Annotated in this window: 58 protein-coding genes and 1 pseudogene (1 of these 59 running past the window's edge); 42 read left to right on the top strand and 17 right to left on the bottom strand. The window is 66.7% G+C overall.

Annotated features, from left to right (window positions below):
• From QB898_RS05925 to QB898_RS05845, 17 genes are all read left to right on the top strand, one after another.
• A protein-coding gene (locus QB898_RS05925; protein WP_279524201.1) for an integrase crosses the window boundary here: on the top strand, positions 1–909 show its final stretch. It extends 1,017 nt beyond the left edge of the window; the window shows 909 of its 1,926 coding nt (coding positions 1,018–1,926); its start codon lies beyond the left edge, outside the window; the stop codon is at positions 907–909.
• 32 nt (positions 910–941) lie between these two features.
• Complete coding sequence (locus QB898_RS05920) at positions 942–2,150, top strand: ExeA family protein (protein WP_279524200.1); 1,209 nt, start codon at positions 942–944, stop codon at positions 2,148–2,150.
• 3 nt (positions 2,151–2,153) lie between these two features.
• Positions 2,154–2,300: a hypothetical protein gene (locus QB898_RS05915; protein ID WP_279524199.1), complete on the top strand. Its 147-nt coding sequence runs from the start codon at positions 2,154–2,156 to the stop codon at positions 2,298–2,300.
• Positions 2,297–2,491 (top strand): hypothetical protein, encoded by a 195-nt coding sequence (locus QB898_RS05910; protein ID WP_279524198.1) that lies wholly within the window; start codon positions 2,297–2,299, stop codon positions 2,489–2,491. Before QB898_RS05915 ends, QB898_RS05910 begins: the two co-directional genes overlap by 4 nt.
• The gene (locus QB898_RS05905) at positions 2,488–3,123 is read left to right on the top strand and encodes a hypothetical protein (RefSeq protein WP_279524196.1); all 636 of its coding nucleotides are present in this window, start codon (positions 2,488–2,490) and stop codon (positions 3,121–3,123) included. The genes QB898_RS05910 and QB898_RS05905 overlap by 4 nt, the downstream gene beginning before the upstream one ends.
• A gap of 2 nt (positions 3,124–3,125) precedes the next feature.
• Positions 3,126–3,710 carry a hypothetical protein gene (locus QB898_RS05900; RefSeq protein WP_279524195.1) on the top strand — a complete coding sequence of 195 codons (585 nt, stop codon included), beginning with the start codon at positions 3,126–3,128 and terminating at the stop codon, positions 3,708–3,710.
• Positions 3,707–3,937, top strand: a complete 231-nt coding sequence (locus tag QB898_RS05895) for a hypothetical protein (RefSeq protein WP_279524194.1) — start codon at positions 3,707–3,709, stop codon at positions 3,935–3,937. The genes QB898_RS05900 and QB898_RS05895 overlap by 4 nt, the downstream gene beginning before the upstream one ends.
• Positions 3,934–4,656: a DUF7168 domain-containing protein gene (locus tag QB898_RS05890; RefSeq protein ID WP_279524193.1), complete on the top strand. Its 723-nt coding sequence runs from the start codon at positions 3,934–3,936 to the stop codon at positions 4,654–4,656. The genes QB898_RS05895 and QB898_RS05890 overlap by 4 nt, the downstream gene beginning before the upstream one ends.
• Positions 4,657–4,803: 147 nt before the next feature.
• Entirely contained in the window at positions 4,804–5,172 is a 369-nt protein-coding gene (locus QB898_RS05885) for a regulatory protein GemA (RefSeq protein ID WP_279524192.1), read from the top strand.
• 37 nt (positions 5,173–5,209) lie between these two features.
• Positions 5,210–5,656 carry a Mor transcription activator family protein gene (locus QB898_RS05880; protein WP_279524191.1) on the top strand — a complete coding sequence of 149 codons (447 nt, stop codon included), beginning with the start codon at positions 5,210–5,212 and terminating at the stop codon, positions 5,654–5,656.
• A gap of 88 nt (positions 5,657–5,744) precedes the next feature.
• On the top strand, positions 5,745–6,842 hold the full coding sequence (locus QB898_RS05875; protein WP_279524190.1) for a hypothetical protein: 1,098 nt from the start codon (positions 5,745–5,747) through the stop codon (positions 6,840–6,842).
• A 21-nt stretch (positions 6,843–6,863) separates the two neighbouring features.
• On the top strand, positions 6,864–7,823 hold the full coding sequence (locus tag QB898_RS05870) for a hypothetical protein (RefSeq protein ID WP_279524189.1): 960 nt from the start codon (positions 6,864–6,866) through the stop codon (positions 7,821–7,823).
• Between the two features lie 15 nt (positions 7,824–7,838).
• Positions 7,839–8,201, top strand: a complete 363-nt coding sequence (locus tag QB898_RS05865) for a hypothetical protein (protein ID WP_279524188.1) — start codon at positions 7,839–7,841, stop codon at positions 8,199–8,201.
• A complete protein-coding gene (locus QB898_RS05860) occupies positions 8,198–8,578 on the top strand; it encodes a capsid cement protein (protein WP_279524187.1) in 381 nt (126 codons plus the stop codon). The genes QB898_RS05865 and QB898_RS05860 overlap by 4 nt, the downstream gene beginning before the upstream one ends.
• A gap of 10 nt (positions 8,579–8,588) precedes the next feature.
• Positions 8,589–9,092: a gp436 family protein gene (locus QB898_RS05855; RefSeq protein ID WP_279524186.1), complete on the top strand. Its 504-nt coding sequence runs from the start codon at positions 8,589–8,591 to the stop codon at positions 9,090–9,092.
• Positions 9,089–9,556 carry a phage tail terminator protein gene (locus tag QB898_RS05850; protein WP_279524185.1) on the top strand — a complete coding sequence of 156 codons (468 nt, stop codon included), beginning with the start codon at positions 9,089–9,091 and terminating at the stop codon, positions 9,554–9,556. Before QB898_RS05855 ends, QB898_RS05850 begins: the two co-directional genes overlap by 4 nt.
• Before the next feature lie 15 nt (positions 9,557–9,571).
• Positions 9,572–10,339 carry a phage tail tube protein gene (locus QB898_RS05845; RefSeq protein ID WP_279524184.1) on the top strand — a complete coding sequence of 256 codons (768 nt, stop codon included), beginning with the start codon at positions 9,572–9,574 and terminating at the stop codon, positions 10,337–10,339.
• A gap of 43 nt (positions 10,340–10,382) precedes the next feature.
• Here the strand turns inward: QB898_RS05845 and QB898_RS05840 are convergent, their stop codons facing one another.
• Positions 10,383–10,544: a hypothetical protein gene (locus QB898_RS05840; protein ID WP_279524182.1), complete on the bottom strand. Its 162-nt coding sequence runs from the start codon at positions 10,542–10,544 to the stop codon at positions 10,383–10,385.
• Entirely contained in the window at positions 10,541–10,783 is a 243-nt protein-coding gene (locus tag QB898_RS05835) for a hypothetical protein (protein ID WP_279524181.1), read from the bottom strand. The genes QB898_RS05840 and QB898_RS05835 overlap by 4 nt, the downstream gene beginning before the upstream one ends.
• A gap of 33 nt (positions 10,784–10,816) precedes the next feature.
• On the opposite strand from QB898_RS05835, the gene QB898_RS05830 reads away from it, so the two are divergent.
• From QB898_RS05830 to QB898_RS05775, 12 genes are all read left to right on the top strand, one after another.
• Positions 10,817–13,867, top strand: coding sequence for a tape measure protein (locus QB898_RS05830; RefSeq protein WP_279524180.1), 3,051 nt, complete (start codon positions 10,817–10,819; stop codon positions 13,865–13,867).
• 61 nt (positions 13,868–13,928) lie between these two features.
• Positions 13,929–14,339 carry a hypothetical protein gene (locus QB898_RS05825; RefSeq protein WP_279524179.1) on the top strand — a complete coding sequence of 137 codons (411 nt, stop codon included), beginning with the start codon at positions 13,929–13,931 and terminating at the stop codon, positions 14,337–14,339.
• Positions 14,340–17,840, top strand: coding sequence for a hypothetical protein (locus tag QB898_RS05820; protein ID WP_279524178.1), 3,501 nt, complete (start codon positions 14,340–14,342; stop codon positions 17,838–17,840).
• Positions 17,841–17,879: 39 nt separating this feature from the next.
• Positions 17,880–19,061 (top strand): hypothetical protein, encoded by a 1,182-nt coding sequence (locus QB898_RS05815; RefSeq protein WP_279524177.1) that lies wholly within the window; start codon positions 17,880–17,882, stop codon positions 19,059–19,061.
• An 18-nt stretch (positions 19,062–19,079) separates the two neighbouring features.
• Positions 19,080–19,499 (top strand): hypothetical protein, encoded by a 420-nt coding sequence (locus tag QB898_RS05810; protein ID WP_279524176.1) that lies wholly within the window; start codon positions 19,080–19,082, stop codon positions 19,497–19,499.
• Positions 19,496–19,882 carry a hypothetical protein gene (locus QB898_RS05805; RefSeq protein WP_279524175.1) on the top strand — a complete coding sequence of 129 codons (387 nt, stop codon included), beginning with the start codon at positions 19,496–19,498 and terminating at the stop codon, positions 19,880–19,882. The genes QB898_RS05810 and QB898_RS05805 overlap by 4 nt, the downstream gene beginning before the upstream one ends.
• Before the next feature lie 12 nt (positions 19,883–19,894).
• Entirely contained in the window at positions 19,895–21,802 is a 1,908-nt protein-coding gene (locus tag QB898_RS05800; protein ID WP_279524174.1) for a hypothetical protein, read from the top strand.
• Positions 21,795–22,034 (top strand): hypothetical protein, encoded by a 240-nt coding sequence (locus QB898_RS05795; RefSeq protein WP_279524173.1) that lies wholly within the window; start codon positions 21,795–21,797, stop codon positions 22,032–22,034. Before QB898_RS05800 ends, QB898_RS05795 begins: the two co-directional genes overlap by 8 nt.
• Before the next feature lie 153 nt (positions 22,035–22,187).
• Positions 22,188–22,412 carry a Com family DNA-binding transcriptional regulator gene (locus tag QB898_RS05790; RefSeq protein ID WP_279524172.1) on the top strand — a complete coding sequence of 75 codons (225 nt, stop codon included), beginning with the start codon at positions 22,188–22,190 and terminating at the stop codon, positions 22,410–22,412.
• The gene (locus tag QB898_RS05785) at positions 22,366–22,566 is read left to right on the top strand and encodes a hypothetical protein (protein WP_279524171.1); all 201 of its coding nucleotides are present in this window, start codon (positions 22,366–22,368) and stop codon (positions 22,564–22,566) included. Before QB898_RS05790 ends, QB898_RS05785 begins: the two co-directional genes overlap by 47 nt.
• The gene (locus QB898_RS05780) at positions 22,563–23,684 is read left to right on the top strand and encodes a GNAT family N-acetyltransferase (protein ID WP_279524170.1); all 1,122 of its coding nucleotides are present in this window, start codon (positions 22,563–22,565) and stop codon (positions 23,682–23,684) included. The genes QB898_RS05785 and QB898_RS05780 overlap by 4 nt, the downstream gene beginning before the upstream one ends.
• The gene (locus QB898_RS05775; protein ID WP_279524169.1) at positions 23,675–24,274 is read left to right on the top strand and encodes a formyltransferase family protein; all 600 of its coding nucleotides are present in this window, start codon (positions 23,675–23,677) and stop codon (positions 24,272–24,274) included. Before QB898_RS05780 ends, QB898_RS05775 begins: the two co-directional genes overlap by 10 nt.
• Positions 24,275–24,401: 127 nt before the next feature.
• Here QB898_RS05775 and QB898_RS05770 read toward each other — a convergent pair.
• A pseudogene (locus QB898_RS05770) lies at positions 24,402–24,755 on the bottom strand (helix-turn-helix domain-containing protein); the annotation flags it as partial.
• 139 nt (positions 24,756–24,894) lie between these two features.
• On the opposite strand from QB898_RS05770, the gene QB898_RS05765 reads away from it, so the two are divergent.
• The 4 genes from QB898_RS05765 to QB898_RS05750 all read left to right on the top strand — a co-directional run bounded on the left by QB898_RS05765 (position 24,895) and on the right by QB898_RS05750 (position 29,115).
• Positions 24,895–25,695 (top strand): hypothetical protein, encoded by an 801-nt coding sequence (locus QB898_RS05765; RefSeq protein ID WP_279524168.1) that lies wholly within the window; start codon positions 24,895–24,897, stop codon positions 25,693–25,695.
• A gap of 154 nt (positions 25,696–25,849) precedes the next feature.
• Complete coding sequence (locus tag QB898_RS05760; protein ID WP_279524167.1) at positions 25,850–27,754, top strand: MFS transporter; 1,905 nt, start codon at positions 25,850–25,852, stop codon at positions 27,752–27,754.
• Between the two features lie 141 nt (positions 27,755–27,895).
• Positions 27,896–28,327, top strand: a complete 432-nt coding sequence (locus tag QB898_RS05755) for a hypothetical protein (RefSeq protein WP_050715626.1) — start codon at positions 27,896–27,898, stop codon at positions 28,325–28,327.
• Between the two features lie 8 nt (positions 28,328–28,335).
• Positions 28,336–29,115, top strand: a complete 780-nt coding sequence (locus tag QB898_RS05750) for a nucleotidyltransferase family protein (protein ID WP_279524166.1) — start codon at positions 28,336–28,338, stop codon at positions 29,113–29,115.
• A gap of 184 nt (positions 29,116–29,299) precedes the next feature.
• Here QB898_RS05750 and QB898_RS05745 read toward each other — a convergent pair whose 3' ends face one another.
• On the bottom strand, positions 29,300–29,929 hold the full coding sequence (locus tag QB898_RS05745) for a Crp/Fnr family transcriptional regulator (protein ID WP_279524165.1): 630 nt from the start codon (positions 29,927–29,929) through the stop codon (positions 29,300–29,302).
• Here QB898_RS05745 and QB898_RS05740 point away from each other — a divergent pair.
• Positions 29,928–30,077: a hypothetical protein gene (locus QB898_RS05740; protein ID WP_156304107.1), complete on the top strand. Its 150-nt coding sequence runs from the start codon at positions 29,928–29,930 to the stop codon at positions 30,075–30,077. The genes QB898_RS05745 and QB898_RS05740 overlap by 2 nt on opposite strands.
• 177 nt (positions 30,078–30,254) lie before the next feature.
• Here QB898_RS05740 and QB898_RS05735 read toward each other — a convergent pair whose 3' ends face one another.
• Positions 30,255–30,908, bottom strand: coding sequence for a glutathione S-transferase family protein (locus QB898_RS05735; protein ID WP_279524164.1), 654 nt, complete (start codon positions 30,906–30,908; stop codon positions 30,255–30,257).
• 410 nt (positions 30,909–31,318) lie between these two features.
• On the opposite strand from QB898_RS05735, the gene QB898_RS05730 reads away from it, so the two are divergent.
• The gene (locus QB898_RS05730; RefSeq protein ID WP_279524163.1) at positions 31,319–32,029 is read left to right on the top strand and encodes a DsbC family protein; all 711 of its coding nucleotides are present in this window, start codon (positions 31,319–31,321) and stop codon (positions 32,027–32,029) included.
• 178 nt (positions 32,030–32,207) lie between these two features.
• On the top strand, positions 32,208–34,010 hold the full coding sequence (locus QB898_RS05725; protein ID WP_279524162.1) for a M61 family metallopeptidase: 1,803 nt from the start codon (positions 32,208–32,210) through the stop codon (positions 34,008–34,010).
• Positions 34,011–34,296: 286 nt separating this feature from the next.
• On the opposite strand, the gene QB898_RS05720 is transcribed toward QB898_RS05725, so the two are convergent.
• From QB898_RS05720 to QB898_RS05710, 3 genes are all read right to left on the bottom strand, one after another.
• Entirely contained in the window at positions 34,297–36,105 is a 1,809-nt protein-coding gene (locus tag QB898_RS05720) for a glutamine--tRNA ligase/YqeY domain fusion protein (protein ID WP_279524161.1), read from the bottom strand.
• A 245-nt stretch (positions 36,106–36,350) separates the two neighbouring features.
• Positions 36,351–37,007 (bottom strand): DUF937 domain-containing protein, encoded by a 657-nt coding sequence (locus QB898_RS05715; RefSeq protein ID WP_279524160.1) that lies wholly within the window; start codon positions 37,005–37,007, stop codon positions 36,351–36,353.
• A 72-nt stretch (positions 37,008–37,079) separates the two neighbouring features.
• Positions 37,080–37,421, bottom strand: coding sequence for a hypothetical protein (locus tag QB898_RS05710; RefSeq protein WP_279524159.1), 342 nt, complete (start codon positions 37,419–37,421; stop codon positions 37,080–37,082).
• Positions 37,422–37,574: 153 nt separating this feature from the next.
• Here QB898_RS05710 and QB898_RS05705 point away from each other — a divergent pair, with 153 nt between their 5' ends.
• Positions 37,575–38,534: an L-lactate dehydrogenase gene (locus QB898_RS05705; protein ID WP_279524158.1), complete on the top strand. Its 960-nt coding sequence runs from the start codon at positions 37,575–37,577 to the stop codon at positions 38,532–38,534.
• A 55-nt stretch (positions 38,535–38,589) separates the two neighbouring features.
• Here the strand turns inward: QB898_RS05705 and QB898_RS05700 are convergent, their stop codons facing one another.
• From QB898_RS05700 to QB898_RS05675, 6 genes are all read right to left on the bottom strand, one after another.
• Positions 38,590–39,411 (bottom strand): undecaprenyl-diphosphate phosphatase, encoded by an 822-nt coding sequence (locus tag QB898_RS05700; protein WP_279524236.1) that lies wholly within the window; start codon positions 39,409–39,411, stop codon positions 38,590–38,592.
• Between the two features lie 99 nt (positions 39,412–39,510).
• Positions 39,511–40,167 (bottom strand): trimeric intracellular cation channel family protein, encoded by a 657-nt coding sequence (locus tag QB898_RS05695; protein ID WP_279524157.1) that lies wholly within the window; start codon positions 40,165–40,167, stop codon positions 39,511–39,513.
• A gap of 146 nt (positions 40,168–40,313) precedes the next feature.
• Positions 40,314–40,682 (bottom strand): hypothetical protein, encoded by a 369-nt coding sequence (locus tag QB898_RS05690; protein ID WP_050715635.1) that lies wholly within the window; start codon positions 40,680–40,682, stop codon positions 40,314–40,316.
• Between the two features lie 193 nt (positions 40,683–40,875).
• The gene (gene putP, locus QB898_RS05685; RefSeq protein ID WP_279524156.1) at positions 40,876–42,375 is read right to left on the bottom strand and encodes a sodium/proline symporter PutP; all 1,500 of its coding nucleotides are present in this window, start codon (positions 42,373–42,375) and stop codon (positions 40,876–40,878) included.
• Positions 42,376–42,671: 296 nt separating this feature from the next.
• On the bottom strand, positions 42,672–44,465 hold the full coding sequence (locus tag QB898_RS05680; protein ID WP_279524155.1) for a hypothetical protein: 1,794 nt from the start codon (positions 44,463–44,465) through the stop codon (positions 42,672–42,674).
• 134 nt (positions 44,466–44,599) lie between these two features.
• A complete protein-coding gene (locus QB898_RS05675) occupies positions 44,600–44,935 on the bottom strand; it encodes a DUF4156 domain-containing protein (protein WP_279524154.1) in 336 nt (111 codons plus the stop codon).
• Between the two features lie 132 nt (positions 44,936–45,067).
• On the opposite strand from QB898_RS05675, the gene QB898_RS05670 reads away from it, so the two are divergent.
• The 4 genes from QB898_RS05670 (at position 45,068) to dusA (ending at position 49,086) form a co-directional block, all read left to right on the top strand.
• Complete coding sequence (locus QB898_RS05670; protein WP_279524153.1) at positions 45,068–45,865, top strand: RNA methyltransferase; 798 nt, start codon at positions 45,068–45,070, stop codon at positions 45,863–45,865.
• Between the two features lie 225 nt (positions 45,866–46,090).
• Positions 46,091–46,861: a serine O-acetyltransferase gene (gene cysE, locus QB898_RS05665; RefSeq protein ID WP_279524152.1), complete on the top strand. Its 771-nt coding sequence runs from the start codon at positions 46,091–46,093 to the stop codon at positions 46,859–46,861.
• 119 nt (positions 46,862–46,980) lie between these two features.
• Positions 46,981–47,988 carry an SLAC1 family transporter gene (locus tag QB898_RS05660; RefSeq protein WP_279524151.1) on the top strand — a complete coding sequence of 336 codons (1,008 nt, stop codon included), beginning with the start codon at positions 46,981–46,983 and terminating at the stop codon, positions 47,986–47,988.
• A 15-nt stretch (positions 47,989–48,003) separates the two neighbouring features.
• Entirely contained in the window at positions 48,004–49,086 is a 1,083-nt protein-coding gene (dusA, locus tag QB898_RS05655) for a tRNA dihydrouridine(20/20a) synthase DusA (RefSeq protein ID WP_279524150.1), read from the top strand.
• Between the two features lie 295 nt (positions 49,087–49,381).
• Here the strand turns inward: dusA and ilvA are convergent, their stop codons facing one another.
• Entirely contained in the window at positions 49,382–51,010 is a 1,629-nt protein-coding gene (gene ilvA / locus QB898_RS05650; protein WP_279524149.1) for a threonine ammonia-lyase, biosynthetic, read from the bottom strand.
• Between the two features lie 79 nt (positions 51,011–51,089).
• Between ilvA and QB898_RS05645 the strand changes: the two genes are divergently transcribed.
• Positions 51,090–52,256, top strand: a complete 1,167-nt coding sequence (locus QB898_RS05645) for a BMP family ABC transporter substrate-binding protein (RefSeq protein WP_279524148.1) — start codon at positions 51,090–51,092, stop codon at positions 52,254–52,256.
• 292 nt (positions 52,257–52,548) lie between these two features.
• Here the strand turns inward: QB898_RS05645 and QB898_RS05640 are convergent, their stop codons facing one another.
• On the bottom strand, positions 52,549–53,184 hold the full coding sequence (locus QB898_RS05640) for an exosortase H-associated membrane protein (protein WP_050715645.1): 636 nt from the start codon (positions 53,182–53,184) through the stop codon (positions 52,549–52,551).
• Between the two features lie 32 nt (positions 53,185–53,216).
• Positions 53,217–53,741, bottom strand: coding sequence for an exosortase H (gene xrtH / locus QB898_RS05635; RefSeq protein WP_279524147.1), 525 nt, complete (start codon positions 53,739–53,741; stop codon positions 53,217–53,219).
• Between the last annotated feature and the right edge of the window lie 417 nt (positions 53,742–54,158).

The raw sequence follows: 54,158 nt of genomic DNA, 5'->3' as shown, positions 1-54,158 counted from the left end.
CAGGCGCTCAACCTGAGCGCCTACTGCTGGGCGCGCAGCTTCAACGCCACTGCCCGCCACAGCCGCCACGGCCACACGCGATTGCACCAGTGGCTGGGCATCACGCCCGAGCAGTTGCGCATCGCCCCCGGCGTGCAAATGTGCCGCGAGCTGCTCACCCACGAGCCTGAGCTGCGCAAAGTCAGCCCGCGCCTGACCGTGGAATTCAAGGGGCTTGAGTATGACGTGCGCGACGTGCCCGCCGTCTCGGTGGGCGAAAAACTGCGCGTCACCTACAACCCCTACGTGCAAGAGGCCGCCTGCATCGTCTACACCGACGCCGATGGCCGCGAGGCGCTGCATACCGTGCCCCTGGTGCAGCGCGACGAAGCGGGTTTTCGCGTGGATGCGCCCGTCATCGGCCAGCAATGGGCCAGCGCGCGCACCACCCCCTTGCAGGCCAACCGCCAGCAGGTGGAGCAACTGGGGCAACTGCCCGCACGGCCGCCTGCCGGCGCCAGCGCCGAAACCGGCCGGGCAGACCCGGCAGGCGGCTCCGCCGCGCCCGCCGCCCGGCCACAGCCCATGCAATTGCCCTCTGAGCTGCCGCACTCTGAGCCGCTCTTTGGCCGCCGCCTGGCCCCCCTGCGCCAGGTACGCGAAGCCAAGCTGCCCATCCCCCTGCCCAAAAAAGGCCAGCCGCTGCCGCTGGCGGCCAAGGTTGTGGCGCCCACCCGTGCCGAGCGCACCCTCACCTTGTTTGAAGCCAGCCGCGAACTGGCCGAGCACCTGGGCGCGCCGCTGGAGCCGGCCCGCCTGGCCCTGCTGCGCCAGCTGTGCCCGCAGGGCCTACCTGAAAGCGAGCTGCCCGCCATGGCCGAGCGCCTCGCGGCACGGCCTGCCCTGCGCGTCATTGCCAGCGCGCGCTGAAGTACAGAAAAAAAGCCACAGGAGCCGCCGCCATGCCCTTGCACACCGCCCTGCACCGCACCCTGCAAGCCCACGGCCTGAGCCAGCGCCAGCTGGCGCGCCAAACGGGCCTGAGCCTGACCGCCGTCAACGCCATCGTCACACGCGGCCACTGGCCCCAGCGCGGCCAGGCCGCCGCCCGCGCAGCCTTCATCCAGGCGCTGCGCCAGGCAGGCGCCACCACCGCCGAGCTGCGCGCCCTGGCGCTGCCGCCCGCCCCATCAACCCAAAAGGCTGCGGGCGCGCCAACGCCCGCAGCCGCGCCCTCCCCAACCTCAGACATCTCAACCGGAAAGGACTACGCCATGTTATTGGAAAACACCCCCCTCACCCGCGCCGCGCTCAAGCACTTTGGCCTGCCGCGCAGCCCCTTTGTGGACGACATCCAGACCCGCGCCGACGTCTTCCAGAGCGCCGCCACCCGCTACGCCCGCGCCGCTTTGCTCGACAGCGCCGCCCATCACGGCTTCATGGCCCTGGTGGGCGAAAGCGGCGCGGGCAAAACCACGCTGGTGCTTGAGCTGCAAGAGCGCATCCGCGAAGAGCAAAAAGACATCCTCGTCATCAAGCCCTACACCCTGGGCATGGAAGCGAGCGACACCAAGGGCAAGACACTGAAAACGGCCCAGATTGCCGAGGCCGTCATTTACGCGCTCGATCCGCAGGCGCGGCTCAAAAATACCCCCCAGGCACGCTTTCGGCAAATGCACGAGTTGTTGCGCGCCAGCCGCCGCGCAGGCCGCCGCCACCTGCTCGTCATTGACGAAGCGCACTGCCTGCCCGTGGCCACGCTCAAACATCTGAAGCGCTTCCTGGACGAACTCAAGGACGGCCTGCAGCGCCTCATCGGCATTGCCCTCATTGCCCAGCCCGAGCTGCGCCAGCTGCTGCACAGCCAGAACCCCGAGGTGCGCGAAGTCATGCAGCGCTGCGAAATCGTCGAGCTGGAGCCGCTGGACGCCGACTTGCGGGCCTATCTGGACCACAAGTTCGCTCGCTTTGACTTAAAGAGCGAACAGGTCTTCGAGCCAGACGCTTTCGACGCCCTGCGCGCGCGCCTCATTCATGTGCCGCGCGGCAGCAAAACCGGCATCAGCACTTGCTACCCGCTGGCCGTGCACAACCTGGTGGCGCGCGCCATGAACGGCGCGGCCGCTGCCGGCTGGCCCAAGGTCGACGCCCAATGCGTAGCGGGGGTGTAAGCCATGCCGCGCCCCACCCTCGTCATCATCACCCTGCCAGGTGGTTCACAGTGCCGCCACATCGGTTTTTACGCCCACGTGATGGACGGCGTCCTGCGTGCGCTGGCGCTGTTTCCTCAGGCGCGCCGCATCAGCGGGAGGCGCGCATGAGCCATCCTGCTACCCGCCGCGCGTCAGCCAGCCGCCGCTTTGCGTTTGCCCCTGGCGTGATTGACGCACAGCGCCGCAAAAGCGCCTGGCGCAGCCTGCTCCGGCGCCCCTGGCTGCAGGCTGCCGCCGAGTTGCTGCTGTGTTTGGTGTGCGCCTTTGCCTGCGCCTCACTCTGGAGGCTGGCCGCATGATGCTGCGCTGCCCCAACTGTGGCGCGGGCATGAGCCTGGACGCCCTGGTGAGCCATCAGCAGCTGCGCCAGCTGCTGGCCACGGCCCTGCGCGGCCTGCCTTGCGGTGACGATTTGCTGCGCTACCTGGGCCTGTTTCGCCCCCCCAAACGCGAGCTGCGCCCCGAGCGCGCCGCCCGCCTGCTGCGCGAAGTGCTGGCCGACATGCAGCGCGGCTGCATCACGCGGCGCGGACGCGACTGGAGCGCGCCGCCTGAGCTGTGGCAGGCCGCCTTGCAGGCCGTGCTGGACGCCGCCGCCAAAGGCTCGCTGCAAACGCCCCTGACCGACCACGCCTACCTGCACGAGGTGCTCATGCGCCTGGCAGACAAGGCCGAGGGCCAACAGGAGAGCGAGCGCGAGGCCCTGCTGCGCAGCCGCGCCCCGCGTGGCGCCGTGCAGGTCACGGGCCAGAGCGCGGGCGCCCTGGACGCCCTGGCCCAGGACCCGGCGCTGGCCAAACTGGCCGCCGATGCGCTGGCCGCCGCCCCCATGCCTGAGGCCGTGCGCGCACGCCTGGCGCGCCTGCGCGGCAGAGACGCCGCCAGTGCAACCCCGTCTGAACTCCCATCCGCAACCCCGAAAGGAAATTAACCATGCCCACTCCCAACACTGCGGCCCACACCGCCGCCTTGCAGCCCGCAGAAAGCATGCGCCGCCTGGCTGCTGACTACGCCGCCTGCCGTGACCGGCTGGCTGCACTCGTGCAGGCCGTGCGCGAGCAAGTCAGCACCATTGAGCGCGGCGCCACGCCCGAAATCCTCAAGGCTGCCCGCAAGATTGCGGCCCTGCACAACGATTTGCAGGCTGCCATCACCGCCCACCCCGAATGTTTCGTCAGGCCCCGCACCATGGTGGTGGACGGCCTCAAATTCGGCCTGCAAAAGCAAAAGGGGCGCATCAGCTGGGAAGACGACGGCGCCCTGTGCGAGCGCATCATGAAACTGACTGAAAGCGGCGCCATTGAGCCGCAGCAGGCTGAAACCCTCATTGAATACCGCCCGCGCCCTGTGGCCGCCGCGCTGGAGCAGCTCGACGCCAAAACCCTCAAGCGCCTGGGCGTGACCGTCACCCTCGACAGCGATGCGCCACTGATCAAAACCGTGGACAGCGACATCGAAAAAATCGTCATCCAAATGGTCAAACAGGCCACCCGAAACCTGGACGGGGGGCAGGCATGAGCTGTCTCGGGCCGATTCACCGTGCGCAGGTGCGCATGGGCTACCGCCCCGCAGCGGCGCAGGCGTGCTGCCAGGGCTGCCGCCATGCCCGCTTGCAGCAGCCTGGCGCGCCGGGCTTTTGGCCGCTGCGCTGCACGCTGGGCGGCTTTGGCGCCCGCGCCCTGATGGTGTGCGGGCAGTTCGAGGCCAGGGCCCACCAAGACGAAGGAGAAGGAGAGCCGGTATGAACCGTGACGACGCCCTTGCAAAGATCAAAAAGTGCCTGGCGCTGAGCCACAGTTCCGAAGCGCACGAGGCGGCCGCTGCCATGCGGCAGGCGCAGAAGCTGATGGCGCAGTTTGGCCTGAGCGAGCGCGACGTGTCGCTGGCCGACGTGCACGAAGCCTGCGCACGCGCTGCCAGCCCGGCGCTCAATGCCTGGGAAGCAAGCCTGGCCCGTGTTTGTGCCGACGCCTTTGGCTGTGAGATGTACAGCCTGGTGCGCGGCGCTTACAACGAGGCAGGCAATTACGCGCGCCAGGGTTTTTATGTTTTTGTGGGTGTGGGCACCGCGCCCGACGTGGCCTCTTATTGTTTTGCCGTGCTGCTGCGCCAATGCAGCCGTGCGCGCCTGGCGCATGTGCGCCGTCAGCCACGCCAGTGCAAGCCCGCCACCAAGACGGCGCGTGGCGACGCCTTTGCGGCCGGCTGGGTCTGTGGCGTGCGCAGCCTGGTTGAGCGCTTTGCGCAACCGGCGCGCGACGAGCAGCTGCTGCTGGACTACATGACGGCCAGACACCCCGACATAACTGCTAGGCAACCGCGCGACAGCAGCCGGGGCAGGGGCCGCCTGGTTGATGACGGCCACCGCAGCCGTGGCTACGCGGCAGGCCGGCAGGCCGAGCTGCGCCGGGGAGTTGGCGGCGTGCGGCAGACCTCGTTGACTTGTCCCGAAAAAACCCTCTGAAACGCCCGAAAGGTTCAACAAGTGCCTGAGATACCACCGCGCTCCGTTCAAACCAAACGGAACGCTTCTGAACGCCCTGGCGGGGCTGCCAAAGCCCACACCCCCAACCACACCGCGGCCATCCACGTCCTCAAGGCCCGCCTGGGCATGAGCGATGACGACTACCGCAGCCTGCTGCTGGCCCTCACGGGCAAAAGCAGCAGCAAGGTCATGAGCCAGGGCGAGCGCGCACGCGTACGCCAGCGGCTGGAGCATCTGGCGCGCCTGGCAGGCTTGCCGGGCCGCAGCGGCAAGGTGTTGCGCCTGGGCGCTGAGCGCGCGCTGGAGCGCAAGGTGTGGGCGCTGTGGCGCCAGCTCTGGCTGGGCGGCCAGGTGCAAAGCCCGCACCCTGCCGCCTTGCAGGCGTGGGTGCAGCGCCAGACGGGCTGCGCCCATTTGCAGGCCTGCACGGATGCGCAGCTGCACATCCTGATTGAGAGCCTCAAGGGCTGGCTGGCCCGCCCGCCGGCGGCCTGAAAACAAAAAACCATTGACCATGCAAGAGACGCCCCGGATGCAAGACGCCAGTGAGCTGCTGGATGCGCGCCCCGATTTGTCGCAGGTGTGCGGCCCGCAGCTGGCCGCGCTGGATGCGCTGCTGGCGCCCGAGTGGCCGCCCCTGTGGCGCGAGCTGTGCACCAGCTGCTTCGTTACCCTGCGGCATCTGGCGCAAGGCGGCGCGGCCGGCCTGGACACTGATGCGCACGATCTGGCGCGCCTGGCGCTGGCGCTGACCATGGGGCTGGCGCAGGACTTTGGCGGCCAGCCCCTTTACATTCCCGTGGGCGCGGCGCTCATGAGTGCGGCCAAAACCCGCCGCATCGTGGCCGCGCTGCGCAGCGGCAACAGTTACGCTGCCGTCGCCCGCCGGCACGGCGTGACCGAGCGGCGCGTGCGCCAGATCGAGGCGGCCTGGCGCGCCGCAGAAATAGAAAAACGCCAGGGCAAGCTGCCCCTGTAGGCGCGCGCGGCCCCTGCAGGGGCGCACGCCCAAAACAATGAAGGCTTTCATTTGGGCCTGAAAGCCGGGCGGCGCGACGATGCCGCCCATGACATCTACCCCGCCCACAAACACCGCAGCCGCCGCACCCGCTGGCGCGCCCGCTGCGCCGGCAGCGCCCGCCAGGGGCCTGCCTGCCGGCATTGAAATCTTCAGCGCGGGCACGCACACCGACGACCAGGGGCGGCGCCACACCTTCACGCGCGCCATGCTGGAAGAAATGGCGGCCACCTATGACCGTGCCTTGCGCGAAGCGCCGCTCACCGTGGGCCACCCCAGGGACAACCTGCCCGCCTATGGCTGGGTGCAGCGCGTGTTCGTCAACGAAGCCGGCAACCTGGCCATAGACCCGCACCAGGTGGACGAGGCCTTTGCCGAAATGGTGCGCGCCGGCCGCTTCAAAAAGCGCAGCGCCAGCTTTTACCCGCCCGGCGCTGCGCACAACCCGACACCGGGCAAATGGTATTTGCGCCATGTGGCCTTTCTGGGCGCGCAGCCGCCCGCCGTAGCGGGCCTCAAAGACATGGGCTTTGCCGCCGGCGATTTCGCCGAGGCACTGTGCTTTGGCCAGGAGCTGCCCGACACCGATTTGCAACCTACCTCTAAGGAGCCACCCATGTCTGATGCAGACAAAGCCGAGCTGGAGCGCCTGCGCGCCGAAAACCAGCAACTGGCCGCCGGCAAGCAGGCGGCCGAGCAGGCCGCCGAGCAGGCCCGCGCCGATGCGCAAAAAGCGCAAAGCGAAGTCAAAAGCTATGCCGAACAGGCCGCCGCCGAGCGGCAGGCCGGCTTTGTGGCCTTTGCCGAAACCCAGATCAAGGCCGGGCGCTTGCTGCCGCGCGACAAGGCCGTGTGTGTGGCTGCGCTGCAAACGCTGGCGCAAACGCCCGCCGACGTGTCGTTTTCCGAGGGCAGCCAGACCACGCAGGTGACGGCCATGCAGATGTGCGCCTGGCTGCAGGGGCAGATGTCCAGCCGCAACGCCATCGTGGACTTTGCCGAGCGCGCCGCAGGCGGCGCCCCCGGCTTCGACGCGCGCGGCAAGAGCGATGACGAGGTGCACCGCGCCGCGCAGGCCTGGCTGGACCAGCACCCCGAGGCCAACTATGCCCAGGCGCTGGGCCACGTCACCCGATTTACCCAATGAAACAGCAGGAGCCGCCTTCTTATGAGCACCCCCGCACAAGTACGTTTCAACGTCAACCCCATCCTCACCAACCTGATGGTCACGGGCACGGCGCAGGCCGGCCTGGTGGCCATGCAACTGTTTCCGCAGCTGCCCACGGCCCTGCGCGGCTTTACCCTGGCGCAGCTGGGCGACGATGCCACGCGGCGCTACAACACGCGCCGCGCGCCGGGCGCGGCCACCAAGCAGATGCGCATCAACTGGGAAGGGCGCGTCTATACCGTGGATCAGCACGCCATCGACGTGCCCATTCCGCGCGAGCTGATCGAAGAGGCCAACGAGGCCGCGCGCCTGAACGTGGCGCAGCACCTGGACATCAGCCGCATTGCGGTCAACACGGCCCTGCAGGTGCTCAGCCTGGGCCACGAGCTGGAAGCCGCCGCCCTGGCCACCGATCCGGCGGCGTTTGGCGCCAACGTGCAGGCCCTCTCGGGCGGCACCAAGTGGAGCGCCGACACCGGCACACCCGTCACCGACCTGGCCGCTGCCAGCGAGACCATACGCAAATCCACCGGCCGCCGCCCCAATCTGCTGGTGCTCTCGGCCGACGCCTTCTATGCCCTGTCGCTGAACAAAGAAGTGCGCAGCTACCTGCCCACCACCTTGCTGGGGCCGGCCACGCTGGAGCAGCTCAAAACCATCCTCAAGGTGCCGCGCATCACCATAGGCGAGGCCATCTGGACGGACGAGGGCGGCGCCAGCCACGACGTTTGGGGCAACAACGCCGTGCTGGCCTACGCGCCCGACATAGGCGCAGGCGGCGCGGGCCTGAGCCTGGGCGAGCCCGCTTTTGGCTTTACCAGCGTTCTGCCGGGCCACCCGTTTGTGGAAACACCGTACTTTGACCGCGCCACCAAGAGCTGGATTTATGGCGCGACGTATGAGCGCAAGCCCACCCTGGTGCGCGCCACGGCCGGTTTCCTGTTTCAGAACCCGAAATAAGCGAAGGAGTCGCCCATGTCAGAAACCTCGGAAACCGAAACCGAAGCCCAGGCCAAAACACAGGCCCCAACCCAGATCCCAATGCCGCGCTACGTTGCCCTTGTGGCCACCGCCTGGATTGGCGCCGATGGCCGCCGCACACTCATTGCGCCCGGCCAGCCACTGCCAGAGGAGATGAGCGAGCATGACCGCCAGCAACTGATCGCAGCACGCGCCGCGCGCGACAACCAGCAGGCCCAGCGGCAGCAGCGCCAACAGGCGGCCGAGCGTGAACGCACAGGCGCTGCCTTTGAGGCCGAACGCGCCAAAGCCGTGGCTGCCCGCCAGAGCGCGGCTGCGCCCGCGGCCCCCGCCAAAAAGAAAGGAGCCACCCCATGAGCAGCCACATGAACCGCCAGTTCGACAAGCGCCACGCCGTCACGGTGGTGGCCGCCGCTGATATCGCGCCCTACCGCTTCGTCTCTTACGGCGGTCAGCCGGCCCCGGCCGCCCCCGACAAGCCGCTCAAGGAAGTGCAAGGCGTCTCGGAAACCGGCGCCAGGCAAGGCGAGGCCTTGTCTGTCGTCACCGGCTACAGCTACACCGTGGAAGCGGCCGAGGCCATTGAGCACGGTGCCTACGTCAAACCTGCGGCCGACGGCTCCGGCAAGGCAGCGGCAGGCACAGCCAGCGACCACTGCGGCCGCGCCCTGTGCGCTGCCGCACGGGCGGGCGAGCTGATCGAGGTGCAGGTGCTGCACCACGTGCACGCCTGAAGGGCCGGCCATGCCAGAGATGCCCTACGCCAGCGTGCAGGACATGATTGAGCGCTTCGGCGAGGTGGAGCTGGTGCAGCTCACCGACCCCGACCAGCGCGCCGTGCAGCCCCAGCGCGCGCAGCGTGCGCTCGATGACGCCCAGGCGTTTGCCAACGGCCTGCTGGCGCAGGCTTACCGCCTGCCGCTGGCCGGTTGCCGCAAACCCGCCCCCACGCCGCAAAACCCGCGCGCCACCGTGCAGGTTGCGCCGCCGCAGCTGGTGCGCATCGTCTGCGATGTGGCCCGCTACTACCTGTATGACGAGCTGGCCCCCGAACACGAAGTGGCCCTGCGCTACAAGGCCGCCAGCGCCGAGTTGCGCGCCATTGCCGACGGCAAAGCGCAACTGACTTGCCCCTGGGGCGGCGCGCCGGGCGAAACCCTGGCCAGCGGCGCGCTGGGCGACGGGCAGGTGTACAGCCACTTCAGCCCGCGGCAAGTCACCGACGAAGCAGCGGGCAGCTACCGATGAGCACAGCCGGCCTTGCCACTGCCCGCGCCAACAACTTTCTGGCGCTGGAGCCGCTGCTGGCGGATTTGCTCAGGCAGGCACTGCAGGGCATGCGCCCGGCCGTGCAGGTACTGACGGCGGCCGATCTGGCCGATGTGAAGCTCACGCGCCAGCACACGCCTGCGGTGCACCTGGTGTATGGCGGCTACCGCATCGAAGACGACGCCGGCGCGCGCCTGCTGCTGGCGCACACCTGGCATGCCGTGACGGTGGTGCGCAACGTCGCCAGCGCCCGCACGGGCCAGGATGCACGGCAAGACGCCGGCCCGCTGCTGGAGCGCGTGATGAGCGCGCTGCTGGGCGCCCACCTCAAAGGCGCCACCCACCCGCTGAAGCTGGCGCAGCCGCCCCGGCCCTGGCACGAGGCGGGCACGCAATTCATTCCCACCACCGTGGTGGTGAAAACCGTATTTCACAAAACCTGAAAAAGGAACTCTCTCATGGCCGCTACCGAACTCATCCGCAAAACCTACCGCCCCGGCATGACGGTGGGGCAGGTGTACGCCCGCCCCTGGGGCAGCAACGCCGCCCTGGCCGAAATCGGCAACGTGCTCGAACTCACGCTCGAGCACAAGGAAAACGTGGTCAAGCAGCAGGACATGACGCGCCTGGGCGGCGGCACGCACGCCGAGGTGCGCCGCGTGGAAGACGTGGAAATCAGCATGAAGCTGGCTGATCTGAACATTGTCAACTTGGCACGCGCCACTTTGGGCACGGTGCAGGGCGTGGACGCGGGCAACGCCACGGACGAAGCCCACGAAGCCGCCCCGGGCGGCCTGCTGCGCCTGGCGCACATTGCGCCCACGGCCCTGACCGTTAAAAAGGGAGCTAACGCCGCCAGCGCCACCGCCGTGGCCGAGGCAGGCAACTACGAAGTGCGCCCCGAGGGGCTTTATGTGCTGCCTCAGGCCGCCGACATTCAGGCCGGCGACAAGCTCTGGGTCAGCTACTCATGGGGCGATCAGGCCGTGATTGAAGCGCTCACCACCAAGGCCGTGGAGCTGGAACTGAGCTTTGGCGGTCTGAACGAGGCCGATGGCGGCAAGCCCTGCGTAGTGGATGTCTGGCGCGTGAGCCAGTCCATTACCAAGCAGCTGGCGCTGATTAACGACAAATTCGGCGCGCTGGAAGTCTCCGGCTCCGTGCTGCAGGACATGCGCCGCAGCGGCAGCGGTATTTCGCGCTACTACCGCCAGACGATTGCCTGAATTTTTGTGCGGCCCTGGGGTTCAGCCCTGGCTGTCAGAGTCGTCAATATCCGCGCCCGTGCCGAACAGCACATCCCACGCGATCAGGGCCGGCGCGGGCGATCAGGGCCACAGGCAGCATCCAGACCGTGCCGCTCAAGCCCGAGCACATCGCAGCCACAAACAGCCACAGGGCAAATTCGGGCAGGCAAAAGGGCTTTTTCATGGGCTGCTTTTGCTGCTTCGCCCGGCTGACCCGCGCACGATCAGCGCCAGCGGCCACAGCAGCGCGCCCAGTCCGCCTTGCAGCGCCAGCAGCGCCCAGCGCACAGCCAGCGCCAGCAAGATCAGTTGCAGCGGCGCCCACACGCCACGCCAGGCGGCGTGCAGCGCAAAGGCCAGCGCCGCCGCCAGCGGCGCCAGAGCGGCCACTCGCCACAGCACGGGCCAGGCCAGGGTCAGCATTTTTTTCAACCGCGCTTTGTTCATGGCCGCATCATGACTGAAAAAGGCTTGGAAATCAAAATCAGCGCCGACGGCGAGCAGGCGCGCCGCAGCGTGCAGGATGTGGCCGGCGACATCGACCAGCTGGCAGGCACGCTGGGCGGCGAGCTGGGCCAGCAGGCCGCGCAAGCGGCGGCCCGCCTGCGCGAGCTGGGCCGGCAGCAAGAGGCCACCGAGGCCTTTTTGCAATTGCGCACCCATGTGGGCGACTGCGGGCGCACGCTCAAAGGCCTGAAAGAAGAAGCCAACGCCTGGGCCAGGCAAATCACCCAGGCCGGCCCGCCCACCGCGCAGGAGGCGGCCCACCTGGACAAGCTGCGCGGCGCCGTGGCCGCAGCCAGCGCACATCTGGCCGAGCAGCGCAGCCAGCTCAAACAAGCGGCCGCTCACATGCAGCGCCACGGTGTGGCCACCCAAGGGGCGAGCCGCGCGCTGGACGGCATTAACAGTGAAATCAGGGCCACCGCCCAGGGCGTGGCCGCCCTGCACCCGAAGCTGACCGCCGCCGTGCAGGGCTGGCAGGGCCTGGGTGCCAGCGCCGGCCAGGCCAGCGCCGCTCTGGGTAAAACCCGGCGCGGCCTGACCAGCATTTCAGAGCAGCTCAACCAGGCCCGCCAAGCCGCCGGCCGCATGGGCGCAGCTCTGGCCGGGGCTTTTTCCTTCGGTCAGGCCGTGCAGGTGGCCGCCGACATGGAAAAACTCCAGGCCGGGCTGCAAGCCGTCACGGGCGATGCGGCCCGCGCCCGCGCTGAAATGGATTTTGTGCGCCGCACAGCCAGCGCTGCCGGTGTGGACGTGACCGCCGCCGCCAGCGCCTATTTGGGCCTGGCCGCGGCCACCAAGGGCACGGCAGTTGAAGGCCAGGCCGCGCGCGACGTGTTTGCCGCCGTCAGCGCCGCCATGGCGCGCGCGGGCAAGTCCAGCGCCGAAACGCAAAACGCCCTCACGGCCCTGGCACAAATGGCAAGCAAGGGCGTGGTCAGCATGGAAGAAATGCGTGGCCAGCTGGGCGAGGCCCTGCCTGGCGCGTTTCAGGCCGCCGCGCAGGGCATGGGCATTACGGTGCAGGAGCTGGGCAAGCTGATTGAAAGCGGGCAGCTGACCGCGCAGGACATTTTCCCGGCCCTGGCCCGGGGGCTAGGCGAGATTTACGGCGGCGCGCCTGCTGCGCAAACGCTCTCGCAGGAAATCACCGGCATCAAAAACGCCTTTGCCGACATGGCCGACCGCATCGGCCAGGCCGGCGGGCTGGATGCGCTCAAACGCGGTGCCGAAGTGGCGCAAACAGCCATTACCCTGCTTGGCGATGCCCTGGTGACGACGGGCAAGAGCCTGGGCGCGCTCATGGGCGCTGTGGCCACGCTTGACTTCAGCGGCCTCAAGCAGGCGTTTGCCGACATCGAAGCCGAAAGCCGCGAGAAGCTGCTGGCCGCCGCCCAGCACAACGACACCTTGCGCAGCTACATGGCCGCAATGGGCAACGAGGCCACCCGCGCCGCCCTGGCCGCGCAGCAACAAGGCCAGGCGGTGCAGCAGGCGGCCGAGCAAGCAGCTGAAAGCGGCACCAGCTACGCCGCCCTGTCGGCCGCCTATGCCGAGGTCAATACAGAGATGCAGGCGCAAATCGCGCTGGCCGACAAGGAAATCACCGCTGCCCAGGCGCGCGGGCAGGCTGCCATTGCCGAGGCGCGCCTGAAGGGCGACGAAGCCCTGTTGCGGCAAGCCATAGGCCAGGCCGCGCTGCAAGAGGCCGATGCCATTGAGCGCCTGGCCTTGCAGCGCCAGGGCGAGCTGCTTTCGCTGCGCGCTGAGCTGCGCAGCAAGCAGCAGCTGCTGGCCGCCCAGGGGGATTTGTCTGATGAGCGCCGCAAGGAACTGGAGCAGTTGCAGACGCTGATCGAGAAAAAACAAATCGACGCCGACCGCACCCGCGCCCAGGCTGCCGCTGCGCGCGACAGCGCCCGCGCCAAGGGCGAAGAAGCGCAGGCCGCCCAGGCCGCCCTTACAGCCGCGCAGGCCAGCCTCACGGCACGGCTGGCCGACGCACGCGCCAGCGTGAGCTTGCTGCAAACACAGAAAGACCTGGCCGGGCAAAGCGTGGAATTGGCCCGCCTTATGGGCAACGAAGAAGCCGCCCGGCAAGCGCGCATCCAGCAGTTGCGTATCGATATTCAGCTCACCCGCGCCAAGGCTGAAGTCATGCGCACCGAGGCCCAGGGCGCCATTGAAGTGGCGCAGGCCACGCGCGCCGAGCTGGCCGCGCGCGGCGCCCTCACCGCCCTCAAGCGCGCCGAGCTGGACGCCACCATCAAGCTCGCCCAGGCCAAGCTCAAGGAGGCCGATGCCCTGCGCCAGAGTGCCCGCCTGATTGATCAGACCATTCACAACCTGCGCAACTATGGTCAGCAGGCAGCGGCCAGCGGCCAGCAGGCAGCCAACGCCTACGCCCAAACAGCCAGCGCCGCCGAAAGTGCAGCTGACCGCATCGTGGCCGCCAAGCAGCGCGAAATCGAAGCCAGCAAGCGCGCCCAGCAGCAACGCGAGGAGGAAGCCAAGGCTTACCGCGAGCGCTGGAACGTTGACGAAAGCGGCTTGACCCGCAACACGGCCGGCCGCACGGCCAGCGCGCAGGAGCCGCAGGCGCTGTTCAATCAGCGCCTGATTCGCTACTGGGGCGAGGACATGCTGGGCAGCGAGGCGGCGCGCCAGGCCACCACGCTGCGCCAGAAGCTGGAGTACTACGCCAGCATCGGTGTGAGCAGTTCGCCCGATGGGTCGCTGGCTGCCATGAAGGCCGAGCTGGAGCGTTTGATGCGCGTCATGCAGGCCGAACGCATGGCGCGCAGCGAGGCCAGCCGGGCGCAACGCCAAGGGACAGGCGTGCCCCCTGCCGCGCCATCAGCGGCTACGGGCGGTGGCCAGCAAAACGTGGTCAATATCCACATTGGCGGCGCTAAGCACGCCGTGCGCACCGACGCCGCCGGTGCAAAAGCCTTGCAAAGCGCGCTGCGCGAGCTGCAGCAGGCCAGCCAGCGCGCGGCATAGGGGGCAGGCTTTTGAAGCCTTTCGTTTGGCCGCGCAGGCCCACGCCCGCCACCATGCGGGCATGAGCGTCATATCCCTGAAGCACACCGGCTCGCAAGAAACCCTGTTGCTGCCCGACCGCCTGGTGTGGGTGGGTGAATACGCCTGGAGCCCGGTGGCCCACGAAGCGCGCTGGGGCACCGACGGCGCCTTGCTGCTGCACGTGGCGCGCCGCCAGGCGGGCCGGCCCATTGAGCTGCAAGGCGCGGCCTCCGAAGCCTGGCTGCCGCGCTCGGCGGTGCAGCAGCTGCACGCATGGGCGGCGCTCAAGGGCCAGGTGTTTGAACTCACTTTGCGCGGCCAGCGCCACACCGTGGTGTTTGACCACACCCAGGGCAACGCTTTCGAGGCCGAGCCGCTCTGGCCCCTGCTCGATGGCGAGTACGACGCCGACACGCTCTACCGCCCCACTCTGCGTTTCATGGAGGTCTGAATGCCCCTGCTCAACGGCGACATCGCCATAGCCCGCTCCGCCCAGATGTCCGACACCGCCGCCGGCGGCGGCCCGCCCACGGCGCAGCTGCTGCCCGATGGGGCCAGCAACGCCATCGTGCCCGATTTGTCGGAGGACGCGCGCGTGGGCGGGCTGGTCGAGATCCGCCACCTGCACGGCGTGCTGCGCAACACCGATACCGACCCTTTGACGGGCGCCAACATCATCCTGGCCGAGCCGCCTGATGATCCGAGCGTGAGCATCACGCTCGTGCCCACGCGCAACACCTTTGCCCGCCGCCCCGACATTGAGCGCCTGATTGAGGCCACCAGCGTGCCCGGGGCGGAGTTCTCAGGTTTTTTGCTCGAAAACCACGTGACGGGCCAGCGCAGCCTGCAACTGGGCCAGCGCCCGGGCGCGGAGCCGCCAGGGGTCAATACCACGCTGGTGCTCATTGCTGATGAAGGCAACCCCGGCGAGCGCGTGCAGTACGTGCGCGTGCGCCGCGTCACCACGGCGCAGGCCACGTTTACCGAGGCACTCGGGCAGGGCAACTATGCCGACTATCCCATCCAGATTGCCACTTGCGAGTTGTTCAGCCCGCTCTCGCACGATTTCGCAGGGTCGCCGCCCAACCGGCTGTATGCGTGGCAGACGGGCAAGACCCGCGTGCGCCGCGTCACCGCATCCGACGCGGGCACGTTTTATTCGGCCAGCCGCCTGGTGCAGCCCGCTGCGGCGGGCGACCTCACGCTCAAGGTCGCCAGCATCTATACGCAGCTGGTGCCCGGCACGCGCACCGAGACACCCCTGACCGACCAGCGCCCGGGCGCGGCGCGCACTGTAGAGCTGCAAGACGCGGTGGGCAAGCTCCAGGTGCAGGCGGCCAGCCACACGGCGCGCATCATGGTGACCGAGGCCACGCGCGGCTATACCTACACCTGGCGGCTCAAACCCACGCCCGCGCCCGGCTCCATTGCCGTGTCGTATCTGGTCATGGGCACGTGGTACACGCTGCTCGATGACGGCGCAGGCCAGCTCACAGGCAGCGGCTCGGGGGCGGTGAGCTACCACTCAGGCGCGCTCTCGGTCACGCTGACGGCCCTGCCTGATTTAGGCAGCCCCGTGATCGTGAGCTGGGCCGACACGGCCCCTTACGTCAACGCCTGCGCCGCAGGCCCCCTGGTGGCGGGCAGCGCGCCGGCGTTCAGCCTGGCCCTTGAGGCAGGCGGCCAGGCCGAGGGCAGTGTCATCAAGTGGGCCAGTGGCGGCCAGCAGCGGCAGGCCGTGTGCGACGCAGCGGGCAACCTCTCGGGCGATGCGACGGGCAAATTGATGCCCGCCGTGGGGCAGCTTTTTATCCGGCCGGCGCTCTGGCCCGATGCGGGCGCGGCTTTTGAGTTGACGATGCAGCAGCGCGCCACGGCCAGCAAGAGCTTTGCATCGGTGGCGGTGGATGCGGGCGGTTTTGCGCAGTTGGTACTGGACGAGGAGCCGGCGCCCGGATCGGTGGTGGTGGAGTGGTACACGGCCCAGCGTGTAAGCAGCAGCAGTGGGAGCAATCTGGGCGGCACCAGCATCGTGCGGGGCCACGTGGGCAGGCATCTGGCGCCAGGCGGGCGTTACTTTTACGCCCACGACAAGACCACAACTGCCACGCGCGGGAGCAAGACCGAGCGCAGCAGCAGCGACACGCGCGTGGCGCGCCACACCGCCAGCGACGACGGCGCAGGGCACTTTGCCGACGGGCTGGGGCAAATTGACTATGCGGGCAAGACGCTCACCCTGCGCATGGTCACCAAGGGAGGCTCCACGGAGGGTTACCAGAGCGACTATGACGAGGCGGATGCGTTTTCGATCGCGGGCTGGCCGGCTCCGCCCACCGCGGGCGACACGCGCAAGGGCGGCGCATGGGGCAACACGGCCCTGGCCGAGGAGGTACTGGCCGCCAGCACGGTGCTGGTGCGCTATACGCCCGCCAGCGCGGCGGCCAGGCAGCAGACGGCCACCGTGCCCGCGCGGCAGATCGGCGTCAACCTGCGCCAGCAGGGCAGCGACCCCATCGTGCCCGGCAGCGTGCGCTTTAGCTGGATGGGGCATGACTACAGTGACGCTAATGGTTTGCTCTACCGCGACCGCACGGCCACTGACCCTGGTGTGCAGTGCGGCAAGGTGGACTACGTGGACGGCGCGGCCCTCATTGACGACTGGGCATCAGGCGACGACCCGGGCACGCTGACCATCCGGCGCCTGTGGACGCGCAAGAGCCGCTCTACCACGGGCGTCATCCACGGCCGCACGGCCACGGCGCCCATACGCCCGGGCGGCTTGACCCTGACAGCCGTGGACATGGCCGGCGACACCATCACGGCGCAAGTTGACGACCAGGGCAAGATTGCCAGCGACCTGGCCTGGGGCCACATGGACTTTGCCACTGGCGCGTTTGTCATCATGTTCGGCCAGTTCGTGGCCGACACGGCGCTCACGGACGCCGAGCGGGCCGAGTGGTGGTACAAGGCCGCCGATGTCGGCAAGGTGCAGCCAGGCAAGATTTGGCGGCCGCGCCCTGTGGACCCGACCACGCTGCGTTACGACGCGGTGGCCTATACCTACCTTCCCGTTGACTCCACGCTCATGGGCCTGACGCCCGAGCGCCTGCCGCCCGATGGGCGCATGCCCTTTATTCGCGCGGGCGATTACGCCGTCATCGGCCAGACCGTCACGGGCGCGCCCTTTGTCGCCGTGGCGGGCAACACCTACAACACGGGGCTGACGCGCCTGTCCAGCATCGACGTGCTGGGCGCTGACGGCTCCGGCCAGCTGCGAGACGGCTACACGGTGGATCTGGATGCGGGCACCGTCACGTTTAATAACGTGGCCGGCTGGCCCGCGCAGGTGGTGGTGCGCGCGCGCATCGAGGTATACCGGCGCGTGGCCGACGTGCGCATCGACGGCACGGTGCGCCTCACAACGCCGCTGGGGCATGACTTCCCGGCGGGCAGTGTGCTCTCGACGGCGCTGCGCTTTGGCAACAAGGGCGCGCACGTGATCCGGCTGTTCGATCAGCGCGCATGGAGCGGCAAGTGGCTGGATACGCGCGAGGGCGACGACGCCACCGGCAACTATGACGACACGGGCTACCCCGTGGCGGTCAACAACCGCGGAGCCATTACCGAGCGCTGGGCGCTCAGGCTGCGCGCTGACGGCCAGACCTTCGATCTCATCGGCGAGCACCTGGGCCAGATCGCCAGCGGCACCATCAATGCCGACTTTGCGCCCACCAACCCCAACGCGGGCACGCCGTATTTCGTGCTCAAGGCCGCCGGCTGGGGCAGCGGCTGGACGGCGGGCAACGTGCTGTTCGTTCACACGGTGGGCGCGGAGATGCCCTTTGCCTTCATTCGCTCCACCAGCCCTGGCTCGCCCACGGCGCCCGACTACCACGCCCTGCTGGCCGTACGCGGCAGCGCTGACAGGCCGCCATCTACGCCCTATCCGTGAGTTTTTGGTTTTTTGCGTTTTCTACAAAGGTTTTTCCAAATGGCAGTTTTTCCCGTCAAATATGTGCACTCCGGCATGCGCGGCGCGCCGGTGGTGTCGGGCACGCCCGGTTCGCGTATCGGTGCGATTGACGCGTTTTTGCTCACCGGCTTTGGCGCCGTGACGGCCCAGCGCGTCACGGTGGCAGGCGGCATCGCCACGGCCACCTTGCAGGCCGGGCAGTCGTTTGAGCCGCACACGGTGATTGCCGTGGCGGGCGCCACGCCCGATGCGCTCAACGGCGAGGCGCGCGTGCTCACGGCCACGCCCAGCCAAATCACCTTTGCCACGGCTGCTGCCGATGGGCCGGCCAGCGGCACCATCACCATCAAGGTGGCGCCCGTTGGGCATTGGACCAAGGTTTTTGCCGGCACCAACAAAGCCGTATACCGCAGCACGCACCCCAAGGCATCGGGCTTTTATCTGCGCGTAGACGACAGCGCGGACACCTACATGCGCGTGCGCGGCTTTGAGAGCATGAGCGATATCGACAACGGCACAGGGCCATTTCCAACGGATGCGCAGATTGCGGGAGGCGGCTACTGGGTAGTGGCCGCACGGCCAGGCAACGAGGTCGTCAATTGGGACTTTGCGGCCGACGCACGGTTTTTTGCGGCGGCTTGGGCGCCGGATGCGGGCGGGCACATCAGCGCACCGCTGCGTGGTTTTGGCGACTTATTGCCGCGCGCGCCGGCGGGCGATGTATGGGCGGTGGGCCTGTCGTGCCTGAGTGACGCCAACTCCAACGGCATTTATGCTGGCGGCCTAAGTGCCCCCGGGGGCGGCACACCTGGCCGCGGGCTGTACCTGCCGCGCTCGTACACCGGACAAGGCAGCTCGCGTCTCTCGTACACGGCATCCTATTGCGGCGGCGGCGATATCTCCGGCGGTGACAACCAGCCGCTGGGTCCGGCACCCAATCCGGTTGACGGCTCCATTGAGTTTTGCCGCCTGTTTGCACGCGCGGGCGCCGCATACCACTTCGGGCCGCGCGCCGATCTGCCTGGTGTGCTGTACTGCCCGCAGGGCGGGCTGAAAGATATTTTTTCGCCGCGCGACAGTGTCACAGGCAGCGGGCCGCTGGCCGGGCGGCGGCTGGTGATGTTGCCCGCCTACTCCTACTGGGGCCAGACCAACGGCTTTTACGCCATCGACACCACCGGCCCGTGGCGCGAGGACTGACGCAGGAGGCTCCCGCACATGGCTCATCACAACCTGCCCGTACGCATCTCGCACTGGAGCGCCCCTGTGCTGGGGGCGCAGACCGTGCAGCGGCCTGGCGCCGTGCGCACAGTGATATGGCCCGCCCGCGGCCTTGAGGACATGCGCATACCCGGCCACGTGCCGGGCTACGTGCATGACCGCGTCATGAGCAAGACCGGTCCCACAGCGCCGGAGGTTCCGTTCGCCAATGGCCGTGTGTGGTTGCTGCGTCTGACAGACGGCTACAAGGCATGGGAGGGGTGGAGCAACGCCCAGGGCTGGTACCGCGCCGAGGGGCTGGAGGCGGGCGTGGAGTATGTGGCCGTGGGCATCGACCCAGAGCGCCACTACAAGGCCACTGGCGCGGGGCCGGTGCGCGCCAAGGCCAGTGTGGAGGGCACGGGGGGCACACCGTGACCACCCTGCAAATCAGCACGGCGCACCGCGCCGCCCGCAACCAGGCCAGCGTCACGCTCGCTGACACCGGCGCGCAGGCATCGTGCATCCGTTTGTACGACGCGCAAGGCGGCCACTTGCTGGCCACCCGCACGCTGGCCAAGCCTTGTGGGCGCATCGACGCGCAGGGCCGCATCGTGCTGCTGGGCGCTGATACGCATGATTTGGTGCAGGCCACCGGCAGCGTGGCATGGGCCGAGTGGTGCGACGGCGCGGGCCGCGCTATTGCCAGCGGCGCCGTGACCGACGAGGCAGGCGACGGCCCTTTTAAATTGGCCGGCACGGCGGGCACCCTGATTTACGAGGGCGGGCTGGTGCTGCTGGGCGGCGCCACGCTGGGATAACGGGGCGCAGATGTGGCCACCCGTGCGGCAGATGAGGGCAAATTACGGTTTGACGCGGGGCATGACGGCCGCGGCAAGCTGCTCTTTGGCGATGCAGGCAGCGCCTTGCCGCCTGCGCCGCCAGTTGCGGTATCGGTGGATGCCAGCCTGCCCGGCCTGGGCAGCCTTACCCTGCGCGTGGCGCGGCAATTGGCGCTGGAGGCCGACTTGCCAGGGCTGGACGGCAGCGTGGCGCTGGTGTGGGATGCCAACGTCAGCCGCGCCATGCAGCAGCGCGTGCATGCGCACTGGCAGGACGGTGCAGCCCGCCATGCAGCAGCAGCCAGCCATTGGCAGGACGGGCCGGCCCAAGGTCATCGGGCCGGCAGCCATTGGCAGGACGGCAGCGCGCGGGCTTTACGGGCGGCCAGCCACTGGCAAGACAGCCAGCCCAGGCGCGCCCGTGCGGCCAGCCATTGGCAGGACGCTGCACCGCGCAGCGCCCGCACAGGCGCGCACTGGCAGGCACCCCGCCTGCTGGACGTGCGCACAGCCAGCCACTGGCAGGACGGTGACCGGCGGCAAGGGGCAACGCAAGTCATCTGGCAAGAGGGCCTGCGCCTGCACTCGCTCGTGGCCAGCCACTGGCAGGACGGCGAGCTGCGCCGCCTGCTGCTGGGCCACGCCAGCGGGGCCGGTTTGCCCATCTGGCTGGCCACAGCCAGCCACTGGCAAGACGCCCGCCGCCCGAGCAGCGGTCAAAGCCACGTGGTGCCCATCCGGCCCCGGCGGCCGCCCTGCTACGACGAGGCCACCGCGGGCAGGCTGGTGTTTACCGATGCCTGGGGCGCCGGATCGGGCACCCTGGGCCGGCTCGTTTTTGTGTGTGGCAGGGGCGGCCGCGACACGCCGCCCGCCGTTATCTATATCCCGCCCGCCAATCGCTACATCGTGATCAACCACATCGAAATCCACCGTGCAGGTTCGGCAGACCTGCTGCCCTGCGAATCCCTGGGCATGACGCTGGAGCGTGACTCATGGACGTGGAGCTTTACGGCCACCTTCGCGCTGGGCGCACTGGACGCACTCATGCCCGGCAGCGACGGCGCGCCTGTTGAGCTGCGCGCGACCATCAACGGCCAGCCCTTTGGACTGCTGGCAGAGCGCATCAGCCGCAGCGTGCGTTTTCCCGAGCGCCTGGTCAAAGTCACCGGCCGCGGCCTGGCCGCCGTGCTGGATGCGCCCTATGCCCCCGTGCAAACCTTCAGCGCCGCGCAGCCGCGCACGGCGCACCAGCTCATGCTGGATGTGCTCACCCTCAACGGTGTGAGCATGGGCTGGCAGGTGGACTGGCAACTGACGGATTGGCACGTACCCGCTGGCGCTTTCATGCACCAGGGCACCTGGGCCAGCGCCCTGAACCACATTGCCGGCGCTGCGGGCGGCTACATCCAGCCGCACGACACTGATGCACGCCTGCACGTGTTGCCCGCCTGGCCCCGGCCCTGGTGGCGCTGGGCGGGCGCGACCCCCGACATTGAGCTGCCGCGCGGCGTGGCCGAAGTGGAAGACACCGAATGGGTGCAAGAGCCTGCCTACAACCGCATCTTCATCAGCGGCGAGGCCGGCGGCATCCTGGGCGATTACAAGCGCGCGGGCACAGCCGGCGATGTGCTGCGCCCCATGGTGGTGCACCCGCTCATCACCGACGAAGCCGCCGCCCGCCAGCGCGCCACGGCCGAGCTGGCGCAATCGGGACGCCTGATCCGCCAAAGCCTCACGCTCATGGTGCTGCCCGAAACCGGCATCATCAAGCCCGGCCGCCTGCTGCGCTATACCGACGCGCAGGGCACAACCCGCCTGGGATTGGTGCGCGCCACCGCCCTTCAATGGGCCTTTCCGGCCCTGACCCAAACCATCACGCTGCAAAGCCATGCCTAGCCACGCCCACAGCTTCAACCCCTACGCCGCCTTCAAGGCGCTGCTGGCCCCCGCCCCCCTGCAAATCGGCACGGTGCAGAGCATTCATCAGGGCGAGGCCACCATCGAGCTGCCCGGCGGCGCCCTCATCCGCGCCCGCGGCCAGGCCAGCACCGCCCAAAAAGTCTTCGTGCGCGGCAACCTCATCGAAGGCGCTGCGCCTGATCTGCCTGTGGTGACGGGGGAGGTGTAGGGGTAATAAAAAAAGACGGGCGACTGCCAGCGGTGCAGCGAACACCACTGGTAGCCCCTTTCCCGCAGACCAAGGCTGCAAGTCAGGCGAAGACCCGCCACCTGTCGACAGGCGGCGGCAAGCCTAGCAAAAACTGCAAAGGATTTGCACGCTATGCAAAACTACCCTCAAACCTTGCCAGAAATCCGCTGCGGAGCTTGCTCGCGCAAGTTGGGCACGGGACAATTTACCCTCCTTCAAATCAAGTGCCCCCGCTGCGGCACCTTGAATCATCTGAGGGCCACGTGCCCCCAACCCGAGCGCCCGAGAGCACCCTCTGCCATAACAGACAATGAGCAGCAAATCCACTCCAAAGCGAGTGCAAGCGTCAGGGGCTGACGCGAAAAGCCCCGACAAACTCCCCGGCGCCAACGGTTTCAAATACCGCCCGCAATACGGCCTGATCGTTGCCTGCAAGGACGAAGCCGAACAGAAACGCCGCTACGCGCGTTTACTGCGACTGGGCTATGCGCCCAAGGTGGTGTGCGTATGAGAGTCGATATTCATCACCGCTGCGCGGATTTCAACAGCTACCGCGCGGCGCGCGTGAAGTCGCTGTTCAACGTGGAATCGGGAGCCAATTTCACCCTCTCGGCCGAGCTGGATGTGGAGAGCGCGCCGTGGCAGATTGGCGTCATCGTTGGCCCCAGCGGCAGCGGCAAGACGAGCCTGGGCCACGCCCTGTGGAGCGGCGAGGCGGTGTATGCCCCAACCTGGCCGCAGGATGCGCCCATCATCGACGCCATAACGCCTGCAGGTCGTTTTGACGAGGTGACAGCCGCGCTTTCCAGCGTAGGGCTGGGCAGCGTGCCAACGTGGTTGCGGCCTTACGCCGTTTTGTCCAACGGTGAGCAGTTCCGCGCCAATCTGGCCCGCCTGGTGTCTGAAGCACCTGAACGGGCCGTGTTGGATGAATTCAGCAGCGTGGTCGACAGACAGATCGCCCGCATTGGCGCGGGCGCCTTTGCCAAAGCGTGGCGCAGAACAAAAGGGCAGGTTGTCTTGCTGAGCTGCCACTATGACATCCTGGACTGGGTGCGGCCTGATTGGGTGTTTGACACCGCGACGGGCCAGTTTCAACGGGGGTGTCTTTGGCGCCGACCTGCAATTGAGGTCGATATCGAGTCCTGCGGCTGGGAGCACTGGCCAGCTTTTGAGCCGCATCACTATCTGAAGCTGCCCCACATGATTGCAGCCACCTGCTATGTCGCCCGCGTGCAGGGCCAGCTGGTGGCCCATGTGGCTGTCAGCACCCGCAGCCGCGTTGAAGCGCGCGCCTGCCGTCTGGTCGTCATGCCCGAATGGCAAGGCGCGGGTGTGGGGTTGCGCTTTCTGAACGCTGTTTGTGAAATGTGGCGGCAGGGCCGCAACCGCTATGGGCGGCCCATGCCCACCTTGTTTCACACCAGCCACCCGGGACTGGCTGCTGCTTTGCGCCGCAGTGCAGCCTGGACTCAGGTATCAGCCGCCCTGCACGGCGGCAACAAAGCCCGAAGCCGCGCCAGCATTTGCAAATCACGCGGCGCAAGCCACGGCACTGGCTACGGCGGGCACTTCCGGGCGGTGCAAGGTTTCAGGTATTTGGGCCAGGAAGGCGAGTCATGCGTCTAATGCTGATCGGCCAGAAATGGCTGGGGGTCGAAACCCTCAAACTTTGCCTGGCGCGCGGGCACACCGTAAAAGCCGTGTGCACGCCCTCAAGCGACGACCGACTGGCCCGCCTGGCCTGTGAGCATGGCATTACGCAAGTAACAGCCACCCGTGTGCAAGCGGAACATGTGCCCGATGGCGTCGACCTGCTGCTGTGCGCACACGCCCATGCGTTCGTTACCAGCGAGGCAAGGGCCAAGGCGCGCCTGGGCGCATTGGGCTACCACCCCAGCCTGCTGCCGCGCCACCGTGGCCGCGATGCCGTGCGCTGGGCCATCCATATGCGCGAAGCCATTACGGGCGGCACGGTTTACTGGCTGGACGACGGAGCCGACACGGGCCCCATAGCCGCCCAGCACTGGTGCTGGATTGCCCCCGATGACACGGCGCAAACCCTCTGGCAGCGCGAACTGGCCCCTTTGGGCCTGCGCCTGATTGGCCAGACACTGGATGCCCTTCAATCTGGGCACATCCCCGCTGTTGCGCAAGACCCCAAACTGGCCACCTGGGAGCCATCCTTTCATTCGGTTCCCTTATCAACGCACCGCTGAAAAAACGATACCAACCTCTGTCAGGCCGGTTGCTTTTGCCGCAGATGCAATTCCTTTGCACAAAGTGCAAATAGAAAAGTGGATAAATATCTCAACGAATTTGCACCAAATATCGCGCCGCGCTTCATTCGGCCTCGGTCAGGCGGTAGGCGCTGGTCATTTGCTCCAGCGTCCACTGGCTGAGCACGCAGATGGACACGAGCAGCAGCTTTTCGTCGGCCACCACGGCTTTTTCCTGCTCCAGCGTCAGCTCCTTGAGCAGCGGCTGCGCTTCGGCCACGCGGCGGGCCAGCTCGGCGAAGTCCAGCCGCAGGGCGCGGCAGATGGCGTCAATGCGCGAAAGCGGCATGTCGCCGCGCGCCAGCATGCGCTTGACGCTGGACTCGGCCAGGTTCAGCTGCCGCGCCAGATCGGCGTAAGTCATTTGCGCGGCCTTGAGTTCTTTTTTCAGGGCGGCGATGAGATCGGCGGTGGTGCTCATGAGTATTTGATTTTGATACTACAGGTTCAGACTTGGCGTTCAAGTCGCATATTTTGCGGCTTTTTGCGGCGTTCGCTCCCAGACTGCGCGGCATCCGCGGTTTTACCCGCTGTTTCATCCCCATCCAAAGGAACAAGCCATGAAACACCTTTCCACTGCCGCCGCCGAGCGCCTGACGCTGGGCCTGACGCTGGGTCTTGTGGCGCTGGCCGCGCTGGCGCCGGCCACGCATTTGCCCGCGCACTATCACCACTTTGCCGATCAGCGCGCGCTGGGCGGGCTGCCGTTTGCGATGGACGTGCTCACCAACCTGCCCTTTGCGCTGGCCGGTGCGTGGGGCCTGGCCTGGCTGCGCCGCGCCACGGGGCTGGCGCAGCCGCAGCGCATGCTGGCCGCGCTGTTTTTCGCGGGGCTGGCGCTGACCGCGCTGTGCTCGGGCATCTACCACTTGCACCCTGAAAACGCCGGGCTGGCGCTGGACCGCGCGGGCATGGCCGTGGCCTTTGCGGGCGTCGTGGGCCTGGCGGCGGCAGACCGCGTGAGCGGCCGCGCGGGCCTGGCGCTGGCCGCGCTGCTTTTGGCGCTGGGGCCGCTGGCGGCCGTGTGGGACTGGCGCACGGGCAACATGACGCCCTGGGCCGTGCTGCAAGCGGGCGGCGCGCTGCTGCTGGCGCTGCTGGCGCTGCGCCGCCCACACAGTCCGTTCAGTCCGTTCAGTCCGGATGCAAAGGCTCACGCAGGAGCGCTGGGCTTTTCCACGCTGGGCGTGCTGGGCATCTATGCCCTTGCCAAGGCGCTGGAGATGGGCGATCACGCGGTGTTTCACGCGCTGCATGGCGTGATTTCAGGCCACAGCCTCAAGCACGTGGCCGCTGCAGCGGCGGCCTGGCCGGTGCTGGCGGCGCTCAAAAGGCTGCACGGGCGCAGCTTGACACACTGACACAATCCGCGCGCTTCAGATACACGCTTTCAACCCGCCAGAACTTCAAAAAAGATAGCTGCCCGCGCCCATTCCACAAGGGCCAGGGGCCGGTTTGGCCCCGCAAACCCAGCCTGCGGCAGCGCTTCCGACCGATTCAGACCCCTGCAAAAAAATGAGCCATTCCAGCCAGTTCGGCCTTCTGGCCCAGCGCCGTTTCGCCCCGTTTTTCTGGACGCAGTTTTGCGGCGCGGCCAATGACAACCTGTTCAAGTTCTCTTTCACCGTGATGGCCACCTGGCAGCTGGGCGCCGCGTGGCTGCCGCCTGACATGGCGGGGCTGGTCATCGGCGCGGTGTTCATCCTGCCGTTTCTGCTGCTGTCGGCCACCAGCGGGCAGCTGGCCGACAAGTTCGACAAGCGCGCGCTCATCGTGTGGATCAAGCGGCTGGAAGTGGCCGTGATGCTGCTGGCCGCCGTGGGCTTTTGGCGGCATGACGCGGCCTTGCTGCTGGGCTGCGTGTTTCTGATGGGCGTGCATTCCACGCTGTTCGGCCCCGTGAAATACGCCTACCTGCCCTGCCATCTGCATGAGAGCGAGCTGACGGGCGGCAACGGCATGGTGGAGATGGGCACTTTCGTGGCCATCTTGCTGGGCAGCGTGGCAGGCGGCCTGCTGGTGGCGCTGCCTGATCACGGCCCGCAATACGCCGCGCTGGCCTGCCTGGCGCTGGCGCTGCTGGGGCTGGCCGCCTCGCACGGGGTGCCGCCCACGCCGGCGGCCGCGCCGCAGTTGCGAATTTGCTGGAACCCCGTGGCCGAAACCTGGCGCAATCTGGCGCTGGCCAGGCAGCAGTGGCCGGTGTTCATGGCGCTCATCGGCATTTCGTGGATGTGGTTCTTTGGCGCGGTGTTTCTGGCCAACTTTCCGGCCTTCGCCAAAGAGTCGCTGCACGGCAGCGAGCAGGTGGCGGCGCTTTTGCTGACGGTGTTTTCGGTGGGCATTGGCGCAGGCTCTCTGTGGTGCGAAAAGCTCTCGCAAGGGCACGTGGAGCCGGGCCTGGCGCCGCTGGGGGCCATCGGCATGAGCGTGTTTTCCATTGACCTGTATGCCGCCGTGCAGGCGCTGCCCGCCGTGGCCGGTGGCACGGCGCTTTCCGTGGCCGAATTCGTGGCCCGCCCCGGCCACTGGCGCGTGATGGCGGATCTGGCGCTGCTCAGTTTCAGCGCGGGCATCTACAGCGTGCCGCTTTACGCGCTGATTCAGGCGCAGGCCGCGCCCGAGCGCCGCGCGCGCGTGATTGCGGCCAACAACATCCTCAACGCGCTGTTCATGATTGCCGCCAGCGTGCTGGCCGCGCTGCTGCTGCGCGCGGGCTTGTCCACGCAGGCGCTGTTTGCCGCCGTGGGGCTGGTGAATGTGCTGGCAGCCCTTTACGCCGTGCGCACGGCCCCGGGCCTGCTGCTGCGGCTGGCGGCCAAGCTGATTGCGCGGCTGACTTACCGCTTCAAGGTGCAGGGCATGGAGCACGTGCCCGCCACGGGGCCGGCCCTTTTGGTGGCCAACCACGTCAGCTTCATCGACCCCGTGCTGATCATGGCCGCCTGCCCGCGCGATGTGCGCTTCATCATGGACAGCCGCATCTTCCGCGCCCCCGGCCTGGGCCTGGTTTTTCGCATGGCGCGCGCCATCCCCATTGCGCCGCACCATGAAGAGCCGCTGGTCTATCACGCCGCCTTCGAGCAGGCCGTGCGCGCGCTGCAAGCGGGCGAAGTGGTGTGCATCTTTCCCGAAGGCGGCATCACGCGCGACGGGCAGTTGCAGCCCTTCAAGGGCGGCATCATGAAAATTCTGGCCCGCGCCCGCGAGCAGGGCCTGGCAGATGTGCCCGTGGCGCCGCTGGGCCTGTCCAACCTGTGGGGATCGTTTTTCAGCCGCATTGAAAAGGCCGGCGCCATGACCCGCCCCTTCAGGCGCGGCGTGTTCAACCGCGTGGCCTTGCGCGCGGGGCCGCCCGTATCGGGCGACGCCACCAGCCCGCGCGAGCTGCAAGCGCGCGTGCAGGCGCTGATTGACTGACGCCAAGGCCCGCATTTCGCTCCTTGATTCATAGCATGATGTCCTAGTAGAACGTGCGCGAGAGCCATTTTTTTGCCCGCCAAATCAGCTCCTCTTTCTGAAGACATTTCCCGTTTCTTTCACCCCTGTGGAGACCACACCATGACCAAAACCCTTGCCCTCACCCTGGCCGCCGCCGCCTTGCTGGCCGGCTGCTACGTCGTGCCCATGGGGCCGGACGGCAAACCCGTGACCGTGCAGCCCGCCGCCGTACAGCCCGCCACGCCGCCAGCCGCGCAATTCACCGCGCGCCTGTATCCGCAAAACGAAGCGGCCCGCCGCTACGGCCTGGTGCAGGCCACCGTCACCCACAACCACACGGGCCACGGCGCCTTCAGCGCCATCATCGGCGGCGAACGCTTCACGGGCGACGCCACCCGCCAGTCGGCCAGCTCGCGCGAAGGCACGGCCAACGGCGCGGGCGAGCGCGGCAACTACATCAACTGCACCTACCGCATGAACGACAGCGCCCTGGGCAGCGGCAAATGCCGCATGAACGACGGCGCCGAATTCGCCATGCACATCGGCGGCTGAGCAGCGCCATGCCTGAAGCCGCTTGGCAAGCGCCCGCCGCCATCATCCTGGCGGCAGGCCGGGGCGAACGCATGCGGCCCCTGACCGACGCCTGCCCCAAACCCCTGCTGCCCGTGCGCGGCCAGCCCCTCATGCAGTGGCACGCGCGCGCCCTGGCCGCTGCGGGCGTGCGCCGCATCGTCATCAACACCGGCTGGCTGGGCGGGCAGATACGCCAATGGGCACGGGAATGGGCGCAGGCGCCAGACGGCGCAGGCGGCATCCAATGGCCGCCCGGCCTGCCGGCCAGGCCCGAACTCATCCTCTCCGAAGAAGAGCGCGACTTCGGCTACACCCTTGAAACCGCTGGCGGCATCGCCCGCGCCCTGCCCAGGCTGGCCGCCAGCAGCCCAGACGTTTTCTGGGCCGTGGCGGGCGACATCCACGCCCCGCAATTTCCCTTTGCCGCGCAAGACGCCGCCCGCTTTGCCGACAGCGGCCTGCTCGCCCACCTCTGGCTCGTGCCCAACCCGCCCCACCACCCGGCAGGCGACTTCGCCCTCGCCCCCGGCGGCCTGCTGCAAGCCGAAGGCGCGCGCCACACCTTCAGCGCCATCGCCCTCTACCGCCGTGCCCTCTTCGAGCCGCCCTGGTGCAGCATCGCGCCCGGCAACCCGCAAGGCCAGCCCGCCCCGCTCGCGCCCCTGCTGCGCCGCGCCATCGCCGCCGGCCAGGTCAGCGGCCAGCTCTACACGGGCGAATGGGCCGACGTGGGCACGCCCCAGCGCCTGGCCGCGCTCAATGCGTGAGCGCCCGCCGCCTTCGGCCCTGCCCGGCGGCAAGACGGGCGGGAAAGCGCTGATTCAGCTCCTCGATTCATAGCATGAGGTCCTAGTAAAACGGGCGCAGAGGCCGTTTTGAACCCCATGAAATCCGCTCTTCTTTTTGATGCGGCAAAACCCGCTTGCGGCCTTGCCCGGCCCTGGCGCAAAGTCAAACCCCGGCGCACTTGCGCAGGCCATCCGGATCGGGCAGGCGCAGCAGGCGGCCCGTGCCGCTGACGAGATTGCGCTCGCGCAGCTGGCGCAGCACGCGCGAGAAGGTCTCGGGCGTCACGCCCAGCTGGGCGGCGATCAGGCGCTTGCGCTGGCTCAGCTGAACGGCCAGCGTGCCGGGGTTTTTTTCATCAGCCCGGGCATTGGCCAGCAGCCATTCGGCGCAGCGCGCCTCGGCGGCCTTGGCCGCGCGGCTGATGCCCATGTGAATTTGCAGGCGATGCACGCGCGCCATGTCTTGCAGCACGGCGCGCGCGGCGCTGGGCAGCGTCTGCATGCAAGACTGAAAGGCGGGCAGCGGCACGCACACCAGGCGAACGCGCGTGTCGGCCACGGCATCGGCAATGGGGCGCTCGCCCAGCACCGCGCAGCCTGCGTTGAGCCACAGCGGGCCTTCCACCACGCCCATGTTGTGCGCCATGTGCCCTTGCTGCAAGCGCCCCAGCACCACGCGGCCCGCTTCCACATACACGGCATGCGTGGTGTCCGCATGGCTGTCCATGAGCACCGTGCCGCGTTCGGCAATGCGTTTTTCGCCGGGCAGATCAAATGGGGGGCAGGCAAGCATGGGCCGCACTTTGCCGGGAGCGGCGCGGCGCCGCATTGACAAATGTCAATTGCAACCTTGGCGGGCTTTGCTTATGGATTTTCAGGGCCGGATTCCGGTTTCTTTTGAATATCTGCCGGAAATCATGATTGATCTGCGTCATGCATGAGCGCGGCGGGCCTGGCTTCAAAAATGATCCATGTCATGGCGTTGCGAAAACCGGCCCAGCGTTCATTCCACGTTCCAGGCCGGATGAAACGGGTGTTTCAGTTTTGACGCGGCCAGGTTCATTTCATTTTCAATATGGCGGCGGCCCGCTGGGGCCGGATACCGTTTTCAGGCGGCCTCAAGCCTGTTTTTCCAATTCCGCCGCCGCCTGTTGCACCCAGGCCATCGTTTCGGCAAAAGCGGGGCGGGCGGTGTGGCGGTTGATATAGGCGGAGAAAACCGGTTCGTCCGCTTCAAAAACCGGAGGTGTGCCGCGCTTTGGCATGACGCGGATAAAGTGGTTCAGCAGGCCGGTGTAATACACATCGAGTGCGGAAAAGCGGTCTCCGACGATAAAGTCGTGTTTGGCCAGATGGTCGCGCAGGGTGGCAAAGGCAGTATCGAAATCGCCGTAGCCTATGGCTTTGCGCCGTTCGCCGGTATCCGGCACGCGGTTGATTTTGTCGAATCCGGCGTATTCGAGGTGGATGGAGAAACACAACCAGCGGTAGAACTCGCCGCGTGCCAACGAATCGGCGGCCGGAATCAGATGTTTGTCGGGAAACTGCTCGGCCAGAAAGGCGATGATGGCGGCGGTTTCGGTCAGCACGGTGCCGTCTGCTTTGAGTGCGGGAACTTTGCCCATCGGATTGACTGCCAGATAGTCGGCGGATTTCATGGCTTCGCCGAACGGAATCAGTTTGACATCGTATTGCGCGCCGCATTCTTTCAGCATCCAGACGACGTTGACGCCCCGGGAATAAGGGTGGGTGTAGAGCGTGAAATGGTGCATGGTGTTTCTCCTGCGGGGTTGAAAAGACCCATGATACAGGCAGGGCGCGTCAATTTTTGTCAGCAGGCTTTTTCAGACGGCCTGTTTGGGTATTTCATTTTCTCCGTTCTTCCCAGACTGGGCTGCCTTGCGGTTTTTGTTTGCGCACACAAAGCGGCTGCAAGCTCCGCCCGTTTAAGCTCCGCCCGTTTGGTGCGCTCTTTCTGGCTTGCTTCGGGCTGCTTCAGGGCTTGCGGGCGTTCCGGGCGCCAAAAGCGCGCGTTTTTGCCCTGGTCTTGATGAACGGGTTGCCCGCGCCGGGAACCATTCGCGCCGTGTGTGCACTGATGGCAGCGCGGCGGCGGACGCAGGGGCTTTGCGCTACGCTCGCCCGCCTTCAGCTCTTTTTCAACTTTTTTCCGAAACGACTCATGAAAAAAACCGCTTCACTGCTGGCCGCTCTGGCCTTGGCCCTGCCGCTGACGGCCGCCCTGGCGCAAGAGGCCGATTTGCGCAAAACCCTGGGCCAGCGGCTGCCTTCGCTCTCCAACATTGACGAGGTGAGCAAGACGCCGATGCAAGGGGTGTACGAAATCCGCGTGGGCAACGACATCCTCTACGCCGACGCCAAGGGCGATTTCGTTTTGCAGGGCAATCTCATCGACACGCGCGCGCGCAAGAACCTGACGGAAGAGCGCATTGAAAAGCTCACGGTCATTCAGTTTGACGCCCTGCCGCTGAAAAACGCCATCAAACAAGTGCGCGGCAAGGGCGAGCGCAAGGTGGCCATTTTTGAAGACCCGAATTGCCACTACTGCCACAAGCTGGAGCACGAGATCGCCGATCTGGACAACGTGACGATCTACACCTTCCTCATCCCCATCCTGGGCCAGGGTTCGGTGGAGAAGGCCAAGAACATCTGGTGCGCCAAGGATCCGCTCAAGACCTGGCATGCCTGGATGCAAAAGCAGGTGGAGCCTGCCGCCGCCGAGTGCGACCAGGCCGCCATCACGGCCAATCTGGAATTCGCGCGGGCCAACCGCATCACCGGCACGCCCACCATCGTGTTTGCCAACGGCGCGCGCGTGCCGGGCGCCATTCCGGGCAGCCGCATGGACGAGATGCTGAACGCCGCCAAGTAAAGCCGCAAGCCTCGCGCCCCCGCCCCTGGAGCGGGGGTTTTTGTTTCTGCCGCCCGCCTTTTTCCGTTGGGCTTGAATGGCCTGAATTTGCTTCTTGTTTCATAGCATGATGTCCTAGTGGAATGGGCGCGAAAGCCGTTTTCAGGCTCCTGGATTTGCTCCTCTTTTTAGGTTCCTCATGCCTCATCTGCTGCATTACGACATTCGCCCCGCCAGCCTGAATGCGCACCGCTGGGCCGTCACCCTCACCATCGCCCGCCCGCAAGCGCTCCAGCGCGTGGCGCTGCCGGTGTGGATACCGGGCAGCTACCTCGTGCGCGAATTCGCCCGCCATGTGAGCGGCTTGACCGCGCGGCAGGGCAGGGCGGTTTGCCCGGCGCAGGCCGTGGACAAATGCACCTGGCAAGTGCAGGCCGCGCCCGGCAAGCCGCTGGTCATCCGCTACGAGGTCTATGCCTTTGATGACTCCGTGCGCGCCGCCTGGCTGGACGCCGCGCGCGGCTTTTTCAACGCCACCGCGCTGCTGCTGCGCGTGCCCGAGCTGGTCGATGGCCCGCACGCCATCACCCTGCACCGGCCCGCAGACCCCACAGCCGCGCGCTGGCGCGTGGTCACGGCCCTGACGGCGCAAAGCGTGGACGCAGACGGCTTCGGCAGCTACCTGGCCGCCAGCTACGACGAACTGGCCGACAGCCCCGTGGAAATGGGCGCGTTCTGGCAGGGCGAATTCAGCGTGCGCGGCGTGCCGCACCGCTTTGTGGTGGCTGGCGCGCCCCCGTCATTTGACGGCCAGCGCCTGCTGCGCGACACGCAAAAAATCTGCGAGGCCGCCGCCCGCCTGTGGCACGGCGCGCGCGGCAAGCCGCCGCAGCCGCACTACCTTTTCATGCTCAACGCCACGCCCGGCGGCTACGGCGGGCTGGAGCACCGCTGCTGCACGGCGCTCATCTGCGCCCGGCGCGACCTGCCGCGCCTGGGGCAAAGCGACGCCAGCGAGGGCTACACCGCCCTGCTGGGCCTCATCAGCCACGAGTACTTTCACACCTGGAACGTCAAACGCCTGCGCCCCGCCGAATTCGCCCGCTACGACTACGGGCAGGAAAACTACACGCGCCTGCTGTGGTTCTTTGAAGGCTTCACCAGCTACTACGACGACTTGCTGCTGCTGCGCGCGGGCCTGATTGACCGCGCCGCCTACCTGAAACTGCTGGCCAAGTCGCTCAACCAGGTCTGGCAAACGCCCGGCCGTCACGTGCAGCCCGTGGCCGAAGCCAGCTTTGACGCCTGGGTGAAGTACTACCGCCCCGAAGCCCACACCCCCAACGCCACCGTCAGCTACTACGCCAAAGGCGCGCTCGTGGCCCTGTGCCTTGACCTGAGCCTGCGCCGCGAAAAACAGCCCGCCACGCTCGATGACGCCATGCGCCTGCTCTGGCGGCGCTGCAAAGCCGGCCCCATGACCGAAAGCGACGTTGCCGCCGCCTTGCAAGAGCTGACAGGCCGCAGCTTCGCCGCCGAACTGGCCGCCTGGGTGCACGGCACGCAAGAGCTGCCCGTGGCCGAGTTGCTGGTCGCCCACGGCATCACCGCCACGCGCCAGCCGCCCACGCCCGCACAAACGCTGGGCCTGCGCGCCAGCGAAAAAAACGGCCTCGTCACCCTCACCCACGTACTGGACGGCGGCGCGGCGCAAGCCGCTGGCATGGCCCCCGGCGACGAGTGGCTGGGCGTGGAAACAGGCGATGAAGAAACCGGCGCAAGCGCCCATGCGGGCTGGCGTCTGGCCGCGCTGGACGATTTGCCCCTCTACCTGCGCCCCGGCCGCCGCGCGCTCGCCCTCATCTCCCGCCAGGGCCGCCTGCTGCGCCTGCCCCTGGCCCTGCCGGAAAAAGCCGAAGGCACATGGAAGCTGGAAGCGGCTGCCAGCGCGGGCGGCGAAGGCGGCAAAGGCGGAGCAGGCCAAGGCTGGCCTTGGCATTGAGCGCCCGTTCACGGCCCGCTGCGGGCGCTTAGGGGCGGCCTTGGCGCCGCAATCCTCGCCGGGCTGCAAGCACGGGGAACGTGTTTGCGATCTTCCAATCCAGGCTTCGTCTCTGCGGACAGATTGCAAGAACAGGTTCAGTAAAGCGCTCAGGCGTTGCCGCCACGGCACTCAAGCTCTGGAAGAGCTGCGGGCGGCTGCTGGGCGGCCGGCTTGCAGCTCATTCATCACGCGCTCTTTGCTGTGCAGGAGGCCGTGCGCAGGCATCCAAAGCGCGGCGCGCCGCTTATTTGCCCCACGAGTCGCGCAGGCCCGTGATGCGGTTGAACACCAGATTGCGGCCGCTGACGGTGTGCTCGCGCCGGTCGGCCACGAAAAAGCCGTGGCGCTCGAATTGGTAGCGGTCTTCGGCCTGGGCTTTGGCGAGGGTGGGTTCCACCCAGGCGCGCGCAACGCGCAGGCTTTGCGGGTTGAGCGCGGTCAGAAAGTCGCGGCCGCCTGCGTCGGGCTGCTCTTCGGTAAAGAGGCGGTCGTACAGGCGCACTTGGGCGGGCAGGGCGTCGGCGGTGTTCACCCAGGTGATGACGCCTTTGACTTTGACGCTGTCGGCGCCGGGGGTGCCGGATTGGGTGCCGGGCAGCAGGCGCGCGCGCACGCAGGTGATTTGGCCCGTGGCGTCTTTTTCCGCGCCCGTGCATTCAATGACATAGCCGTATTTCAGGCGCACCTTGTTCCCCGGAAAGAGGCGGAAAAAGCCCTTGGGCGGGGTTTCCTCAAAGTCGCTGCGCTCGATCCATATTTCTTTGCCCAGCGTGAAGCTGCGCTGGCCCAGCGCGGGCAGATGGGGGTGCACGGGGGCCTGGCAGGCTTGCTGATGCGCGGCGCTGCCAAAGACTTCTTCCCAGTTTTCAATGACCAGGCGCAGCGGCTCCAGAACGGCCATCGCGCGGGGGGCGACGGGGTCGAGCGTTTCGCGCAAGGCGGCGTCCAGCGCAGCGTAGTCGGTCCAGCCGCCGGATTTGGTGACGCCGCTGCGCTCGGCAAAGAGCTTGAGGCTTTCGGGCGTGTAGCCCCGGCGGCGCAGGCCGGCCAGGGTGGGCATGCGCGGGTCGTCCCAGCCGCTCACGTGGCCTTCTTCCACAAGCTGGCGCAGCTTGCGCTTGCTGGTGATGACGTGGCTGACGTTCAGCCGCGCAAATTCGTATTGGCGCGGCGGCGGGGCCTTCAGCAGGCCGCCTTCGGTCAGGCGCGCCAGCAGCCAGTCGTAAAAAGGGCGCTGGTCTTCAAATTCGAGCGTGCAGATGCTGTGGGTGATTTGCTCCAGCGCGTCTTCAATCGGGTGCGCGAAGGTGTACATGGGGTAGATGCACCATTTGTCGCCCGTGTTGTGGTGCGCGGCGTGGCGGATGCGGTAGATGGCCGGGTCGCGCATGTTGATGTTGGGCGAGGCCATGTCGATCTTGGCGCGCAGCACCATGCTGCCGTCGGGGTGCTGGCCGGCCCTCATTTCGGCAAAGCGCGCCAGGTTTTGCGCCGGGCTGCGCTCGCGCCAGGGGCTGTTTTTGCCGGGGGTGTTGAAGTCGCCCCGGTTGATGCGCATTTCGTCAGGCGTTTGCTCGTCCACGTAGGCCAGGCCCGCTTCGATCAGATAGACGGCGGCGCGGTGCATGAAGTCGAAATAGTCGCTGGCGAAGTATTCGTGCGGCTGGCGGATGCCGGGGCGCGCCGGGTCGTCGGCCAGGTGATGGTCGTAGCCCAGCCAGCGAATGGCTTCGCGGATGCTGTCCACGTATTCCTGGTCTTCCTTTTCGGGGTTGGTGTCGTCAAAGCGCAGGTGGCACACGCCGCCGTATTCCCGCGCCAGGCTGAAATTGAGCCAAATGCTTTTGGCGTGCCCGATGTGCAAATAGCCATTGGGTTCAGGCGGAAAGCGGGTGCGGATGCGGGCCGGATCGGGCGCGCCGGCGGCGTGGTGCGCGCCGTCTCCGGGGCTGCCGCCCCAGTGGCGGCTTTGATACGTGCCCTGCGCCAAGTCGTTTTCGATGACGTGGCGCAAGAAATTGCCGGGAACAGGTGTTTCTTTGGTGGAAGACATGGCCGCTGATTCTAGGAAAACTCCCCCTGCGCTCCCCCTGCGGCCAGAGGGCCGCGCGCCTGCCCAAAGCCTGGCCGCGCAGGAAGCGGCGGGCCGCAACGGGCAGGGCGCGGGTCAGGGGCGCAGCGCGGCTTTATTTTGCTCCTGTATCCATAGCATGAGGTCTTAGTGGAATCTGCGCTGAGGGGTGTTTTCTGCCCCTCATATTTGCTCCTGTTTTTCTGGCGTCTTTCAGCGTGCTGCGGTCAGCTCTTGCCGCCCAGCAGGCGGCTGCCGAGCTTGAGCAGATCGCCTGCGTCCAGCTTGCCGTCGCCGTTTTGGTCCAGCGCGCTGGACAGCAGGCCGCCTGCCAGGCCGCCGCTTTGGGGCTGGCTCTGGCCGCACTGGCCGAGCAGGCCGCCCAGCAAGTTGCCAAGGCCGCCTGCGTCCAGCTTGGCGCTGCCAACTTGTTTTGCCAGAAAGCCCATGACGATGGGGGCGAGCATTTGCAGCAGCTGCCCGGCCTGCCCGCTGGAGAGGCCGCTGGCCTGGCCGATCTGGTTTTGCGCCTGCGCCTGCTGGCTGCCGAAGATGTGGCCGAGGATGCCGCTGGCGTCCAGCTGCTTGCTGGCGGCGGGCTGGCCGCCGCCGAGCACGCTGCCCAGCACGCCGCCGAGCAGGCCGCCCAGGTCTGCGCCGCCGCCAGCGTGGTCGCGCTGCAAGGCGCCCAGAAGGGCTTGCGCGCCGCCTGCCGTTTGCGCGTTGCCTGCCAGGGCGCCCAGCATCATGGGCAGGGCGGCGCTGACGGCGCTGCCCGCCTGCGCGGGGGAGACGTCAAGCTGCTGCGCCATCTGCTCCAGGGGCTGGCCTTGCAGCTGGTTCAATAACTGGGCCGCCAGGCCGCCGCTCGAGGGATTGGACATGTCTGAAAACCTCCGTGAAGTGAAAAGAAAAGCGCGATGATAGGAAGCGGCCAGAAAGCAGCGCCGATTGCGCTACGCGCCTTTTTCGCCAGGTTGGCCGCTGGATTCGCTGTTGTCGCCGTAGTGGCGGATTTCGATCAGCGGGCCGAGGTCGATGCGGTAGCACGGCTTGCCTTCGTGCTCCTGAAGCTGCGCGCTGATGCCGCCAAAGGCGAAAACGGCCAGGGGCGCGTCGGCGCGGTAGCCGTTTCTGATGTGGACAGCGCTGAAAGAGCGGGGCTGCCCGTCGGGCTTGAGCAGGCGTTTTTGCCAATAGGGCTTGGCTTCGCGGTATTTGGCCTTGATCTGTCCGGCGGCGAGTTTGGCAAAGCCTTTGCCGCATATGCGCAGCAGCAAAACGGGGTCTTGGCTCATGGCGTTTTCAGTCGGTTTTAAAGCATCTCGCGCGCTGGGTGGCGTGAAAAGGCCTGATGATAATCGCGCCGCATTCAGCCTGCGCTATTTCCGGCCGCGCTATCATTGGCGCGATTTCAATTGGATTTCAATTGAATAACGTGAAAGAGGCAAATGATGGGAAATATCAAGCTCCGCAAGGCGGCGATTATTGGCACGGGCCACGTTGGCTCGCACGTGGCTTTTTCGCTGGCAACCCAGGGCGAGGTTGATGAATTATGGATGGTGGATATTGACAAACAAAAGGCAATTGCGCAGGCCACGGATGTGAACGACGCGGTGAGCTATTTGCCGCACGAAGTGACGGCCAGGGCCTGCGAGCCGGAAGATATTGGCGGCTGCGATATTCTGGTGATTTCCGCCGGGCCTTTGCCCAGGCCCGATCAAGACAGGCTGGACACGCTGGGCGATACGGTGGCCGTGCTCAAGGAGTTTCTGCCGCGCGTGAAGGCCTCGGGATTTGGCGGCTTCATCATCAGCATTTCCAATCCGGCGGACGTGGTGGCCGCTTATGTGCAGCGGTATCTGGATTACCCGGCGCGCAAAATCATTTCTTCCGGCACGGCGCTGGATTCGGCGCGCTTGCAGCGGCTGGTGGCGGGCCTTTGCCGGGTGAGCCGCCGCTCGCTGACGTGCTATGCCCTGGGCGAGCATGGCGGCAGCGCAATGGTGCCGTGGTCGCACGTGAGGGTGCAGGGCATCGCGCTGGATCAGCTGCAAAAGGATTTGCCGCAGCGTTTTCCCGCTTTTGACCGGGAAAAGGTGACGCAAGACATGAAACACGGCGGCTATCTGGTTCTGGAAGGCAAGGGTTCCACCGAATTCGGCATTGCCTCGGCCGTGACGGAAATTGTGCGCGCCATATTCCATGACGAAAAAAAGGCGCTGCCGGTTTCATGCCTGCTGCAAGGCGAATACGGGCAGCGGCAGGTATTTGCTTCGGTTCCGGCGCTGCTGGGAAAGGATGGCGTGGAAGAAATTCTCGAACTTCGCATGACGCCAGCGGAGCAGGCGCAGTTTCAGGCTTCCTGCGACCGCATCAGGGAATATATGGCGCTGTCGCAGAAAATGTGATGCGGTTGGAAAATGAAAAAAAGGGGCCGCGCGGCCCCTTTTTTCTGCAATTGAATCAATGGCTCCATTGAACCCAATCCATATGCCAGGTCAGCAAAATCAGCAGGCCGAAAATGATTCGATACCAGGCGAAAAGCACGAAACTGTGGCTGGCGATGTAGCGCAGCAGCCAGCGCACGCAGGCCAGGGCGCTGCCAAATGACAGCGCCAGCCCCACGGCAAAAAGCGGCGCATCGGCCCAGGCCAGCAAGGCGCGGTCAGACCAGAGCGAATACACGCCCGCGCCGATCAGGGTGGGAATGGCCAGAAAAAAAGAAAACTCCGTGGCCGCCGGGCGTGACAGGCCCAGCAGCATGCCGCCGATGATGGTGGCGCCAGAGCGGCTGACGCCCGGAATCATGGCCACGCACTGCGCCAGGCCCACCTTGAGCGCGTCCAGGCCGCTCATTTCGTCCACGCTTTGAACGCGCGCGGGGCGCTGGCGGCCTTCGGCCCAGAAGATGACGATGCCGCCCGCAACCAGCGCCAGCGCCACCACTGGCGCATTGAACAGGTGCGCCTTGATGGCCTTGCCCGCCAGCAGGCCCAGCAGGACGGCAGGCGCAAAACCAATCAGCACATGGGCCGCAAAGCGCTGCGCCTGCCGCTGCGTGGGCAGCGCCAGCAAGGTGGCGCGGATTTTTTGCCAGTACACCAGCACCACGGCGCAGATGGCGCCGATCTGAATGGCCATTTCAAAAACGCTGGCCTTGGCTTCATCAAAGCCCAGCAGGCTGCCTGCCAAGATGAGATGGCCCGTGGAGGAGATGGGCAGAAATTCCGTCAGCCCTTCCACCACGCCCATCACGGCGGCCTTCAGCAGCAGGGCGGCATCCATTGCCATTACGAGAGTTCCTTTTACTATTGTTTTGATAGCTGCCTGCGCCCATTCCACTAGGACTTCAGGCCGATTTGGCTTGCAAACCAGAGGGTGAGGCTACTGCCGCCAGGCGGGCAGGCGCCAGTCGCGCCAGACGGACAGAAGGCGCAGCCCCGCGATGGCCGTCACGCCCACGCTGATGCACAGCCAGACGGGCAGCGCCAGCCGCAGCGCCCAGTAAAGCCAGCCGCCCGCGAAAGCCCAGAGCGCGTAAGGGCGGTGATCGGCCAGGGCGCGCGGCACTTCGTTGCAAAGCACATCGCGCAGCACGCCGCCAAACACGCTGGTGATCACGCCCATCATCACCGCCACCAGCGCGGGCTGGCCCAGCGCCAGCGCGCGCTCTTCGCCAATCACGGTGAACAGGCCCAGGCCAATGGCATCGGGCCAGACAATGGCGCGCTCGGTCGGCTGCAAATGATGCTGGCGCATGAACAGCATGGCGGCGGCGCACACCACGATGACCAGCCACAGAAAAAAGGTGTCCTGCACCCAGAAAAAAGGGCGGTGATCCAGCAGCAGATCGCGCAGCGTGCCGCCGCCAAAGGCGGCCGCGAAGGCCACCACCACCACGCCCACCATGTCCAGCCGCTTGCGCGCCGCCTCCAGCACGCCCGAAAGGGCGAAAGCCAGCGTGGCCATCAGCTCCAGCATCAAATGCAGGCGGCCCGCCCACAGGGGCGAGAGGGGCTGCAAAGCATCAAGATCAGTCATGAAAGCTGGACGCGGCAGGGGCGCGCCCGACTCCTGAAATGAACGGCAAAAGGCGCGATTGTGCCGGGCGCACACACAAAAAGGCCATGAAGCCCGCAGCTTCACGGCCTTTTTGCGCGGCCCGCCATGAGCAGGCGGCGGAGTTTTCAGTTCGACTTGCCTGATTTGGCTTCCGCCCGCGTGGGCTGCCAATAGTGGTAGCGCCCGCCGCCATAGGGCTGGCCGTAGTACGGGCCGCCGTAAGGAGGCTCATACACCACGACGGGCGGCGGCGCAGGCTGCACGTACACCGTGGGGCGCGGCGGCGGCACGTAAACGGGTGGCGGCGGCACATACACGGGCGGCGGCGCAACGTAAACAGGCGGCGCGTACACGCGGGGCGCATTGCCCACGCCGACCGCCAGGCCGGGCGAGCCAACGTCCACTGACCAGTACACATCGTTGCCGCGCGCATGCGCCGCGCCCAGCGTCGCCAGGCCCAGAGGCAAAGCCCAAAGCAGCTTCAGCATTCTCATTTCGCATCTCCTTTCGCGTAGAGAACATCAGAAAAATCATGCGGCGCAGGCCGCAAATGCATGCAGCAATTGAACGCGAGAACGCCTGAAGCGGTGCACAGGCCAGGCGCAACAGCAGTTTCAAAACGTATGGGCCTCGCATTGAACCTGCTCCCGCAGCGGGGCGCAGGCTGGCGTGAAAGCCGGCAGGCCCTTAATGAACTTGCAGGCGCGCCAGCTCCTGCTCGACGCTGGCATGGGTTTGCAGCATGGCGGCTGAGGGCCGGCCCAGACGGCTGACGCCAAGCGTGGCGGCCCAGCCGAGGATGAAGCCGGGCACGATTTCATACAGGCCGAACCAGCCGAACTGCTTCCACACCAGCACGGTGACCGCACCGGTGACGATGCCCGCCAGCGCGCCGTCGCGCGTGACGCGGCTGCAAAAGAGCGAGAGGATGATGACGGGGCCGAAAGCCGCGCCAAAGCCCGCCCAAGCGTAGCTGACCATGCCGAGCACGCGTGAGTCGGGATTGCGGGCGATTGAAATGGCGATCAGCGCGACCACCAGCACCATCGCGCGGCCAAACCACACCAGCTCCTTCTGGCTGGCTTGCTTGCGCAAGAAGGTGCGGTAGATGTCTTCCGTCAGCGCGCTGGAGCACACGAGCAGCTGGCATGAGAGCGTGCTCATCACCGCCGCCAGAATGGCCGCCAGCAGCGCGCCCGCAATCCACGGGTTGAACAGCTGCTTGGCCAGCTCCATGAACACGGTTTCGGCATTGGCATTGACGGCATCCGCGCCCGCCGGGCTGACGGCGAAGTAGGCAATGCCCACAAAGCCCACGGCCACCGCGCCACCCAGGCACAGCACCATCCAGGTCATGCCGATGCGGCGGGCGTTGGGAATGTGCCGCACCGAGGCGGCGGCCATGAAGCGCACCAGAATGTGCGGCTGGCCGAAGTAGCCCAGCCCCCAGGCGGCCAAGGAGAGGATGCCGATGGCCGTCTGCCCCTTGAAAAGGTCGAACTTGTCGGCGTCAATGAGGCTGTGCCAGTCCTGCCCCGGCTGCAACTGGCCCTGCACGGCCAGGTAAGCAATGACGGGCGCCAGCAGCAGCGCCGTGATCATCATGGCCGCCTGAATGGTGTCCGTCCAGCTCACGGCCAGAAAGCCGCCCACGAACACGTAGGCAATGGTGCACAGCGCCCCCACCCACAGCGCCGTTTCGTAAGGCATGCCGAACATGTTCTCGAACAGGCGCGCGCCCGCCACCACGCCCGAGGCGCAGTACACCGTGAAGAAAACCAGAATGACCATCGCCGTGACGATGCGCAGGATGTTGTTCTCGTCTTCAAAGCGGTGCGCGAAATAGTCCGGCAGCGTCAGCGCGTTGCCCGCGCGCTCGGTGTACAGGCGCAGGCGGCCCGCCACCAGCCGCCAGTTCAGCCAGGCGCCCGCAATCAGGCCAATGGCAATCCATGACTCTGACAGCCCCGACAGATACACCGCGCCCGGCAGCCCCATCAGCAGCCAGCCGCTCATGTCGGACGCGCCCGCCGACAGCGCCGTGACCACGCTGCCCAGGCTGCGCCCGCCCAGGATGTAGTCCGACAAATTCTTGGTGCTCAGATAGCCCAGCGCGCCAATGCCAAGCATGGCGGCCAGATAGACGGCGAACATGATGACCGTGGGGTCAGTCCAGGTGAATGGCATGAATGGCTTTCCCGGGAAATGAGGCGCAGAAGGCGGCTTTGCGCGCTGCCGGCCCCATCTTTTGGCAAAAGGCCGAATGCTACCGGCGCGGCCCGCCCGCGCATGCCGGGCGGGCAGGGACTGTAGGGTGCGGCCGCCTGTCTATGCCATCAAAAACAGGAGCGAATTTGAGGGGGCATGAATGCCGCCTAGCGCAGTTTCCACTAGGACATCATGCTATGGATATAGTAGCGAAATAAGCCGGTGAGACAGTCCTTCCCGCTGGCCAAGTGCGCGGCCAGGCCTTGAACAGACCCTCAGCGCAACACCACCAGCCCCACGCTGCGCAGCCAGGCTTCGGCCTCGGCCAGCGCGCCGGCATGCCGCGCGCGTTCGGCGAAGACCAGGCCGCTTTCCACCAGAAAGCGCACCTGCTCCTCCGCTGCCGCGCCGCCTGCCTGCGGCAGCGCCTGGCGAAATTGCCGCTCCGTTTCCATGCCCTGCTTGCGCTCGCCCGCTTCGTAGTCGAGCAGGGCCAGCCGCGCCAGAGCCTGCGCCTTGCTGGCGGCGGGCAGCCGGTCGATCTGCTCCCTGACGGCCCGCAAGGCGGCCTGCATGCGCGGCGCGGCGGGCCAGTTGCCGCCGCGCGCCCAGGGGCGCAGCGCATCCAGGGCGGCAGGCCATTGGCCTGATTCCATCGCCCTGGAAAGCGGAACGGGCAGGCGGTTCATCAGCTCTTCTTCCTCGCGCAGCAGGCCCAGCTTGCGCGCCGCCAGCGCGTGCTGGGCCAGCAGGCTGATTTGCACGGGCGCGCTGGCATCCGTTCCGGCGGCGGCATAGCGCATCTGCTCGAACTGCCTTTGCGCTTCATTCCAGCGGCCCTGGCGGGCCAGCCAGGCAATGTGGCTTTGCAGGGCTTCGGCGCGGGCTATTCGCAACTGCTCTTGCAGCATCGTTTTGTGCGGCGCTGGCGCGTCGCGCAGGGCTGCCTGCGCCTCGTTGGCAAAAGCCGCGTTTTGCTCGTAGAAGGCAGGCTGCGCGAGCGAGAGTTGGCGGTAGGCGGCCAGCCATGCTTGCGCCCGCTCAAAAGCGCCGGACAGAGCCTGGATTTGCCTTTGCAGCGTTTGCAAAGCAGCCAGATCGCGGCTGTCCGGGTTGCGGGCCAGCACGGCGGCTTGCAAGCCCAGCTTCAGCGCTTGCAGGCCAGGGCTGTCCGGCAAGCTTTGCAGCGCCTGCATGGCGCGGCCCGCCTGTCCGGCGCGCGCCATGTCATTGGCCACGCGGCCAATGATTTGCAGCCGCTGTGGCTCAGGCAGCTGGCGGAAGGCGTCGCGCCAGGCGTGGTTGCCGCCCTGGCTGGCTTCGTATTCCGCCATGGGTGCGGCCGCCAGGCTGGCTTCGCCGCCGCTTGCGGCCAGCAGCTCCACCGCGCTGCTGGCGGGCTGCGGCCCCAGGCCCTGCGTGGCGGCCAGGGCCTGATTGGTCAGCACGTCTTCACGGTGCCATTCTTCGGGCGTGAGCTGGCGGGCCAGCGCCAGCGCGGTGCGCTCATCGGGCGGCGCGCCCTTCTGGTAGCGGGCGTAGCCGTAGCCTGCGCTCACGAAAGCCACGGCGGCCAGCAGCGCGAGGCCCGCCTGGAAGAAGATGCGCTGCCGCTGGCGCCTGGGGTCCAGCCCCATTTCCTTCATCAGCTCCGCGCGAATCTGCTCGCGCAGGCGTTTTTCCAGCCGGGCCATTTCCAGGCCCTTTTCGCGGTTGGCGCTGGCGGCCAGGCCGTTTTCGATGGCTTTGCGCTCCTCCCGCTCAATTTTTTTACGCAGCACGTGCAGGGAAGACACCTTGTCCACATACGCACCGCAGGCCGGGCACTGGCGCTGCGCAGTCAGAACCACGTATTTGTCGCAGGCGGGGCATTGCAGCTCGTCCAGCTTGGCGGCCAGACTCAGAACCGGCTCCAGCTCCACGCGCAGGCCCACGGACTCCAGCCGCTTTTGCAAGTCGCGGGCCTTGCTCTCCGGCGTTTTCTTGCCAATCACCACATAGGGCGCAGACTTCAGGCGCTGCGCCAGCAGCAGCGCTTTTTCTTCGCTGAGAGCAGCCTTGGATTGCAATTGCGCAGAGAGGTTTTCATAATGTTTCCCCCCCCCGGCGAAGCGCTTCAGCCGAATAGCTGACAGTGACGGTGAAAAGGCGCTCCTGGCTTGAATTTGAAAAATCCAGCATGGCGTTCTTCTTTCAGGCCCGGTTACGGATGGCACTTGAGCGCCATGCCCTGAAGCGTGGCATGCCGCACCAGAAAAGACTGCGTGATATCGGTATTCACCAGCACCACGGCATCGGCCTTGTAGCGCGTGGCGGCCTGGTGGCGCAAATCGTTTTTGGCCTGCTGGATGGCTTCTTCCAGCGTGAGCATATTCATCTCTGACACTTCAGCGGAGACGGGGCCGAGCTGCTGGCAGCGATCCAGCAGCCGGTTGTTTTCCGAATACACCATGACCCGGCGGGCTTCAGGCGTGATGGAGGCGCAGGCTGAAAGAGCGCACGCCAGGGCGGCTGCGGCCGCCAGGGAAAGTCTTGGCATTGGCATGGTTGAGAAAGGCAAGAAGGTTGAACAAAAGCGGTGGCGGGTGATTTTATGCAACATGTTTTTACATAAAAGCCCCGCTTGCAACAGGCACACAATCCGCGCCTGCTTTCCGCTCCCTTGCCTGCCATGTCCGCGCCGCCTGCCGTCACCCGCTTCATCCTGATTGAACCCAGCCATGCTGGCAATGTGGGCGCGGTGGCGCGCGCCATGAAGGTGATGGGCTTTCATGACCTGGCGCTGGTGCGCCCGCGCTGGCCCGATGTGCTGACCCGCCCCGAAGCCGTGGAGCGCGCCAGCGGCGCTGATGACGTGCTGCGCGCCGCCCGCGTGACGGGCACGCTGCAAGAGGCGCTGGAGGGCGTGACGCACCTGTGCGCCACGGCCATGACGCCGCGCGACTTCGGCCCGCCTGTCTGCGCGCCGCGCGAGCACTTCAGCCAGCTGCTCAATCCGGCGCGGCCCGCGCCCAGCGGCCCCTGGGGCGTGGCTTTTCTGTTTGGCTGCGAGCGCTACGGCATGCGCAACGCGGATGTGTGGCGCTGCCATGCCTGCCTGAGCATTCCGGCCAATCCGGCCTACGGCTCGCTCAACCTGGCCGCCGCCGCGCAGCTCATCGCCTACGACTGGCGGCAGGCGCTGCTGGCGCGCTTTGGCGAGGCGGCGTTTGCAAGCGCCTTTGCCGTGCGGCCCGCCGCCAGCCTGGCCGATCAGGCCGATGCAGAGCAGGTGGCGGCCATGCTGGCCCATCTGGAGCAGGCGCTCGTCGCCGTGGGCTTTCTCGACCCGGCCGCGCCCAAAAAGCTCATGCCCCGCCTGCAACAGCTCTTCAACCGCGCCCAGCCCACGCAGCAAGACATTCACATCCTGCGCGGCATCGCCCGCGCCATGCAGCAGGCGGCCAGGCGCGGCCATGAAGAAGATTGAGACGGGCGCGCGGCAGTCAGCCAGCGCATGAAATCTGGCTTCGCTTGCCAAGGGAGGCTTTAAAACAGGAGCAAATCCAAGGGGCATAAAACCCGCTTCGCGCAATTTCCACTAGGACATCATGCTATGGATAAAGTAGCGAAATAAGGCCGTGCATCCAGCTGCGCATGGGGCTTGGGCGGCAAGGGGCGCGCCAGGGCGTTCGCCCCTACACTTTCACCCCTTATGTTTCAACGCATTCGCTCTTACGCCCAGTCCATTCTGGAGCGCGATCCAGCCGCCCGCAGCGTGTGGGATGTGGTGTTTTCCTACCCCGGCTTTCACGCCCTGGCGTTGCACCGCGTGGCGCATGCGCTGTGGCAGCGCGGCTGGCTGTGGCTGGCGCGCTGGATTTCGCACTGGGGGCGCTTTCTCACGGGCATTGAAATCCACCCCGGCGCCCGCATTGGCGCGCGCGTGTTCATCGACCACGGCATGGGCGTGGTGATTGGCGAGACGGCGGAAATCGGCGATGACTGCACGATTTACCAGGGCGTCACGCTCGGCGGCACTTCGCTGGACAAAGGAGCCAAGCGCCATCCCACGCTGGGCAAGGGCGTGATCGTGGGGGCCAATTCGCAGGTGCTGGGCAGCTTCACGGTGGGAGACGGCGCCAAGATCGGCTCGGGCGCGGTGGTCACCAAGCCTGTGCCCGCCGGGGCCACGGCCGTGGGCAACCCGGCCCGCATCATTCAGGAGGGCGAGGCCGCGCGCCGCGAGGCCGCCGCCGCCAAAATGGGTTTTTCCGCCTACGGCGTGACGCAAAGCGATGATCCCGTCAGCCAGGCGCTGCGCGGGCTGATTGACGGCACGGCCGCGCAAGACCACCAGATTGCCCTGCTGTGGCAGGCCATCGAGAAGCTGGCCTGCAAGATTGACCCGGACTGCGTGCCCGACAACGCCGCCTTGCATGAGCAGTTCGAGGCGCAAAAGCTCAACCAGCTGGTGGGCGACTGAGAGCAGGCTCCGGCAAGCGCCGCTTCTGAAAAGAATGATGGCTGCAAGGCGCCGCTGGCGCTTGCGGCCGGCCTGGCGCCCGAACCGGGTTTTCCGTTTTTTCTTCCGCACCTTCCATCATGAACATGCTGCGTCCCGAGGCTCTCAAGCACCTGCATCCCGGCTGGTTTTCCATCGTCATGGGGCTGGCCGGGCTGTCGCTGGCGTGGGCGCAGGCCGCGCGCAGCATGGGGGACATCGCTGGGGCCGGGGCGCTGGCGCTGGGGGCGCTGGCAGCGCTGGCGTTTGTGGCGCTGCTGGGGCTGTCGTGGTGGCGCTGGCTGCGCCAGCCGGAGGCGCTGGCGGCTGATCTGGCGCATCCGGTGCGCCATGCCTTTGTGGCGGCCCTGCCCATTTCCCTGATGCTGCTGGCGGGCGTGGCCGTGAGCGCGCTGGGGCAAACGGGCGGCTGGGCGGCGGCGCTGTGGTGGCTGGGTTCGCTGGGGCAAATGGGCGCCACGGTCTGGGCGCTGGGCCGCTGGATCAACAACGCGCAGGCGGGCGGCTGGGCGCAGCTGACGCCATCGCTTTTTCTGCCCGCCGTGGGCAATGTGGTGGCTGCGCTGGCAGGCGGGGCTGTGGGCGCGGGGCCGTGGGCGGCGGCCCAGTTCGGCGTGGGCGTGACGCTGTGGCTGGCGCTGCTGACGCTGCTGCTGGCGCGGCTGGCCGTGCATGGCGTGTGGACGCAGCGGCTGCTGCCGCTGACTTTCATCACCATCGCGCCGCCAGCGGTGGCGGGCATGGCCTTGCTGCAACTGGGCGGGCCTGCTGTGCTGGCCTGGATGGCCTGGGGCGTGGCGCTGATGTTTCTGCTCTGGAGCCTGAACGTGATGCCGCGCATGCTCGCGCAGCCGGCTTCCGTCACCTGGTGGGCGCTGTCGTTTCCGTTGGCGGCCTTTGCCGCCCTCTCCCTGCGGCTGGCCGGGCACGATTCGGGCGTGATGGGCGCGCTGGCGCTGCTGGCGCTGGCTTTCGCCTCGCTGACGGTGGCGGCGCTGGTGCTGGCCACGCTCCAGGGTTTGCGCGATGGCGCGTGGCTGGCGCCCGAACAGGTGTCGCTCAGCGTGGCCGCGCCGCCGGATCACTGAAAGGCTGGCCAGCCCATGCTCAATACTGAAAAAGCCCCTGCCGCCGATTCGCCCCCTTTCAGCCCCTGGCGTCTGTGCGTGGCGCCCATGCTGGACTGGACGGACAAGCACTGCCGCTACCTGCACCGCCTGATCACGCGCCATGCGCGGCTCTATACCGAAATGGTGACTTGCGGCGCGCTGCTGCACGGCTCGCTGCGGCGACATCTGCGGCGCGACGAGATGGAGCGCCCCGTGGCGCTGCAACTGGGCGGCAGCGACCCGGCTGAGCTGGCGCAATGCGCGCGGCTGGGCCAGCAATGGGGCTATGACGAAATCAACCTCAACTGCGGCTGCCCCAGCCCGCGCGTGCAGCGCGGCGCATTCGGCGCGTGCCTGATGACCCAGCCGCGCCTGGTGGCCGACTGCGTGAAAGCCATGCGCGATGCGGTGGACATTCCCGTCACCGTCAAGCACCGCATCGGCATTGACCGCGAAGAAAGCCACGCCTTCGTGCGCGACTTCGTGGGCGAAGTGGCGCAAGCGGGCTGCAGTGTGTTCATCGTGCACGCCCGCAATGCCTGGCTGGAGGGCCTCAGCCCCAAGGAAAACCGCGAAGTGCCGCCGCTGCGCCACGAGCGGGTCTGGCAGCTCAAGCGCGACTTTCCGCAGCTGACCATCTGCCTGAACGGCGGCGTGAGCAGCAACGAACAAATCGCCGCGCACCTGGCGCACGTGGACGGCGTGATGCTGGGCCGCGCCGCCTACCACCACCCCTGGCTGATGAGCGAGTGGGACGCGCGCTTTTTCGGCGATGCAGGCCGTGATACAGGCCGCGATGCCGCCCCGCCCCTCACGCGCGAAGCCGTGGAGCGCGCCATGCTCGCCTACATGCAGGCCGAGGCCGCGCAAGACGGCACACCCTGGTACGCCATTGCCCGCCACATGCTGGGCCTGCGCCACGGCCTGCGCGGCGCGCGCGCCTGGCGGCAGGTGTGGAGCGACCACCGCCTCAAACCCCTGCCGCCCGAAGCAGTGTGGCAGCGCGCGCGCCAGCACACGGAGCCTGACGCGCCAGAAGGCCCAGGCCAGATCGCAGACGGCGTGCGCGCCGTGTGAGTGTCTGTTCGCAATTTGTCCGTGGCGCGAAAGGCGCGAACCTGGGCGCTCGTGGGCGCTGCAAACCCTTGCCGGGTCACAAGACTCGCCTGCGCCTTGCAGCCCCTCACGGCCAGACGCTGAAGAGACTCAGAAAAAGGAGCAAATCCAGGTGGGTGAAAAACGGCTTTCGCGCTCTTTCCACTAGGACGTCATGCTATGAATCAAGGAGCGAATTTCCCCGTTTCACGCAGGCTATCGCTTCGTGTGAGCGGCTGGTGAGCGGCGCCTTGCCGCAAGGCGGTTGAACAGCCTCTCAGCCCTTGAGAAACAGCGCGTAGGCCGGGTTGCCGGTTTCGTCAATCCAGGCGTAGCCCAGCTTGTCCAGAAAGGCGTGCAGGGCCGGGCCGTCGCTTTCGGGCGCCTGGATGCCCACGAGCACGTGGCCGAAATCGGCGCCCTGGTTGCGGTAGTGAAACAGGCTGATGTTCCAGGCCGGCTGCATGAGGCTGAGAAATTGCAGCAGCGCGCCGGGGCGCTCCGGGAAGATAAAGCGCAGCAGCCGCTCGTGGCTGGCCAGCGGCGAGTGGCCGCCCACCATGTAGCGCACGTGTTGCTTGGCCAGCTCGTCGTGGGTGAGGTCCAGCGCTGAAAAGCCCGCCTGCTCGAAGGCGGCGGCCAGCATGGGCGATTCGCCGCGCGCGGCGGTGGTCAGGCCCACGAAGACGTGCGCCCGGGCGCGGTCGCTGATGCGGTAGTTGAATTCGGTGACGTTGCGCGCGCCGCCGGGCAGGCGGCCCACGGTTTCGCAAAAGCGGCGAAAGCTGCCGCGCTCTTCGGGAATGGTGATGGCAAACAGCGCCTCGCTTTCCTCGCCCACGGCGGCGCGCTCGGCCACAAAGCGCAGGCGGTCAAAGTTCATGTTCGCGCCGCAGAGAATGGCCGCCAGCGTCTGCCCGGGCGCCGTGCCTTCGCGCGCGGCGTATTGCTTGAGGGCGGCCACGGCCATTGCGCCCGATGGCTCGACGATGCTGCGCGTGTCGATGAACACGTCCTTGATGGCGGCGCACACGGCGTCGGTGTCCACGGTGATGAATTCGTCCACCAGCTCGCGGGCGATGCGGAAGGTTTCTTCGCCCACTTGCTTGACGGCGGTGCCATCGGCAAACAGGCCCACATCACGCAAGGCCACGCGCTCGCCGCGCGCCACCGATTGCGCCATGGCGTCCGAGTCGTTCATCTGCACGCCGATGATTTTGATTTCGGGCCGCAGGGCCTTGATGTAGGCCGCCACGCCGCTGATCAGGCCGCCGCCGCCCACGGCCACGAACACGGCGTGCAGCGGGCCGGCGTGCTGGCGCAGCAGCTCCATGCCGATGGTGCCCTGCCCGGCGATGACGAGCGGATCGTCAAATGGGTGAATGAAGGTCAGCCCCTGCTGGGCCTGCAATTGCAGCGAATGGGCGTAGGCGTCGGAATAGCTCTCGCCGGCCAGCACGACTTCGCCGCCCAGCGCCCGCACGGCGTCCACCTTCACGCGCGGCGTGGTCACGGGCATGACGATGACGGCGCGCGCGCCCAGCTTGCGCGCGCCCAGCGCCACACCCTGTGCGTGGTTGCCCGCGCTGGCGCAAATCACGCCCTTGTGCAGCTGGCCGGGCGTCAGGTGCGCCATCTTGTTGTAAGCGCCGCGCAGCTTGAAGCTGAAAACGGGCTGCTGGTCTTCGCGCTTGAGCAGCACGGTGTGGCCGGTGCGGCGGCTGAGCGCGGGCGCTTCGTCCAGCGCAGATTCCACCGCCACGTCATACACGCGCGAGGTGAGCACCTGGCGCAGGTAATCCAGGCTGGAAGGCAAAGGGGCCGGAGCGTTTTGTGAGGCGTTTTGCGGGGCGGGTTGCGGGGCAGGCCGCGAGGTGCTTTGCGGAATATCGTGCGGGGTCGTCATGGGGCGGCGATCATAAATTTGCTTACGATTGCTCCCTTTCTGGCTCCCTTTCCGTTCATCCTTTCGCCCCGTTTTTCTCATGAACCATCCCTCCAAACGCCTTGCGCTCAAGCTGGCCGCCGCCGCGCTGGCCGCCGCCGCCCTTGCCGCCTGCGGCAAGAAAGAAGAAGCCGCTTCGCAAGCGGCAGACCAGCCTGCCGGATCGCCCGCGCCCGCCGCCAGCGCCCCCGCGCCCAGGCAAGAGCCGCTCAAAGTCGCCTTCGCCTACATCGGCCCCGTGGGCGACGGCGGCTGGAGCTTTGCGCACGACAACGCCCGCAAAGCTGTTGAAAAAGAATTTGGCGACAAGGTGCAAACCTCTTACGTGGAAAGCGTGCCCGTGAGCGCCGACGCCGAGCGCGTGCTGCGCGACATGGCCCAGCAGGGCAACCAGCTGGTGTTCGGCACCACCTTCGGCTACATGGAGCAAATGCTGAAAGTGGCCGCCGACTTTCCGCAAGTGAAATTCGAGCACGCCACCGGCTACAAAACCGCCGCCAACCTGGGCACGTACGACACGCGCACCTACGAAGGCGCTTACATGGCCGGCCTGCTGGCCGGCGCCATGACGGAAACCGGCACGCTGGGCGTGGTGGCCTCCGTGCCCATTCCCGAAGTCATGCGCAACATCAACAGCTTCGCCCTGGGCGCGCGCAGCACCAACCCCAAGGCCAGCGTGAAAATCGTGTGGGTCAATGAGTGGTTCAACCCGCCCAAGGAAACCGAAGCGGCCACCGCCCTCATCAACGGCGGCGCGGACATCCTCATGCAAAACACCGACTCTTCTGCCGTGCTGCAAACCGCCGAAAAGCTGGGCAAGCGCGGCTTCGGCTGGGACAGCGACATGACGCACTACGGCCCCAAGGCGCACATCGCCTCCGCCGCCATCAACTGGACGCCGTTTTACGTCAAGACCATCCGCGAAGTGATGGACGGCACCTGGAAGCCCGAGCGCCACTGGTGGGGCGTGAAAGAAGGCGCGATCGACCTCGTTTCCCTGGCCGAAGACGTGCCCGAAAGCGCCCGCGCCCGGCTGGCCGAAGTGAAAGAGGGCCTCAAGGCCGGCGCCTTCCACATCTGGCAAGGCCCCATTGCCGACAACACCGGCAAGCAGGTGTTAGCCGAAGGCCAAGTGGCCGACGATGCCTTTCTGGGCGGCATCAACTTCTTCGTGGAAGGCGTGGAAGGGCAGGCGCCAGGCCAATAAGCAGCGGCCCGCCATGTAAAAAGCCGGGCGCTGCCCGGCTTTTTTGTGCGGCGGCCTGAAGCGCAGACGCGTGGGAAAGCGGTTTGCGAGCAGCCTGCGCGCCGATTCTGCCGCCAGGCTGAAGCAAAAAAAGGAGCGAATTTAGAGGGATGAAAATACCGTATCGCGCAATCCCGACTAGGACGTCATGCTATGAATAGAGGAGCGTAGAAAAGCCTTTCTGCGCCAGTCTTTCAAGGCTGAGCCATACGCAGATACGGGCATCAGCGAAGCAGGCCGCCTGGGCGGTTTTTCAGCGTACGCGCGGCGCGTGCTCGGGGCGGGCGGGCGCTTCTTCGTCCAGTGCGGCTTCCAGCCACAAGGCGGCGACGAAGCGTTTGTCAAACCACAGCCACAGCAGGATGGGCGCCACGGGCGTGAGCATGAGAAAACCGAACTGGTAGCCGTAGGCAATCACTTCATTAGCCCAGGCGGGGTAGCCCAGATAGGCCATTGCATTGCCGCCGGGGGTCAGGGCCACGTCGCGCAGCCACTGAAAGCACAGGCCCCAGGCCTGCGCGGGCAGCAGCAGCACGCTGCCCCACGCCATCTTCAGGGGCCACCAGCGCGGGCGCGAGGCCAGCAGCATGGCCCACAGCAGCACCTGGCCGTAGCCGTAGGTGGGGTAGCTCACTTCGGGCGTGAGTTCGGCCAGCATCTGCCGCCCGCCAGGGCCGGGCATGAGCACTTGCACGCGCGTGAGCAGCGTGCCTGTCACGCCATCTATCTCGAAACCCTCCACCCACGCGAACAGCAGCTTCATCACGGTGCCAGCCAGCCACAGCGGCGGCGCGGCGAACCATTCGCGCGCCCAGTACCACAGCGGCAGCAAAACGACAAGGCCGGCAAGGGCCAGCAGAAGAAATCGGCCAATGAGCGTGGCGCGCATGAATGCTCTCCAGGGCAAGGGGCAGGCGGGGTTCAGGCCGTGGGCGCCGAAGGCTGTTTGGCGGGACTGACCCGCTTTTCGTGCCGCGCCACGTAGCGCATCCACAGCAGCCAGACGATGAGCACATCCAGCATGATGAGCGCCTGCCACATGTACAGGTGCGCAAATTCAAACACCTGCAAGTTCCACTGCCCCAGGAAAAACAGGCTGACCACGCGCAGCAGGTTCACGCCCTGCACGGCCATGAAACCCAGCCCCAGGCCCCAGAGCTTCATCTTCCAGCTCGAAGGGAAGGCCAGCACCGCCGCCAGCAGCACGATGGCCGCCTCCACGCCGTTGCAGCCCGGCTCGATGGAGATGCCAAAGCCCGACTGCGCGCTTTGCACCACGCGTCCGTGGGAAATGGCCGAGGGATCAAAAAACTGGATGATGGCCGCGCTGGCGCTGGCCACCAGCCCCGTCCAGGGCTGCACCACGGCGGCTTGCACGGGAGCAAGCATTTCCATGCCAAACAGCACGGCCTGAACGGAAAGAAAAACAAGAAAGAAACGGGTCACGGATTCGGTATTCGGAAAAAAAATGCCAGGGCGCGGATGGTAACGGCACAGGGCATTTGCCTGCCTCCCATTCACCCGCGCCGATTATTTGCGCCATGAGCCGCGCGTGGATTTCAAACGGGGTGCATTGTGGACACCCCTTAATCTTTTGGGTCGCGCCCAGCGCCTGAAGCGCCTGCCAGGGCGCATCAAAAACAGGAGCAAATTCAAGGCCATTGAAATGCTTCTTTGCGCAGTTTCCACTAGGACATCATGCTACTAATAAAAGAGCAAAAAACTGCCCGTTCGCCGTTCCGCCTTCAGCCTCAGGCGCCCATCCGGAGCAAATGCCGGCCAGGCAGGCCGCTTCACAGGCTGGCGCGCTACCATGCGCGCCCTTTTGTCTCTGAGCGCTTTCCTCTCACATGACTGTCTCGA

It is taken from the genome of Ottowia cancrivicina (assembly GCF_029813755.1).
GTDB lineage: Bacteria > Pseudomonadota > Gammaproteobacteria > Burkholderiales > Burkholderiaceae_C > Ottowia > Ottowia massiliensis.
The sequence above is the reverse complement of the archived record's forward strand: the minus strand, read 5'-3'. Positions and strand labels throughout refer to the sequence as shown.

What these genes read in the sequence shown, in the direction of transcription:
- QB898_RS05730 (WP_279524163.1), top strand. Translation starts at nt 31,319, where the DNA reads ATGAAAAAAACCGCTTCACTGCTGGCCGCTCTGGCCTTGGCCCTGCCG.
- QB898_RS05885 (WP_279524192.1), top strand. Translation starts at nt 4,804, where the DNA reads ATGAGCGATGACGACTACCGCAGCCTGCTGCTGGCCCTCACGGGCAAA.
- QB898_RS05880 (WP_279524191.1), top strand. Translation starts at nt 5,210, where the DNA reads ATGCAAGACGCCAGTGAGCTGCTGGATGCGCGCCCCGATTTGTCGCAG.
- QB898_RS05795 (WP_279524173.1), top strand. Translation starts at nt 21,795, where the DNA reads ATGCCTAGCCACGCCCACAGCTTCAACCCCTACGCCGCCTTCAAGGCG.
- QB898_RS05860 (WP_279524187.1), top strand. Translation starts at nt 8,198, where the DNA reads ATGAGCAGCCACATGAACCGCCAGTTCGACAAGCGCCACGCCGTCACG.
- ilvA (WP_279524149.1), bottom strand. Translation starts at nt 51,010, where the DNA reads ATGACGACCCCGCACGATATTCCGCAAAGCACCTCGCGGCCTGCCCCG.
- QB898_RS05780 (WP_279524170.1), top strand. Translation starts at nt 22,563, where the DNA reads ATGAGAGTCGATATTCATCACCGCTGCGCGGATTTCAACAGCTACCGC.
- QB898_RS05710 (WP_279524159.1), bottom strand. Translation starts at nt 37,421, where the DNA reads ATGAGCCAAGACCCCGTTTTGCTGCTGCGCATATGCGGCAAAGGCTTT.
- QB898_RS05830 (WP_279524180.1), top strand. Translation starts at nt 10,817, where the DNA reads ATGACTGAAAAAGGCTTGGAAATCAAAATCAGCGCCGACGGCGAGCAG.
- QB898_RS05745 (WP_279524165.1), bottom strand. Translation starts at nt 29,929, where the DNA reads ATGCTTGCCTGCCCCCCATTTGATCTGCCCGGCGAAAAACGCATTGCC.
- QB898_RS05660 (WP_279524151.1), top strand. Translation starts at nt 46,981, where the DNA reads ATGAACATGCTGCGTCCCGAGGCTCTCAAGCACCTGCATCCCGGCTGG.
- QB898_RS05910 (WP_279524198.1), top strand. Translation starts at nt 2,297, where the DNA reads ATGAGCCATCCTGCTACCCGCCGCGCGTCAGCCAGCCGCCGCTTTGCG.
- cysE (WP_279524152.1), top strand. Translation starts at nt 46,091, where the DNA reads ATGTTTCAACGCATTCGCTCTTACGCCCAGTCCATTCTGGAGCGCGAT.
- QB898_RS05790 (WP_279524172.1), top strand. Translation starts at nt 22,188, where the DNA reads ATGCAAAACTACCCTCAAACCTTGCCAGAAATCCGCTGCGGAGCTTGC.
- QB898_RS05690 (WP_050715635.1), bottom strand. Translation starts at nt 40,682, where the DNA reads ATGAGAATGCTGAAGCTGCTTTGGGCTTTGCCTCTGGGCCTGGCGACG.
- QB898_RS05835 (WP_279524181.1), bottom strand. Translation starts at nt 10,783, where the DNA reads ATGCTGACCCTGGCCTGGCCCGTGCTGTGGCGAGTGGCCGCTCTGGCG.
- QB898_RS05715 (WP_279524160.1), bottom strand. Translation starts at nt 37,007, where the DNA reads ATGTCCAATCCCTCGAGCGGCGGCCTGGCGGCCCAGTTATTGAACCAG.
- QB898_RS05750 (WP_279524166.1), top strand. Translation starts at nt 28,336, where the DNA reads ATGCCTGAAGCCGCTTGGCAAGCGCCCGCCGCCATCATCCTGGCGGCA.
- QB898_RS05695 (WP_279524157.1), bottom strand. Translation starts at nt 40,167, where the DNA reads ATGACTGATCTTGATGCTTTGCAGCCCCTCTCGCCCCTGTGGGCGGGC.
- QB898_RS05900 (WP_279524195.1), top strand. Translation starts at nt 3,126, where the DNA reads ATGCCCACTCCCAACACTGCGGCCCACACCGCCGCCTTGCAGCCCGCA.
- QB898_RS05785 (WP_279524171.1), top strand. Translation starts at nt 22,366, where the DNA reads ATGAGCAGCAAATCCACTCCAAAGCGAGTGCAAGCGTCAGGGGCTGAC.
- QB898_RS05760 (WP_279524167.1), top strand. Translation starts at nt 25,850, where the DNA reads ATGAGCCATTCCAGCCAGTTCGGCCTTCTGGCCCAGCGCCGTTTCGCC.
- QB898_RS05740 (WP_156304107.1), top strand. Translation starts at nt 29,928, where the DNA reads ATGGGCCGCACTTTGCCGGGAGCGGCGCGGCGCCGCATTGACAAATGT.
- QB898_RS05775 (WP_279524169.1), top strand. Translation starts at nt 23,675, where the DNA reads ATGCGTCTAATGCTGATCGGCCAGAAATGGCTGGGGGTCGAAACCCTC.
- QB898_RS05845 (WP_279524184.1), top strand. Translation starts at nt 9,572, where the DNA reads ATGGCCGCTACCGAACTCATCCGCAAAACCTACCGCCCCGGCATGACG.
- QB898_RS05840 (WP_279524182.1), bottom strand. Translation starts at nt 10,544, where the DNA reads ATGAAAAAGCCCTTTTGCCTGCCCGAATTTGCCCTGTGGCTGTTTGTG.
- QB898_RS05850 (WP_279524185.1), top strand. Translation starts at nt 9,089, where the DNA reads ATGAGCACAGCCGGCCTTGCCACTGCCCGCGCCAACAACTTTCTGGCG.
- QB898_RS05735 (WP_279524164.1), bottom strand. Translation starts at nt 30,908, where the DNA reads ATGCACCATTTCACGCTCTACACCCACCCTTATTCCCGGGGCGTCAAC.
- QB898_RS05700 (WP_279524236.1), bottom strand. Translation starts at nt 39,411, where the DNA reads ATGGATGCCGCCCTGCTGCTGAAGGCCGCCGTGATGGGCGTGGTGGAA.
- QB898_RS05645 (WP_279524148.1), top strand. Translation starts at nt 51,090, where the DNA reads ATGAACCATCCCTCCAAACGCCTTGCGCTCAAGCTGGCCGCCGCCGCG.
- QB898_RS05675 (WP_279524154.1), bottom strand. Translation starts at nt 44,935, where the DNA reads ATGCCAAGACTTTCCCTGGCGGCCGCAGCCGCCCTGGCGTGCGCTCTT.
- dusA (WP_279524150.1), top strand. Translation starts at nt 48,004, where the DNA reads ATGCTCAATACTGAAAAAGCCCCTGCCGCCGATTCGCCCCCTTTCAGC.
- QB898_RS05825 (WP_279524179.1), top strand. Translation starts at nt 13,929, where the DNA reads ATGAGCGTCATATCCCTGAAGCACACCGGCTCGCAAGAAACCCTGTTG.
- QB898_RS05905 (WP_279524196.1), top strand. Translation starts at nt 2,488, where the DNA reads ATGATGCTGCGCTGCCCCAACTGTGGCGCGGGCATGAGCCTGGACGCC.
- QB898_RS05755 (WP_050715626.1), top strand. Translation starts at nt 27,896, where the DNA reads ATGACCAAAACCCTTGCCCTCACCCTGGCCGCCGCCGCCTTGCTGGCC.
- QB898_RS05705 (WP_279524158.1), top strand. Translation starts at nt 37,575, where the DNA reads ATGATGGGAAATATCAAGCTCCGCAAGGCGGCGATTATTGGCACGGGC.
- QB898_RS05810 (WP_279524176.1), top strand. Translation starts at nt 19,080, where the DNA reads ATGGCTCATCACAACCTGCCCGTACGCATCTCGCACTGGAGCGCCCCT.
- QB898_RS05855 (WP_279524186.1), top strand. Translation starts at nt 8,589, where the DNA reads ATGCCAGAGATGCCCTACGCCAGCGTGCAGGACATGATTGAGCGCTTC.
- QB898_RS05920 (WP_279524200.1), top strand. Translation starts at nt 942, where the DNA reads ATGCCCTTGCACACCGCCCTGCACCGCACCCTGCAAGCCCACGGCCTG.
- QB898_RS05670 (WP_279524153.1), top strand. Translation starts at nt 45,068, where the DNA reads ATGTCCGCGCCGCCTGCCGTCACCCGCTTCATCCTGATTGAACCCAGC.
- QB898_RS05725 (WP_279524162.1), top strand. Translation starts at nt 32,208, where the DNA reads ATGCCTCATCTGCTGCATTACGACATTCGCCCCGCCAGCCTGAATGCG.
- QB898_RS05870 (WP_279524189.1), top strand. Translation starts at nt 6,864, where the DNA reads ATGAGCACCCCCGCACAAGTACGTTTCAACGTCAACCCCATCCTCACC.
- QB898_RS05895 (WP_279524194.1), top strand. Translation starts at nt 3,707, where the DNA reads ATGAGCTGTCTCGGGCCGATTCACCGTGCGCAGGTGCGCATGGGCTAC.
- QB898_RS05720 (WP_279524161.1), bottom strand. Translation starts at nt 36,105, where the DNA reads ATGTCTTCCACCAAAGAAACACCTGTTCCCGGCAATTTCTTGCGCCAC.
- QB898_RS05765 (WP_279524168.1), top strand. Translation starts at nt 24,895, where the DNA reads ATGAAACACCTTTCCACTGCCGCCGCCGAGCGCCTGACGCTGGGCCTG.
- QB898_RS05640 (WP_050715645.1), bottom strand. Translation starts at nt 53,184, where the DNA reads ATGCGCGCCACGCTCATTGGCCGATTTCTTCTGCTGGCCCTTGCCGGC.
- QB898_RS05890 (WP_279524193.1), top strand. Translation starts at nt 3,934, where the DNA reads ATGAACCGTGACGACGCCCTTGCAAAGATCAAAAAGTGCCTGGCGCTG.
- QB898_RS05875 (WP_279524190.1), top strand. Translation starts at nt 5,745, where the DNA reads ATGACATCTACCCCGCCCACAAACACCGCAGCCGCCGCACCCGCTGGC.
- QB898_RS05915 (WP_279524199.1), top strand. Translation starts at nt 2,154, where the DNA reads ATGCCGCGCCCCACCCTCGTCATCATCACCCTGCCAGGTGGTTCACAG.
- QB898_RS05820 (WP_279524178.1), top strand. Translation starts at nt 14,340, where the DNA reads ATGCCCCTGCTCAACGGCGACATCGCCATAGCCCGCTCCGCCCAGATG.
- putP (WP_279524156.1), bottom strand. Translation starts at nt 42,375, where the DNA reads ATGCCATTCACCTGGACTGACCCCACGGTCATCATGTTCGCCGTCTAT.
- QB898_RS05865 (WP_279524188.1), top strand. Translation starts at nt 7,839, where the DNA reads ATGTCAGAAACCTCGGAAACCGAAACCGAAGCCCAGGCCAAAACACAG.
- QB898_RS05815 (WP_279524177.1), top strand. Translation starts at nt 17,880, where the DNA reads ATGGCAGTTTTTCCCGTCAAATATGTGCACTCCGGCATGCGCGGCGCG.